We start from the raw sequence: 57,058 nt of genomic DNA, 5'->3' as shown, positions 1-57,058 counted from the left end.
ACCATGCGGCGCTGTTGGCCTGGGTCAATCAAGCGCCGGTCGCCATCGGTCTGCTGCTGTGCGTACCGCTGCTGCTGGCGCATGCCTGGGTCGGCATTCGCGACGTGCTGATCGACTATGTGCACGCGCTCGGTTTGCGCATCGGCTTGATGATGCTGTTTGGCTTCGTTTTTATTGCCTCCGGACTCTGGGTCTTCAAGGCGATCGTCACCGCGGGTCTGAGGGGTTACGCATGAGTCTGCCAACACGTCATTTCGATGCCCTGATCATCGGTGCCGGCGGCGCGGGGCTGAACGCCGCGCTGCAACTGGCGAGCGCGGATCTGCGCGTCGCCGTCGTCTCCAAGGTCTTTCCGACCCGTTCGCATACCGTGGCCGCGCAGGGCGGCGTCAACGCGGCGCTCGCCAATGTCATGCCCGATTCCTGGCACTGGCACATGTTCGATACGGTCAAGGGGTCGGACTATCTGGGCGATCAGGACGCCATCGAATTTATGTGCCGGGAGGCGATCCCGACCGTCTACGAGCTGGAACACGCCGGCGTGCCCTTCTCGCGTCTGGACAACGGCAAGATCTACCAACGCGCGTTCGGCGGCCAGAGCCAGAACTTCGGCGGCGACCAGGCTGCGCGCACCTGCGCGGCGGCCGACCGCACCGGGCATGCCATCCTGCACACGCTGTATCAGCAGAACATCCGCGCCCGCACCCACTTCTTCGACGAGTTTTTCGCGCTCGATCTGGTGCGCGACGCCGAGGGCGTCATCTGCGGCGCGCTGGTGCTGGAGATCGAAACCGGCGAGCCGCTGCTGATCGAGTCCAAGGCGACGCTCCTGGCGACCGGCGGCTGGGGTCAAGTTTTCCGCACCACCTCCAACGCCCACATCAATACCGGCGACGGCGCGGCGATGGCGCTGCGCGCCGGGATTCCGCTGATGGACATGGAATTCTTCCAGTTCCATCCGACCGGCATCGCCGGCAAGGGCATGCTGATCACCGAAGGGACGCGCGGCGAGGGCGGTTATCTGATCAACCGGGACGGCGAACGTTTCATGGAACGCTACGCCCCGCGCGCCAAGGATCTGGCCAGCCGCGACGTGGTCTCGCGCGCCATTGTCACCGAGGTCAAGGAAGGTCGTGGCTGCGGCGAGCACGGCGATCATGTCATGCTCAAGCTCGATCATCTGAGCGAGGTGGTGATCTCCAAGCGGCTGCCGGGGATTCGCGAATCCAGCAAAATTTTTGCCGGCGTCGATCCTGTCATCGAGCCCATCCCGGTTTTCCCGACCGCGCATTACGCCATGGGCGGGATTCCGACCGACCGTTTCGGACGGGTCGCCGTGCCCGCCGGTCATGGCTCGGAAGAGGTTGTGGCCGGACTCTACGCGGCGGGCGAGTGCGCCTGCGCCTCGGTCCACGGGGCTAATCGGCTCGGCGGTAATTCGCTGCTGGATATACTGGTGTTCGGGCGTCTGGCGGGCAAGGACATCATCGACTTCGTGCGCGAGAATCCCTACCAGCGCGCCGCCGATCCGGCGAGCCTGGACCAGGCGATGTCGCGCCTCACACGCTGGGATCAGAAAGACGAAGGCATCCCGGTCCAGAAAATGCGCGCCGATTTCCGCAAGTGCATGGAAGATCATGCTGGCGTCTTTCGCACCGAAGAGATCATGACCGAGGGCTACCAAAAGCTATGCGAACTGCGCGACCGGTTACCCGAGGTGCGTCTGACCGACCACTCCAAGGTTTTCAATACCGCGCGCATCGAGGCGCTGGAGCTTGAAAATATGATGGATGTCGGGATGTCCATTGCGGTTTCGGCGCTGCATCGTCGGGAAAGCCGCGGCGCCCATTCGCGGCCGGATTATCCCGAGCGCGACGATCAGGTCTGGCTGAAACACAGTCTCTACTACAAGGACGGCGACCGCATGGATTACAAGCCGGTGCGGACCAAGCCGCTGACAGTCGAGTCTTTCCCGCCGAAAGAGCGGGTGTATTGAGTCGCGGCGCCCCCACGCCTCATGGCCGAACACGACTCATCTTATAAACTGCTGTTCTCTCACCGCGAACTGGTCGCCGACCTGATTCGTGGTTTCGTCAACGAGGATTGGACGCAGTCGCTGGATTTCGACACCCTGGAACGAGTGCGCGAGATCGGCGTCAGCCACGACCTGCGCGAACGCGAGGACGATATCCTCTGGCGTCTGCGCCTGATCAAGGATGGGCGCGAACACTGGCTCTATGTCTATCTGCTGCTGGAATTCCAATCCAGCGTCGATCCGTACATGGCCGTGCGTTTGCTCACCTATGTGGGCCTGCTCTATGAGGATCTGCGCAAGGCCGACGCCATTCGCGCGGGCGAACCGCTGCCGGCGGTCTTGCCCATCGTCCTCTACAATGGCCGCGATTCCTGGACCGCGAAGACCAGCCTGTCCGACCTGATCGACCCCGATTTGCCACCGCAACTGCGCGCCTGGCAACCGCAAATCCGCTATCTTTTGCTCGAAGAACGCCGCTACGCCGAAGCCGATCTGGCCGGTCTGCAAAATGTCGCGGCGGCTTTGTTCCGCTTGGAAAACAGTCGCGCGCCGGCGGATATCCAACGGGTGGTGGCCAGTCTGCTTGACTGGCTCGCCGCCCCGGAACAGACCGAACTGCGCCGTGCCTTCGTGGTCTGGCTTAAGCGGGTGCTACTCCCGTCAAGGGTGCCGGGCGTGGTCATCCCGAATGTCATCGAACTTGAGGAGCTACACAGCATGTTGGCTGAAACTGTGAAAACCTGGGTCGAGGAATGGAAGGAGTTGGGTTGGAAGCAGGGGATCGAGCAGGGCATTGAGCGAGGCATCGAGCAAGGCATCGAGCGAGGCATCGAGCGAGGCATCGAGCAGGGCATCGAGCAGGGCATCCATCGGGGCGAAACCAAAATCTTGCGCCGCTTGTTGATGCGTCGCTTCGGTACGCTGCCAGCCTGGGTCGGCGAGCGTCTGGAGCAGGCCGAGGAAAGCGAAATCGAGTGTTGGACCGATCGGGTGCTCGACTGCGACAGTCTTGAACGGATCTTTGGCGAATCGCACTGACGCGGGCCGGTATGATGCGGGAGCCTTGTGCGAACCGAATCGCTGGGAAACGCCACTTCACGCCAATCTGACGAGAATGGCAAAGCAACGCCAACATCGCATTCTTTTTCAACTTTCATCTCGTCACTTGGGAGACGGCATGATCATCAGCATCTATCGCTACAATCCGGACACCGACCACAAGCCCCGGATGCGGGACTACGAGGTCAAGACCTTCCAGGGCATGATGCTGCGCGACGCCCTGCTGGAGGTAAAAAAGCAAGACGAGAGTTTTAGCTTCAGACATTCCTGCGGCGAGGGCGTGTGCGGATCCGACGCGGTCAATGCGAATGGCCGGAATGTGCTGGCCTGCATCACGCCCATCGCCGAGCTGAAGCAGCCGATCGCGGTCCGTCCGCTGCCGGGGCGGCCGGTGATCCGCGATCTAGTGGTCGACATGACCCAGTTCTATGAGCAATATCGGGCCGTCGAACCCTATCTGGTGCGCAAGGATCCGCTGCCGGAGCAAGAGATTCCGCAAACCCCGGCGGATCGCGACAAGCTCGATGGGCTTTACGAATGCATCCTGTGCGGCTGTTGCTCCACCGCCTGTCCGTCGTTCTGGTGGAATCCCGAGAAGTTTCACGGACCCGCCGCGCTGCTGCAATCCTGGCGCTTTCTGGCCGACAGCCGCGATCAGGCGACCGAGGAGCGGTTGGACGCGCTCGAAGGACCGTACAAACTGTTCCGCTGTCACAGCATCATGAACTGCGTCGAGGTCTGTCCCAAAGGGCTGAATCCAACCCGCGCCATCGGGCAGATCAAGGAGTTGATGCTCGAGAAGGGGCTGTGACGTTTTACAGCCATCTCGCCGCGCTTGGGCTTGGATCTGACGCCCGAGGATGCAACCTCGCGCGGGCGTCTCGATCTGACGCTGCACTTTAACGGCGCGGTCTGGCTGTTCGAGTTCAAGGTGGTGGAGCTGGTGCCCGAGGGGCGTGCCTTGCAGCAAACCAAGGATCGGGGGTATGCGGACAAATACCACGCACTGGGTCAGCCAATCCATGCCATCGGTATCGAATTCAGCCGCGAACGCTGGACCCTAGTGGGGTTCGAGGTCGAAACCCTGTGACACGGCGGACGCGGTTTTCAGTGGCGGATTCCAACCGGATCGCCGCCATCACGGAGTCTGAGATGCAGGATCTTTCCTCGCTGTCCACGAATCAGCAAATCCGCCGTCTGCGCTGGCAGTGCCGGCGCGGGATGCTGGAACTCGATCATCTGCTGGATCGCTTTCTCGATCTTGGCTACAGCGATCTGAGCGAGCCGGAGCGTTTGACTTTTCTGAGACTGCTCGGCGAGCAGGATACCTGTCTGAGCGATTGGTTCATGGCGCGCGTGGAGCCGCCGGATCTGGAACTGAGCGAACTGATCCGGCGGATTATCGAGGTCGCGCGGGAGCGGCCGACTTCGTTCAACGCAACGCCGCCCGGCCAGCGGACGCGGACCGAACATTAATCCGGCGTGGCGTCTCACCGCGAACGTCCGCCGCTATTGATCCGACCCCGACGCACCTGGCGACTGGCGGTCTTCGCGGGTTTGACGCATGGCCTGGCCGGGGCAGTCGTTTTCGTCCTGCCGATCGGACTCTATCGTTATCCGTTGTGGTTGCTGGTAGGCACCGGCGCCTTTCATGCCTTTGCTGTCCATGTGCTGAGACGGGCGCCCTGGTCGATTCGGACGGCGCTGTGGCAGCCAGACGGGGATTGGCTCCTCACCCTGAACTCCGGCGCCGAAATCGAGGCGAGCCTGTCTCCGGCGACTTTCGTGAGCCTGCCCCTGGTGGTGCTCAATTTTCGCTCTGGGCGGCTGCGCCGCCATGCGCTGCCCTTGTTCGCCGACGCGCTCGATCCCGAGCAACTGAGGCGGCTGCGTCAGCGTCTGCGGATGGACGGAGGGGCTCGCGGGCCAGACTTGACGGACGCCTGATTCGGCTACACTAACACCGCGTCCATGACGGCATGCATCGTTTTGAGTCGTCAGCCGTGTTTACACTCATCTGTAGGATCCGAGTCGACGCGGCTTAAATTATTAATTTTCAAATATTTAAACCGCGCCCAGCCGACCGTCCATGGTGACGCAAAGCGAGTTGAAGAGCCACGAAACGACGTTTCTCGCTCTGGGCGCGGTTTGGCAACTCCATTCCAAAGAATAAGGAGAGGCGCGATGCGGATTCTGGTGACGGGCGGGGCGGGGTATATCGGTAGCCACACCTGCGTGGAACTGCTGGCGGCGGGCATGCGGGTCGTCGTTGTCGACAACCTCAGCAACAGCAAGGAGGAATCGCTGCATCGGGTACGCGGGATCGCCGGCAAGGATCTGGGATTCGTGCAGGCCGATCTGCGGGATCGTCCAACCCTGGACGCCATCCTGCGCGAGGGTCGATTCGACGCCGTGATCCACTTCGCCGGACTCAAGGCGGTCGGCGAATCGGTCGAGATGCCGCTGCACTACTACGACAACAATCTCGGCGGCACTCTCGCGCTCTGTCAAGCCATGGCCGCGGCGGGCGTGAAAAATATCGTCTTCAGCTCCTCCGCGACCGTCTACGGCGATCCGGTCAGCGTACCGATCCGCGAGGATTTTCCGCTCTCCGCGACCAATCCTTATGGCCGCTCGAAACTCTTCATCGAAGAGATCCTGCGCGATCTGTGGGTGTCGGACAGCGCCTGGAATGTCTCACTGCTACGCTATTTCAATCCGGTCGGTGCCCATCCGAGCGGGTGTATCGGCGAGGATCCCAACGGCATTCCGAACAATCTGATGCCCTATGTCGCCCAGGTCGCGGTGGGTAAGCTGCCCCGGCTGCGGGTTTTCGGCAACGACTATCCGACCGCCGATGGCACCGGCGTGCGCGACTATATCCATGTCGTCGACCTGGCACGCGGTCATCTCGCGGCCCTGCGCAAGCTCCAGTCGAATCCCGGCGTGATGGTGCACAACCTGGGAACCGGGCGGGGATACAGCGTGCTGGAAATGGTCGCCGCCTTTGAGCGGATGAGCGGTCGGCCGGTTCCCTATGACATCGTCGCGCGCCGCGCGGGCGATATCGCCGTCTGTTACGCCGATCCGACTCTCGCTCGGGATGAGTTGGGATGGCAGGCCGAGCATGGGATCGACGACATGGTGACCGACGCCTGGCGCTGGCAGTCGGGGAATCCGAACGGCTATTGACTCGGCGAGGGTCGAGTTGACCCGCGGGGAGACTGGCGCATCGAGCCCCGTCACACCTTCCGCGGTTTTCACGGGCAATGGCGCGGCTGGCGTCAACCCACCAACTCGGCCAGCGACGCGACAACCCGGAAGCGGACTTCCTCGAAGTTCCTGAAGTGTCGCTTGCCGCATTCGATATGCAGATCCTCGATGGGTCGCAGCAGATCGAGCTGGACACGGTCGCCGCCGGTCTTCTTGGTCTCGGCGACGAAGTACAGGATCTGGTCGTTGCGGTAGGCCAGCGCCCAATCCGGGTTGTAGGGTCCGACGGGCGTTTCGATCTGAAACCAGCGCGGCAGCTTGATGTAGAAGAGCACGTCGTCATTGTCCTCGCAGGCTTGCGCGAACAGCCGCTCGGGGCTCGAATTGGAGTCGATGACGATGTGCGAGAAGAGCGTCTTCTCCTGCTTTCCGACCGCGACGACATTGGACGCGAACACGCCCATCAGGTCGTCGTTCTCGAAGCGTCGCATTGCGTAGACATCGCCCTCCAGCTTCAGGTATCGCACCCCGCTGCCCTCCGAGCCATCGCCATAGACCAGGAACTCGCGCTTGACCACGTTGACGATCTCCGCCGCCAGATCGACGAAGGCTTGCGGGTTATTGAGCGCCTCGCCGAGCCGCCCGCTGTCGAGCAGGATGCGCGCCACGGTCGATTTCGCCAGCCCGGTCTTGGTCTGGATCTGGCCGACCAGATCGGGCATGACGTATTTTGCCTCCAGGGTCTGGGTGCGACGGCCGGTTTCCGTTCCGCTCACCCCCGAGGCGCCGATGGCCATGTCGGCACGGATGACCGCCACTCGGGGCCGCTCGATCATGGGCAGCTTGTCCCTGATCCGTCGCGCGGCCTTGGCCGTCAGCTCGGCAGTGCTGTACTGGACCTGGTACCGGGTGCACGCCCGGATCCGCTCCCAAAGATCCAGAAAACGGCGGTCGGTGTCGTAGCCTTTCTTGAGCCGCACGGCGACTTTATCGCGCTCGTTCTGGACCATCTCGGGCTTGAATCGCACGCCGGCCTCGGTCATCTCCGCCTGTAACTGGTTGGCGAAGTCCTCATAGCTCTCGTTGGCGATGACCGTCAAACGATTCACGCCTCGGTCGCGGACCCGTTCGCCCTCCTGATTCACGCACAGCCGCAGCCCGCGCCCGATCTCCTGCCGCTTCTTGAGGTCCGAACTGGACTCGGCCAGGGTGCAGATCTGGAAGACATTGGGATTGTCCCAACCCTCGCGCAGCGCGGAATGGCTGAAGATGAAGGCGAGCGGCTCATCCAGATCCAGCAGGCGCTCCTTGTCGCGCATGATCAGCTCGAAGGCGCTGGCCTCCGCGTCGGCGTTGCTCTTGCCGGTCAGGGTCTCGAAGGGCGAGACGGCGCGCTTGTCCTGCGAAAAATAGCCATTATGTACCCGCTCCGGCGCGTGCGGCATCAATCCGAGATAGTCGGGGTCCGCGCGGAACTGCGCGTAGATGTCCTCGAACCAGACTGCGAACTTGCCCTTGGATGTCGCGCCATCCTCGCCATGGGCGCGATAGTTGGCCACTCGGTCGATGAAGAAGACCGAGAGCACCTTGATGCCCAGCGGATGCAGCCGTCGCGCCTTCTCGAAATGACGACGCACGGTCGTCTCGATCTGTAGACGCAGAATGGTATCGGTGAGGGCGCCATGCGGCTGCCCAAGACGCACCCGCACGTCGTTGGCGAAGGTGATGACACCCTCGCCGACGTCGATCTCGTTGACGATAAAACCGTCTCGATAGATTTCGCGCTGGTTGGAGAACTTCACGCTGTAAAGATCGTCGCCGTTTCTGACCGTCACGGTCTTCTTCGTCGGTCCCTGAGCCTGATTGACCCAGATCGTCAGCTTGGCCGAGACGCTGCGCTTGCCGGTGTTGAAGCCCGCGATCTCGACCAACGCCTGATTGGCATCCTTGAGCGCGATCACCGAATCCACGCCGATCTGCTTGACCAGCCCCAGTTCGTAGGCACGCACCGGATCGAGCGAATGGATCAGGTTGTAAGTGTTGCGATGGGTGGCCGAGTAGCGCAACGCGCAGAGTGGATTGAGCCGCGTAATGGCCTGCTTGCGCAGATCGGTCTCCAGATTCTGCGGCTCGTCCAGGATCAGGATCGGATGGCTGTCCTGGATGAATTGGATCGGCGCGATCCCAGTCTCGCGCACCTGGTTGATGACGTTGCCCTTTGACGGCTTCTTGCGCGACTTGCCGGCCGGTTGCGGACGCTCCGCCGGGGTCGAGTCCTTGGCGAAGGCGTCGATGTTGATCACCAGGATCTGGATCGCGTCCGACAGGGCGAAATGGCGGAGCTGGTTGACCTTGGTCGAGTCGTAGACCATGAACTCGGCTCGCGCATAGTCGTACAGCATCTGGAAATGGTCACTGGTGATCTTGAGGCTCTTCAGCACCCCCTCGCGGATCGCCACCGAGGGCACCACGATGACGAACTTCCGAAACCCGTAGGTCTTCGCCAATTCGTGGATCGTACGCAGATAGACGTAGGTCTTGCCGGTGCCGGTCTCCATCTCGACGGTGAAGTTAGGAAACGTGCCGACTGGCGTACCGTCGTCCAAGCGCATCGGCTCCAGGGTCGGCGAAGGCTCGATGTCGTGCGCGTTCTGGACGGCGCGCAGATTCTTCAGCCACTGCGCCGCGTCGATGACACGGCGGTTCGCCACGCCGGTCTCGGTCAGATTCAGACTGGAGAGCGCGTCATCCCGCGTCACGGCGGTCTGCGAGGCATCCGGCTGCCCCTTGAACAGATCCACCACGGCGCGGATGGCAGTGAGTTGATAATCCTGGTTGGCGTCGAATTGGAGTTTCATCTTGATTGTATCGCATGAGAGAGACATAGTTTCCATCACGGCCAGCGGCGAGACCGGCCACTGACCCCTGACAACCCACTGAGGAGGACATCCCGATGGCCCATACCTCGATGCTGCATGTTCGTATCGACGATGACGTGAAGGCCGAGGCCAGCGCGGCCCTGGCGGCCATGGGGCTATCCGTTTCGGATGCCGTGCGAATTCTGCTCAAGCGCGTGGCCCATGACCAAGCCTTTCCACTGGAACTCAAGGTGCCCAATGCCCTGACCCGTGCCGCGATCGACGAGTCGCGCGCCATGATGAAGGCGGACCGCGCCCGCTTCGAGACCGCTGAAGCCCTCTTCGATGACTTTGAAAAGACCGGCCAGCGTTAAACGCGCGGCCCTACCCAGGGCATCCGACTATGCCAAGCCTTTCGCGAAAGACTGGGAACGGCTGTCGCGCTCCGGACGCTTCGACCTGCGGCGGCTGAAGGAGGTGATGCTCCTGCTCATCGCCAACGAGGCCCCGATTGGTCCCGAGTGGCTAGATCACCCCCTCAAGGGCGAATGGGCCGATCATCGTGAATGTCATGTCGGTGGAGACTTCCTGCTGATTTATCAGGTCGCGGGCAACCGGATCAATTTCGTGCGCGCCGGCACGCATTCGGATTTGTTCGAGGAATAGCGGGAGCCGGCCATCCTGGTTCGCCTAGAACTGGAGTCTAACGGGCTATCAGACCCCCAAGCTACGTAATCTGTCCATCCACCCGCGAAAGTGCGGGCATTCCTGTTCCATGCGTGGCAGGCCGATCCGCTCGGCCGCCAATGGACCGTGGCGTGTTTTTTTGTAGCCAGGTCGCAGCAAGGCTTCGAGCCGTCGGGAGGGTTTGGTCTCATAACTGTCGTTGATGTGCTCGGGCGACTCGAATGCCGTTCGGATCGCAGCGAGGCACGATTCATGAGCGATCCATGATGGCTCGGTTCGCACCAGGGCCTGGACATCCGAGAACAACAGACCCTCGAACTCATGGGGCTGAATGTAAGGAATGAATCGCTCAGGGCGGCAGCCGACATGGGCCACGATGGCGTCCGCCATCGCGGATTCCAGACAGGCGAGACGGTCGAACACGTCTTGCTTCATCCTCGCTTCCGCGAAGGCTGGAAAGGATGTCTCCAGACCATAGAGATCGAGCAGAGTGGTCAGGATCACGTCGGGGTTCTGGCGCAGTGTATTGCGCGCATTGAACATCAACCGCTCGAAACTAACCGCACCGCCGCGCGCCTCGGCGGAAGTCTTGAGCATCCGGGGTTTGACGAAGACCTCCAGGTGACGCAAGGCTGGCGCGACGAGTCGCTTGATGAACTGCTCCTCGGTCGGCCCCTCGGCGAAGACGATCACCTCGACCATCAGGGTCGCCCGCCCAGCACGTTGCGCTTCCACAACTCGCCCAAGGCATATTGTTCCAGCCAGCCGGAGAGTTCCTCGGCGGTGAAGCGGCGGAAGATCGATGTACCCTCTTCCTGATCGACCACGATCACATCCTCGGGCACCAGCTCGTTGACCAATTCCACCGACTGCGTGGAGACGATCAACTGACGCTGCTCCGCCACCTGCTTGAAGATATCGGCCAACACGGTAATGGCGTAGGGATGCAGGCCCAATTCGGGCTCGTCGATCAAGAGCGTGTCTGGTATCAGACGCACCGGTTGCAACAGCAGGGTGGCGAGACAGATGAACCGCAAGGTGCCATCCGAGAGCATGTGCGCCTTGAACGGCGTATCCGGATTGCCCCGCTGTGTCCATTCAAGCTCGACGGTCTCGGGATCGCCTTCGCGATGCACGAAATCGTCGAAGAAGGGCGCCACCAACCGAATGGTGGCGACGATGCGCTCGTATTCTCCAACATGTCTTTCGCGTAACAGGCGCAGATAAGCGGCGAGATTTGCCGCGTCGGGTTTCAGGCGCAGATTGTCGTTGGTTGGCAGCTTCTGCTTGACCCTGGCCCGTTCGCTGGTGTCGTGAAAATGATAGACGCGCCAGTTGCTCACCGACTGACGCACATAGGGCGAATATCCGTCCGGAGCGGTCTTCAGCTTGGATTCATCATGTCCGGTGCCGAGTGTGATGCTGGAAGTCGATTTGTAATAGACCCCGCCAAACCAGCTCACCTCACGCTCGAACACCAAGCGGTTATCGCTGGTTGGAAGCAAGTCGAATTTGTATCCATTGTTGGCGAAATAGAACTCGGCATGAAGTCGGTCCGTTACGCCGCGCCCGAAATGCAACATGGCATCCGGACCGCCCTGGGTCTGGATATAGAGCTGTAATCGTTGCTCGTACATCTCATTGAGCAAGCGAAACAGACCGATGAAATTGCTCTTGCCCGCGCCATTGGCCCCGATGAGCACATTCAAGTCGCGCAGGGGAAAGTCGCGCAGCTCGCGAATGGATTTATAACCCGTGATGGTCAGCGATCGAACGCCAGACATCTCGTCGCCTCACAAACAGGTGAACTTGATGCCCGCGTCGCGGCATTGCAGGTCCAGATTGGTCTTGAGCGTGTCCGAATCCTGGAAGACGCTGTCGATGGCGATGATCTCGCGCGGCTTGAGATCCATCAGCGGCTGGTTCATGGCGGCGCTGAAGCCGTCCAGGATGAAGAGCATCTGGCGCTGGTGGATGGCGAACACCCCGCCGTCCTCGATCTTCAGCGTCTCGATACGCGTGGTCAGCTCCTGCCCGAATTTCAGCAGCAGTTCGTAAAGCATGTTCTCGACCTGTGCGTCGTCTTTTTCAGACTTAGTGAACAGCTCGATCTGCTCGGCCAACTGCTCGGGCGTGTCGATGTCGTCGCCGCGCCATTGCTTGAAGTTGGATGGGGTGAGCCGGAAGGATTTGAAGCCAAGATCGCTGGCGATTGGATTCAACAGATCCGCCTCGGCGTTGAGCCGTTCGATGACGCGGCGAATACGCTCCCGGCTCAAGGCCGCAATGGTTGAATAGCCAGCCTTGAACGCCGCGCTTTTCTCATCGCATGGCTCTGGAAGCTGGACGGCGAGCACGCGCCGATTTCCGCCTTCCTTCGCATTGAGGGTCAGCACGGCCTCTACGGTACTGGCGGAACCGGCAAAGAAATCCATCACCAAACCGCTGTCGTCGTCGCCCATGCAATAGCGAATCAAGCGGGCAAGCACTTCATGGTCCTTCGGGTTATTGAAGAGCTTGCCGCCGATCAGTTCGCGCAGGTACTTCACCGAAACCTGGGACTGCTTGTAAAGCACGCTACCGATAACCTGAAGTCCAATCTCGTCATCCGAAATGTCCTCATCGTCGAATTCCGTTTCCTCATCATCGGGCAGTTCATCGGGTACTGGCAGAAGATGTGCCTTGCGGAACGGCGGCTCAGTGTGGTCGGCGCGAAACTGCACTAGCCCCAGCTTGATCTGACGCTGCATTTCTTCGGGCGACGAATAAATCCAGCCCCGCTCTGGTACTTTGCACGGCTTCTTCGTCACCGGATGCGGCACGTCATAGCGCGGACCGCCACCACCCGGCCAGGAAATATCCCGGTCCCGCCACGGCCCCCATTGATCGACCCATTTATGACGGCTGAGTTTTTTGGATGGATGCGCGTCCGGTAGCGATCTGTACCAATCGCGCAATGCTGTCTGTTGCGCCGCGTAGTCGGTCTCGCCACAGTCGCGTTTCAACTCGCGCCATCTGGCAACAATCGCCTTGGCTCCCGGCTTTGGCTCACGCCAAACCGTCTTATTTTCCTTGAGCTTAACCATGCTACGCGTGTAAAGAAGCATGTATTCGTGGCCTACGGAGAACAGCTTGGCGTCGTTTTTTCTCCCTTTCTCCCAGACCAATTGAGCAACCAGATTTTCCGGACCGAATACCTCGTCCATCAACAGCTTCAGATTGGCCGCCTCGTGGTCGTCGATAGATACCAGGATCGCCCCATCCTCCCGCAACAAATTCCGCGCGATATAGAGACGCGGCAGCATCATCGACAGCCAATTGCTGTGATAGTGGCCGTTCTCCTTGCTGTTCCTGCGGAAGAAGCCTTCCCGCATCAGGCTCCCATCGTCATCCAGGTCATTGATGCGCTTGAGATAGTCCTCCTTGCTCTCCTGAAAGCGGTCGGGATAGATGAAGCTGTCGGAGCCGGTGTTGTAGGGCGGATCGATGTAGATCAACTTGACCTTGCCGAAATACGCCTTCTGCAAGACCTTCAGCACCTCAAGATTTTCGCCCTCGATGAAGACGTGTTGCGCCGTGTCGAAATTCACCGACTGGTCGCGCTCTGGACGTAGCGTGGCGGTCGAGGGCGTTTGCAGCACCTTGTAGGCTCCGCTCTTCCCCGCCCAGGTCAGCGCATAGCGCTCCTCGCCCGCGACGAACGCCTCCTCGCCCAGGGCACGCTTGAGCGCGGCCGGATCGAGTCGTCCCTCGGAGAAGGCGTCCGGGATCAGGGCGGCGAGTTGCGCGCGCAACGCCTCGGCGGGGTTGGGCGAGGCGGCGAGAGCGGGGATGCGATCGGTCATGCGGCGTTCCGAGACAATCATGGCGGCGGCCTGCAAGTTATACCAAAAGCCGCGACCATCCAACGAATCGGTTTTCGCACACGACCGTAGGGCAGTTCTTCCGATGCAGCATGGTCGGCGGCGGACGCATGCGCCAACCCTCTCGGGACGCGGATTAATGCGGTAAGCGCAGTCGAATTCGCGCCCCGCCCAGCGCACCGCGTTCGACCCGAATGTCGCCGCCATACGCCTCGCACAGCTCGCGCACCACGGCGAGTCCGATGCCATGTCCAGGCGTTGCCTCGTCCGCGCGCGCCCCACGTTCGAGAAGTCGGATCGCCTGGTCGGGCGGGATGCCGGGGCCGTCGTCCTCGACCGTGATGGTCAGGACGCCCCGACTGGATGCGCCGGAGACGCGGATCCGCTGTCCGCACCACTTGAAGGCGTTTTCCAGCAGATTGCCGAGCATCTCGAATAGATCTCCCTCGACGCCACGAAAATCGGCCGTCGGATCAATGTCTAGCGTGACCGCCACCGATTTGTCGCGGTGAACTTTGGCCAGGGACGCCGACAGGCGTTCCGCGACCCGCCGCACGGGGATCGGAGGGGCCAGTGTCGCCAACGGCTGGCCGCTGGCACGCGCCCGTTGTAACTGGTACTCGACGATCGTCCCCATGCGCGCCAGTTGTTCCCGCAACAGGTCAGCGGTTGGAGAGTCCTCTTCGTCGAGCGCGCCGCGCATGACCGCGAGCGGTGTCTTGAGACTGTGGGCAAGGTCGCCGAGCGTATTGTCGAGACGCCGTTGACGCGCCCGCTCATGGGCGAGCAGGGCGTTCAGATTGCCGGTCAGGGCGCGGATCTCGGCGGGATAGCGGCCCTGGATCTGCGTCCGATCACCGGACTCGATGGCTGCCACCTCCGCCGCGACCCGACGTAGAGGCGTCAGTCCCCAACGTAAAATCAGCACCAGCGCCACCAGCATCAGCAGCGCCATGGCGCCCAGCCAACCGGCGAGACTGGCGCGAAACTGGCTCACCTCGGACTCGAACGCGGACGCATCCTCGGCGACGACGAAGCTGTAGTCCTGCGGGACCGGGCCGGTGGCCCAGGACACGCCGAACCCGAGCACTAGATAGTCTTCTTGTCCGTCGCTTCCCTGCCGGCGCTCGAAGCGCCGCTGTCCGGGGGCGAGCGGCTGGGGCAGCGGGATGTCCACGCCCACGGCGGACGGGGATTGCCAGATCGGATCGCCCAGCGCGTTTAGGACCAGTGCGTACAGCCCGGAGCCCGGCAGGGTGAGCCGGGATTCGGCGAGCGCATTGGGAAACACCAACCCCGACGATTCCTCCTCGCCCGCCGCCATCAGCAGAAAGATCTGCGCCTGCAAGCGCTCCTCGCGCGCGGATTCGGCGGTCTCGCGCACCGCGCGCTCCAAGGCGAGGCTAGTCAGGAGGATGAAGACGGTCAGCACGGCGGCGGCGGACAGCACCACGCGCGTGCGCAGCGACATCATCCCGCGCCGCCCTTGGTGGGTGCATCGGTCAGGGTCAGGCGATACCCGCGTCCGCGCAGGGTTTCGATGGGGGCAAGCGAGCCGTCCGGATCGAGTTTGCGTCGCAGCCGCCCGACCAACACCTCGATGACATTGCTCTCGCGGTCCTCGTCATGCGGATAGAGCCGGTCGGCCAGCGCCTGTTTGGAGAGCACCTTGCCCTGGCTGGCCGCGAGCTGTTCGAGCAGACGGTATTCGTAGGCGGTCAGATCCAGCGGACGGTCGTGGATCCATGCCTTCTCGGTCGTCAGATCCAGGCGCAACGGACCCCGGCGCAGCGCGCGCGAGGCGGTCCCAGCGGCGCGCCGGACCAGCGCGCGCAGACGGGCGAGGAGTTCTTCGGACTGGAAGGGTTTGACCAGATAATCGTCCGCGCCGGCCTCCAGACCTTCCACCTTATCCTGCCAGCGGTCGCGGGCGGTCAGGATGAGGATGGGCAGCAGGCTTTCGCGCACGCGCAGTTGACGGATGATCTCCAGGCCGGAGAGTCCGGGAAGCCCCAGGTCGATGACCGCCGCGTCGAAGCTGTATTCGCTGGCCAGATAGAGCCCCTCCTGACCGTCGCCGGTACCCTCGGCGATGCAGCCGTCGCGCGTCAGACGCGCGACGATCTGACGGCGCAGTTCGGGTTCGTCCTCGACGATCAGGAGATGCATGATGCGCGGCGCGACGCGCTGTTAGCGGCCTGGCACAAAAACGTAACGCACCTGACCATCGGGCGTCAGTACCTTCACCCGATAGCCGCCGTCGGCCGGTTTGACCGCCAGTACCCGGCCGCCGGTCTGCCGGCTGGCAATCTCGCCGGCTTCGCTCGGCGAGCGTTGTCCGTCCTGGCCGCGACCGGCCCAGGCCAGGGGCTGAGAGAGTAGAATGAGTGCGGCGAAAACAAGTCTGGCGAGGCGCATGGCGAACGGGCTCCCGGTTCTCCTGCCGGTGACGGTAGGCGCGAATCTAGCACAGTCGCGGCTGGTGCAGGCGCTCCGGCCTAGCGAAACGCTTCGCGCCGGATTGAAACCGCGCCCGCGCCGACGCCAGGCGGTCGCGCCGATCAGTCAAACACGCCGCGATAGATGATGGTGAGTCCATTGTCCGCGCGATACCGGGGAGGAGGATCCCGATAGATCACCCGTGGCCGGGGAGGCGGGCTCTGGATATAGATCTTGCTATAACGACGGTCGTGATCGTGCCGGTCATGCCGTTTCGCGTGTCTTGGCGGCTCCCAGCGATCATATCGGTCATATTGGTCATACCGTTCATGCCGGTCATCGTCCCCGCGATAGCGGGGTCCATCGGCCGCCGCCAGGGTCGGTAGCAGCAGCGAACCAGTCAGGAAGGCGGTGGCCAGCGAAAGAAGCAGACGTTGACGTTGCATCGTTGAAATCCTCGGTGGATGCGGCGGGAGCCCAATCTCCCGTCGTTGAGCACATCCTATCCAACACACCCTGAACCGATCCTGAACCGGAGACCCCAGTTTCGTGGAGAGCGCCGACATCCTTGCCATCGACCAGGCCCATGCCTGGCATCCCTATACCTCGACCCTCGACCGCGATCCGGTCTATCCGGTGCGCGCGGCGTATGGCTGTTATCTGGAACTCCTGGACGGCCGGGTGCTGCTCGATGGCATGTCATCCTGGTGGTGCGCCATCCATGGCTACAATCATCCGGCACTGAACCAGGCCGCGCGCGATCAGCTCGACCGGATGGCGCATGTCATGTTCGGCGGGCTGACCCACGAGCCGGCGATGCGTCTGGTGCGCTCGCTGGTCGAACTGACACCGGAGCCGCTCCAGCAGGTTTTTCTCTGCGACTCGGGCTCGGTCGCGGTGGAGGTCGCGATCAAAATGGCGCTCCAGTTCTGGATCGCCTCGGGACGCCCGGACAAGCATCGGCTCATGACCATTCGTTCCGGCTACCATGGGGACACCTTCAATGCGATGTCGGTGTGCGATCCGGTGACCGGGATGCACCATCTGTTCGGTCGCGTCCTGCCTCAACAGCTCTTCGCGCCCGCGCCGAGCAGCCGGTTTGGCGAACCCTGCCAACCGGAAGACATCGCGCCCTTCGCCGAGCTGATCGAGCGTCATCATGACGCACTGGCCGCCGTCATCCTGGAGCCCATCGTCCAGGGCGCGGGCGGGATGCGGTTCTACAGCGCGGACTATCTGGCACAGGTCCGCGCGCTCTGCGACCGCTTCGAGGTGCTCCTGATCGCCGACGAGATCGCCACCGGTTTTGGGCGGACCGGCCGGCTGTTCGCCTGCGAGCATGCCCGCATTTCGCCCGACATCATGACGGTCGGCAAGGCGCTGACCGGCGGCTATCTGACCCTGGCCGCGACGCTGGCGACCGAGCGGGTCGCGCGCACCATTTCGTCCGGCACGCCGGGCGTCTTCATGCACGGTCCGACCTTCATGGGCAATCCGCTCGCCTGCGCCATCGCCAATGCCAGTCTCGAACTGCTGCTGGCGGACGACTGGCAGGCGAACATCCGCCGGATCGAGGCTGGTCTGACGGAAGGACTGGAACCCTGTCGCGGACTGCCTGGCGTGGCGGAGGTACGCGTGCTGGGCGCCATCGGCGTGGTGGAGATGGAGCAGCCGGTGGCGATGCGCGAGATCCAGCGCCGATTCGTCGAGCAGGGCGTCTGGGTGCGTCCGTTCGGGCGGCTGGTGTATCTGATGCCGCCCTATCTCATTTCGGATGTCGAACTCGGGCTGCTCTGCGAGGCGGTCGGACAGGTGTTGGCCTGATCCGAGCGAAATATCGGCGTCGCCCGCAAGCGGGCGACTTGGCCATCGGTTTCAACGATTCGGGAAATCATTGCTGGACGGTTTCTTAATCGCGCGGTTTGACCCTTGGCGTCAGTGCCGCTTCCCGGAACTCCGCCCGTGGCGCGTGAAGATCCAGCAGCGCATGTTGTGCCCCGCTGAACAGATCCGCCCTCAGTCGCTCCACCGCCTTGAGCCAGTCCGACGACGCGCCGCAGGCGCTGGCGTGACTGGCCTCGGTGTCGCCGGGCGCCAGTTCCGCGCCCCGACAGGTACTAACACTGTCGCCCTCGATCAAAACCGACAGACCGGGTAGCGGCCGGAGGTGAGCCGCCCTTGGTGGCCGAAGCGTCAACGCCATGATGGAGGGGCGCTGATCGCCCAGCAGCGCGAGCAAGCGCGCGGGCAATTGATAGAACGACAGATCGCCGACCGCCACGGGACCGCGCCGGCCATCGATCACCACCAGCGGCGTCTCCACCAGGGTGCGAAACATTCTATCCGTGAAGTCGCTGCGCTGGCTGGCGAGCAATCCGGATTCGGTGTAGCCACCGAAGTTGGGGCCAAGAAAAGGCAGGTGATCGCCGAACAGCACGATCAGCCCGTCCGGATCGCGTCGCCGCAGTTCGCGCAGAAAGGCCATGAGTTCGCGCGATTTGTAAGAGAGCGTGTTGGCGTAGGCCGCGACCATGTCATGCCCTTGCGCCGCGGTGATCGTCGCCGGGCGGCGCTCGTTCAGCGGGTAATCCAGATGGCCAAAATAGGTCAACACGTAATTGAAGACGGGTTGCGACTGACGCAACGTCGGTTCCAGGCGTTCCAGCACCTGACGGTACAGCGACGCGTCGCTGAGAAACTCGCGGTTCATGTCATCGAGGACGAAATCCCGGTCAGACCAATAGGTCTCGAAACCGATTCGCCGATAGGCATTGACCCGGTTCCAGAAGGGCGCCGAATTGGGGTGCGAGGCAAAGGTGCGATAACCGGCGTCCACCAGATGGCGCGGCAGACAGGGGACGTCGCGGCGCAAACCGCCCTCGAAAAAGACGTTGTCGCGGGTGACGGGGAAGCCGCACAGCACCTCGAATTCGGTATTGGCGGTATAGCCGCCGAACACCGGCGCGAGCGCGTGCGAATGGCCGGCGGCGGTCCACAACGCGCGGAACTCGGGATCGAGCGGATCGGCGGACAGCTCGGACGCGGTCAGCGCAAGCGGATCCCAGAAGGATTCCAGGACGATCATGTGCAGATTGCGTCGTGGAAGATCGGGAGCGCCGGCGACCTTAAGCAGGTCGCGTCCTTCAACATCCGCGAGCGAGGTCAACGCCGCGGTGACCTCTGCGCGTGTCGGTGGCGTCTCGCGCCGCGACAGATTGCGCGCGGTTTCCTGGAGCAGATGAATCGGCAGACCGCGCATCTGAAAATTGGCGGGCTGATTCCAGACCGAGTGGCCGAAACGGGCGTCCATGGCCTGGGTGAGCGACGCGGGGAAGGCGACAAGCAGACCGACGCCAAAACCCAGGACACCCAGATTGATCCAGGTCCGGCGCTGGCGCCAGGCGATCATCCAGCCGAGCAGAACCAGCGGCGCGGCGACCATCAGGACCGCGCCCGCGAACTGCCAGCCGCCGAACAGCAGAAACAGATGCCGCGCCGCGACGAAATCGTCCGGCGTCACCGGGGCGCCAAGAATCGCGAGCTTCAGTGCATTGCCGAGGGTCAGCGAGGTGAACAGAACCGCCGTGGCGAGCATGAAGCGGGGCAGCGAGCGCGCCATTCCAAAAAGCAGTGCGCCAAGCAAAAGGTGAGCGGTCAAATCGCGCGGATAGGTCGAGGACCAGGGGTTGATCTGGAACCATTGGTTCATGGCCGTTTGGGCAAGAACATACCAGAGAGCGATGAACAGCAGCGCAGTGCCCCAGGCAAGGCGCGGGTGAAGCGTGTCGGGCAAGGCGAAAGGATGTTTCACGGGTGACGAATCGAGACGAGGCGCTCGCGAGAACCTGTTAGACCGGGTGGTCGGTCCGAAGAGCCTAGCCGATTGTCACGAAAATGTCTTTAAACCGTCATGATTCAGGTCGAATGGGACGGACGGGAAATCCGGAGCCTTGGCGCGTGAAGCCGTTCGTGGTTCGAGGGCCTCACCACGAACGGCTTCTGGCACACCACGAACGGCTTCTGGCACACCACGAACGGCTTCTGGCACACCACGAACGCCTTCTGGCACACCACGAACGGTTTCAGGGACACCGCGAGCAAGCCGGCGCTCCCAGGGGCGCGGGCACGCTACCGCCGCGTTGGATCGCGACAGACGATGCGGCGACTGGCTTGCGTTGATCTTCTCGGGAAACCGTCTTAAACGGCAATTGGCGCGCGGATCGCCGGATGCGGATCGTAGCCAACGATCTCGATCTCCTCGAAACGATAGTCGAACAAACTGGCTGGACGCTGCGATAAACGCAAGGTCGGCAGTGGCCGGGGCTCGCGGGCGAGTTGCTCGAAGACGATGGCGTCGGTCAGATGATTGCGATAGAGATGCAGATCGCCGAAGCTGTGGATGAACTCGCCGACCTCCAGGTCGCATTGCTGGGCGATCAAGTGTGTCAGCAGGGCATAGCTGGCGATGTTGAAGGGCACCCCGATGAAGAGATCGGCGCTGCGTTGATAGAGCTGGCAGGACAGACGCCCCCCGGCGACGTAGAACTGGAACAGACAGTGACAGGGGGCGAGCGCCATGCGCCCGGCACGGACGTTGTCCCGCGGACCGATGGACTCGTCCGGCAGGTCCGCCAGATTCCAGGCGGAGACCACCAGCCGGCGCGAATCGGGACGGGCGCGGATGGTGGCGACCAGTTCGGCAAGCTGGTCGATGACCCGGCCATCGGGACAGGCCCAACTGCGCCATTGGGCGCCATAGATCGGCCCCAGGCTGCCGTCCTCGGCGGCCCATTCGTCCCAGATGCTGACGCCCTGCGCGTTTAACCGCCGGTTGTCGGTCGAGCCGGAGAGAAACCACAGCAGCTCGTGAATCACGCTCTTGGTGTGCACGCGCTTGGTGGTGAGCAGCGGGAAACCTTCGCGCAGATCGAAACGGACCTGCCGTCCGAATACCGAACGGGTGCCAACCCCGGTTCGGTCGGATTTATCGAGTCCGTTCTCGACGACATCGCGCAGCAGATCCAGATAGACCCGCATCGGTCAGACCGTGACCGGGCCGAGCAGGAGCGAGTGGCCGTCCATCCGCTCCGGCACCGGAATGCCCATCAGGTTCAGCACCGTGGGCGCGATGTCCTGAAGTCCGCCGCCGATCGAGAGACGCCAGGGCGTTTCGTCGACGATCAGACAGGGCACCGGATAGAGCGTGTGCTGGGTGTGCGGCTCGCCGGTGACCGGATCGACCATCTCGTCGCAGTTGCCGTGATCGGCGGTGAGGATCACCGAGTAACCGGCTTCTACCGCCGCATCCATGACCCGTCCGGCCTCCCGATCCAGCGTCTCGACCGCCGCGATGACCGCCGCGCGCACGGCGGTGTGACCGACCATGTCGCCGTTGGCGAAGTTGACCACGATGAAGGGAAACGTGCGCCGCGAGAGCGCCTCGATCACGGCATCGGCGACCGCCGGGGCGCTCATCTCGGGTTGCAGATCGTAGGTGGCGACCTTGGGCGAGGGGATCAGCGCCCGTTCCTCGCCCGGAAAGGGATCGCTGCGCCCGCCGTTGAAGAAGAAGGTGACATGGGCGTATTTCTCGGTCTCGGCGCAGTGGAACTGCGGTAGACCGTCGTCGCTCAGGATCTGTCCGAGCGTGGTCTTGGGCATGTCGTGGTCGAAGGCGAAGGGCAGTCCGAACCATTCGTCATATTCCATCATGCAGGTGACCTTGACGCCGGTCACGCCACGCCGGTCGAAGTGGTCGAAATCGGGCTTGAAAAAGGCCATGACCAACTGGCGCGGGCGATCCTTGCGGAAATTGATGTGAACCACTTGATCGCCGTCCTGGATCGGTTCGCCGCCCGCAACGATGGTGGGACGGATGAACTCGTCGTCCTGCCCGGCGGCATAGGATGCCTGGATCGCCTCGCGCGCGCTGCCTGCCTGCTCTCCCTCGCCATCCACCATGGCCCGCCAGGCCAATTCGGTGCGGTCCCAGCGATTGTCCCGATCCATGGCGTAATAGCGCCCGGAGACGGTGGCAACCTTGCCGCCCGCAACCTCCAGCGCGCCTTCGACGGCGTTCAGATAATTGAGCGCCGAACGCGGGGCGGTATCGCGACCGTCGGTGAACAGGTGGACCATGGGACGCGCGCCCTGGAACTTACAGAGTTTGATCAGCGCGACCAGATGGCTGACATGACTGTGCACGCCGCCGTCCGACACCAGACCCATCAGATGAATCGGCCGGCCAGCGGCCGCGGCGGCCTTGGCGGCGGCGACCAGCACGCGGTTCTCGTAAAAGCTGTGATCGGTAATTGCCTGGTCGATCAACACCAGATCCTGACGCACCACGCAGCCGGAGCCGAGCGACATGTGGCCGACCTCGGAATTGCCCATCTGACCGTCCGGCAGACCGACCGCCAGACCCGAGGCCTGGATGGTGGTATGCGGGTGGTTCGAAAAATAGCGATCCAGATTTGGTGTATTGGCCAGCGCGACGGCGTTGTTGGCCTTGGCGGGATTGACGCCGAAGCCGTCCAGAATCATCAGGATCACCGGTCGGCGGGGGAGGTTTTTCATGGGGTCGCTCATCGCGGTCGTCCTCGAAAAAGGGTCTATTGTAGACGCATGAAGCAAACAAATATCCCCGTTCTCCGTGCCGTGCCTCGGAGCCAATGGGAGTCGTATCGTTTGACTTCTTGGGAGTGAGGCGTTCCAGGAGGCGCCGATAATCGGGAAACCTTCTGGCGACAGGTTTATGATTGTCGGCCGGAATCGAGGCAAACAACAGAAAATGCCCTCATGACGGGCCTGCGGAGGACTCATGCAAAACGAACGAATCATTGCCTTCGTCATGGCCGGCGGCCAAGGCTCAAGGCTGCAACCCCTGACGACCGGACGTTCCAAGCCTTCGGTTCCCTTCGGCGCCCGCTATCGAATCGTCGATTTCGTCCTGAGCAATCTGGTCAATTCGCAGATTCAGACCATTTATCTGCTCGTGCAGTACAAATCGCAATCGCTGATCGAGCATGTCCGCAAGGCCTGGACCATCTCGCCCCTGCTCCAGAGCCAATTCGTCACGGTCGTGCCGCCGCAGATGATGACCGGCGAGCATTGGTTCCAGGGCACGGCGGACGCGGTCAACCAAAACATCAATCTGATCGAGGAACATCGCCCCGATCTGGTCGCGGTATTTGGCGCGGATCATATCTACCGGATGGATATTCGTCAGATGGTCGCGTTTCACCGGGAGCGCAAGGCCGATGTCACCATCGCCGCCCTGCCAGTCCCCTTGCGCGAGGCATCGAGCTTTGGCGTGATCGCGGCCGACGCCGAAGGGCGCGTGCGGGCTTTCGAGGAAAAACCGGCCCATCCGACGCCACTCCCCGCGGACCCGACCCAGGCGTTCGCCTCCATGGGGAACTACATCTTCGATGCCAATGTGCTGCTCAAAGCGCTCAAGGAGACCCAAGAGGCGGGCGAAACGGATTTCGGTCAGCATGTGCTGCCCCGGCTGCTGCGCACCCACCGGCTGTACGCCTACGACTTCGCCACCAACCGGGTGCCGGGTATCTTGCCCTACGAGACGCAGGTCTATTGGCGCGATTTGGGAACCATCGACGCCTATTTCGAGGCCCACCAGGATGTGCTGGGATACGAGCCCGTCTTCGATATGTTCAATCCCGACTGGCCGGTCTACTCCAGCGGCTATCAGGGTCCGGTGGCGCGCGTTCTCGGCGGCGAGATTCGCAACAGCCTGCTAGGCGCGGCAACCATGATCCACGAGGGCGCCAAAATCAGCAATTCGATCATCCGCCGCGAGACGGTGATCGAGGAGGACGTGGTGCTGGAGGATTGCGTCGTCATGGACTATGTGCGCATCGGCCGCGGGGCGCGGCTGCGCCGGGTGATCGTGGACCGCCACAACATCATCGAGGCCGGCGACCGGATCGGGTTCGATACCGCCAGGGATCGTCAGCGTTTCCATGTCAGCGAGGGCGGCGTGACCGTCATTCCCATGGGGAGCGTCAGCTATTTCGCGCGCGACAACCGGGGATCGGGCCGCGGAGGCTACGCCGAATAACCCCTTCGCTTCAGTTGCGAATCTCCACCAGCATCCCGATCGGGGTCTGATCGAACAGTTCGATCAGATCCCGATTGCGCATCCGGATACAGCCGTGCGAACAGGGCTCGCCCATCGGCGCCGCATCCGGGCAGCCATGGATGTAGATATAGCGGCGCAGCGTATCCACGCAACCGCCCCGATTGATACCCGGTTCGCAGCCCGTGAGCCAGAGGATGCGGGTCAGGATCCAGTCGCGCTCCGGGTAGGCTGCGGCCAGTTCGTCATCGAGGATCTCGCCCGTCGGACGACGCCCCCGGAAGACGGTCCCGACCGGACAACCCTCGCCGATGCGCATCCGCACCCGATGCAGACCGCGCGGGGTACAGCCGCTGCCGTTCCGTTCGCCCGCGCCATTGCGCCCAGTCGAGACCGCGTAGCGGGCCACGGCACGCCCGCCCTCCCATCGCGTCAGGGTTTGGCGGGCAAGCTCGACGAGGATGCGTCCATCCATCGCCTTACCAGTGACGGAAGGGGGATCGGGCAAGGTTGACATTGTAATAACGCGGATCGTCCGAGACCTCTTGTCCTGCCCAGTCCGGCATCTCGAAAACCGACTCCTCGGTATCCAGTTCCACCTCGGCCAGCACCAGCCCGGCATTGTCGCCAGCGAAGACGTCCAGATCCCAGACATGCGCCCCGCACGGAACCTGGTAACGAATTTTCTCGATCACCGGCGAGATGGCCATCTCGCACAGCATGGACTCGGCGTCGTCGACGGGGATCGGATACTCGAATTCGGATCGCCGGATCCCGGCGGTGGCGCCTTTGATGGTCAGAAAGGCCGCGTCGCCCCGGATGCGTACCCGAACCGTGATTTTTGCGTCGCTGGCCAGGTAGCCTTGGAGGATACGTGTTCCGGCGGCCGCGCTGGCCCGCCAGGAATCGTCCTTCACCAGAAATTTGCGTTCGATTTCAGTGCCCATTTAAACCGCGCCCAGCGTGTTTGCGATGTTATTGGATTGGATCAATCTCGGCAGCATATACAACTGTCGGAGGTGGCGCGGTTTAAGGCGATTTCCGGAAAAGCTCATACCCAGGTTTCATCCGTTCGTGGTGACATTGAAGCCGTTCGTGGTGACATTGAAGCCGTTCGTGGTGACATTGAAGCCGTTCGTGGTGACATTGAAACCGTTCGTGGTGACATTGAAGCCGTTCGTGGTGACATTGAAGCCGTTCGTGGTGAGCTTGTCGAACCATGAACGGCTTCAATGTCAGCCACGGAGTGCGATTTTTCCGTTCACCCCATTCGACAATCATTGGCCAAGTTGCTGATTCAAAAAAGCTGGCTGCTGGAAGCTGGCAGCTCTTTTTAGGTTTCACGTTCGAACAGCGCCATGGATTCGACATGCGCGGTATGCGGAAACATATCCATCACGCCCGCCGCTCGCAGCTTGTAGCCAAGTCCATTGACCAGCCGATCGGCATCCCGCGCCAGGGTCGCGGGGTTACAGGAGACATAGAGAATCCGCTCGACGCCCAGGCGCGGCAGACAGTCCAGCACTTGCAAGGCGCCGCTGCGCGGGGGATCCAGCAGCGCGCGGGTAAAACGTTCGCGCATCCAGGGCTGAAGATCCAGTTCGCCATCGAGATTGGCGGTATAAAACCGCGCGTTGCCGATCCCGTTGCGCGCCGCGTTGGACTCCGCCCGCGCCACCAGTCCGGCCTCGCCCTCGACACCGACCACTGACGTTGCCTGACGCGCCAGCGGCAGGGTGAAATTCCCCAGTCCGCAGAACAGATCCAGCACGGCGTCGTCCGGTTGCACGTCCAGCAGTTCGAGCGCGCGATCCACCATCAGCCGATTCAGTTCCAGATTGACCTGGGTGAAATCGTTTGGCTGGAACTCGATCCGGATCTCATGGCGCGGCAGCTTGTAGTGAAGGTCAATGCCTTGGCCCGGCAGAGGACGGATGGTCTCGACGCCGCCTTCCTGAAGATAGACATGAAAGCCCTCACGCCCGGCCAGCGACAGGAGCGCCTCGACATCCGCCGCGCTCGGCGTCTGCATCGCTCGGAACACCAGCACGCAAGGTCCGTCGCCCATCGAGACCTCGATCTGCGGCACCTGATCGCGGATGCTCAAGCTGTCGACCGTCTCGGCGAGGATCCGGAGGCGCTCGCCGACCGCCGGATGCAGCACCTCGCAGCGGGTCAGATCGGCGAGATAGGCATTGCCGCGCTCACGAAAGCCGACCAGGGTCCGCCCTTTCTTGAGGACATGACGCACCCCGAGGCGCGCCTTGCGCCGGTAGCCCCAATGACCGGCGACCAGGGGATCCAGCCAGCGCTCCGGGGCGACCTTGCCGATGCGTGCGAAGACATCCGCCAGACTCGCCTGTTTCATCCGGATCTGGGCCGTCGTGTCCATGTGTTGCAGACTGCAACCGCCGCAGACGCCAAAATGCGGGCACTTCGGTTCGACACGTTCGGGGGCCGCGCGCAGCACCTCGACGACCGTTCCCTCATCGAAGCGGCGTTGCAGACGGGTGTAGCGGAAGCGCACCCGCTCGCCCGCAAGCGCGCCATCGACGAAGACCGCCTTGCCGTCGATGTGAGCGAGTCCCCTGCCCTCGTGGGTCAGCGATTCGATATCGGCCTCGACGGGCTCCTGAGGAAGTGGTTTGCGTTTTCTTGACACAGATGTCCTTCATTCGGATTGGAAGATGGTCGAGCCGTTACGATACGATCATCGGCGCCGCGCACCGAATCTCCACCGGATCCCTTTACCCATGAACTTCGAGCCCATCGGCTTCATCCGCTCGCCCTATACCGACAAGTTCGGCATCCCGCGCCAACCCGGACTGGTGACAGCCGCGGAGGCGCGACTGGAACTCCTGCCGCCTTTCGCGCGCGAGGAGGCATTCAAGGGGATCGACGGTTTCTCTCATGTGTGGATTCTCTTTGTTTTCCATCAGGATTGCCTGCATGCCGGCTGGCACCCGACCGTGCGGCCGCCGCGCCTGGGCGGCCGCGAGACGGTTGGGGTTTTCGCCAGCCGGGCTCCCTATCGGCCCAACCCCATCGGAATCTCGGCGGTGGAGCATCTGGGAGTGGAGCGCGATACGCGGGGGCTGGCGCTCAAACTGCGCGGGGTCGATCTGCTCGACGGCACGCCCGTGCTCGACATCAAACCCTATGTGCCTTACGCCGATGCGCTCCCCCAGGCATCGAGCGGATTCGCAACACCGCCTCGGGTCACCGCGCTGCCCGTCGCGTTTTCGGAAAGCGCTCGCCGGGACGTGGAGTTGGCGGATCCCAACGGCCAACGCAAACTGTTCGAGTTGATCGCACAGATTCTGGCCCAGGATCCCCGCCCCGGCTACATGGACCGTTACCCGGAGCGCCGCGAATTCGGAATCCAGCTTTACGATCTCAATATTCGCTGGTGTATCGATGACCGCGAGATCAATGTGATCGGCGTTGACCCGGTCGCGGCGTTGGAACTCGCGCGGTGACTTTCCGAGAGTTTCCTGACGATGCTCTAGATCGCGGCGTCAAGCACCTGTTCGGCCCAGCCCGAGAGCGCCTCCAGGATCTGGAGTTTCCCCGGATCGGCGGCATGGATCTCGGCCAATTCCATCAGACGCTGTTCATAGGGGTCAATCTGGATGCTCCCGCCGCCGTCCGGGTCGGTGAGACGGGTCAGACGCTCGGCGTCCCAATCCTCTCGTTCCTCCGGGGTTAGACTCTCGGGCCAATTGCGGGCGCGATAGCGAAACAGCATGCGGGGCAGACGCGCATCCTCGAAAACCGGCGACGCTTGCGCCAGTTCAGCCGGCGAGAGACGGTGCATCCCATCCAGGATCCGCCGGTCCTGGTCGGAGAAAAAGCCGCCGGAGTAGAGCATCAGATCAGGGTCGGTCTCGGCCGGACCCTCCGGCAGTTGATGCGCGGCCTGGACGCGGCGCTGGATGTCGGCGGCGGATGCCGCGATCCATCGCGCCCGTTCAACGACCTGATCGGGATCGATCCGCCAGCGCTCGGCGGTCTGGGCGGTCAGGGTTTTCAGCGTGGCCAGCACCGGGGCGCGATTGACATGAACGGTCTTCAGCGGGACGCGCTCCACGCCCTCGGGCAAATGCGCGCTCGGAGTGAAGAGTCGGGCGCGGAGTTCCTCGACGGACAGGTCGAGGAGTTGGGCCGGATCGGCGCGCAGATCGAAGCAGATCACGCCATTGCCGTTCGTCGGGTGTTGCGCCACCGGGAACACCGGCGCGAGACACCCCAGGGCGGCGGGATAGCGGGCGGAGACATGCAGCAGCGGCTCGCCCTTGGCGAGCAGATCGCGCCCACGCCGCTTGTCGCGCAGGGTCAGCGTATAGTCGAACAACCGGGGCTGGGCCTGACGCAGCCGGCGCGCGAGCGCGAGCGTGGCGCGCACGTCAGCGAGCGCGTCGTGCGCCTGAGCATGACCGATGGCGTTGGCGGCGGTCAGTTGCTCCAGCTTGAACGAGACGGTGCCATCCTCGTGGGTCGGCCACTCCAGACCGTCGGGGCGCAAGGCATGGGCCAGTCGCAGGGTATCGATGAGATCCCAGCGCGAATTGCCATTGCGCCATTCGCGCGCGTAGGGGTCGTAGAGATTGCGGTATAGCAGATGGCGGGTGACTTCGTCGTCGAAGCGGAGACTGTTGTAGCCGACCCCGCAGGTGCCGGGTTCGCTCAGCGCGGCATGGATGCGTGCGGCGAATTCGGCCTCGACCAGACCCTCGCGCTCGGCAAGTTGCGGCGTGATGCCGGTGATGAGACAGGCCTCCGGCTGGGGCAGCAGATCCGTCGCGGGGCGACAGAACAGCACCAGCGGATCGCCGACCTCGTTCAGATCGGTATCGGTGCGTAGACCGGCGAACTGACAGGCACGATCACGACGGGGGTCGGCGCCCCAGGTTTCGTAATCGTGCCAGTAGAAGGTTGGCGACAAGCCTAGAGCTTTTCCCGGATACGGGCGGCCTTGCCGGTGAGTCCGCGCAGATAGTAGAGCTTGGCGCGACGCACGTCGCCCTTGCGCTTGACCTCGATCCCGCCGATGGCCGGACTGTAGGTTTGGAAGACCCGCTCCACGCCCTCGCCGTGCGAGATCTTCCGCACCGTGAAGGCCGAATTCAGGCCGCGCTTGCGAATCGCGATCACCACGCCCTCGAAGGCCTGGAGACGTTCGCGGTTGGCTTCCTTGACCTTCACCTGCACGACGACGGTATCGCCGGGGGCAAAATCAGGGATTTCACGGGTCATTTGCTCTTGTTCGAGCACTTGAATAATGTTGCTCATGGTTTTCCTTCGCTCCTGTTCTCAGCCGGCGTCATCTTGATGATGGGCCAGGACAAATTCATCGAGTAACGCCTGCTCGGCCGGGTTCAGCCCGCGCCGCTTCAGCAATTCCGGGCGCCGCAGCCAAGTCCGGCCCAGCGCCTGACGTAGCCGCCAACGTTCGATCGCGGCATGATCGCCGCCGATCAGCACGGACGGAACCGAACAGCCGTCGATCCGTTCCGGGCGGGTGTAATGCGGGCAATCCAGCAGCCCGTCCATATAGGAGTCCTGACGGGCCGAATCGGCATGTCCGAGCGCGCCGGGCAAGAGCCGGATCGCGGCGTCCATCACGACCATGGCCGGCAGTTCGCCGCCGCTCAGGACGTAGTCGCCGATCGACCATTCCTCGTCCACCTGCGCCGCGATCAGGCGTTCGTCGATCCCTTCGTAGCGACCGGCCACCAGAATCCAGCCGGGTTGGGCGGCAATCTCGCCGATGGCGGCCTGATCGAGCAACCGCCCCTGGGGGGACAGATAGGCGACCCGGCTTGTCGGGGCCGCCGCGCGCGCGTCGGCAATGGCATCGCGGAGCGGCTCGACCTTCATCACCATGCCGGGACCGCCGCCATAGGGTCGGTCATCGACGGTGCGATGGACATCCTGGGTGTAATCCCGCGGATTCCAGAGATGCAGTTCGGCCAGACCGCGGGTCATGGCCCGTCCGGTGACGCCCTGATCCGACAGAATGCGGAACAGATCCGGAAACAGGGTGACGACATCGAAGCGCATGGCTGAAAGCGTTAGCCGCCCGAAAGACGTTGCGGTTTAAAAGTCAGGATCCCAATCGACTTCGATCCGGCGACGTTCGAAATCGACATCCTTCACCACGTCGCCCCAGGCAAACGGCAGCAGACGCTCGCGCTCGCCCTTGACCACCAGCACGTCGTTGACGCCGGTCGAAAAAAGATGGTTCACCCGACCGAGATCGACACCGGCGACGGTGACGACCGCGAGCCCTTCCAGGTCAAACCAGTAAAACTCGTCCGGACGCGGCGGGGGCAATTGCTCGCGGGTCACCGCGATCTCCTGACCGACCAATTGCGCGGCGGCGTCGCGATCCTCGCAGCCATCGAGCCTGACGATCATGCCCTTCCCATGCAGCTTACGCTCGGAGAGCCTGCGCGGCGTCGCTTCCGGGCCAATCAGCCAGGGCGCGTAGCCGAGAATGCCGTCGCGCGGATCGGTTTCCGAGACGACTTTCACCCAGCCCTTGAGCCCGTAAACGCCCGCAATGCGTCCAACGACGATGCGCGACGGATCAGTTCGTGTAGCCGTGACGGTCATCGAGATGACGCGTAAAGGCTCAGGCCGCGACTGCCGCCGCCTCGCGTGCCGCCTGCTTCAGCAACTGCTTGGCGCGGTCGGTCGGCTGGGCGCCCTGACGGATCCAATAATCGGCGCGTTCGCGATCGACGCGCAGCGGAATCTCGCCGCCCCTGGCGTTGGGATTAAAGAATCCAAGCCGCTCGATATAACGGCCGTCGCGCTTGGCGCGGATGTCGGCGACAACAATCTGATAAAAGGGGTTCTTCTTGGAACCACCCCGAGATAGGCGAATCGTGACCATGTGCAGTCCTGGCTCAGACGTGTGGGCGTTGCGGGATAGCCCCGCAGGTAAACGCGCAAATATACAGAATCTGACGAAAAATGGAAGCGTGGAATCGTCTCAGGATGACTGACCAGCGCTCGCCGCCCCGCCGCGTGCGCTGGCCGACGTGAGCGTCCGGCGCAAATCCGCTTCCAACTGCTCCAGCTCGCGGCTGGCGGCGGCACGGGCGCGCTTGCCCTCGTCGGCGATCGCGAGGCTTTCCTCGATGGTCTCGATCAGGGTCCGGTTGGCCTGCTTGACCACCTCGATATCGAAAACACCGCGCTCGATCTGACGCCGCGCCTCGGCATTGGCCGACTTGAGATTCCCGGCATTGGCGCGCAACAGATCGTTGGTCAGATCGGTCGCCGCCTTGAGGGTGTCGGCGGCCTCGGCGGAGCGATAGATGGTCACCGCCTGGGCCAGTTGCTGGCGCCACAGCGGAACCGTATTGACGAGGGTCGAATTGATCTTGTTGATCAGTCCCTTGTCGTTCTCCTGCACCAGTCGGATGCTCGGCAGACCCTGCATCGAAACCTGCCGGGTTAGTTTCAGATCATGGATCCGGCGCTCCAGTTCATCGCGGGCACCGCGCAGATCCTTGAGTTTCTGGACTTCGACCATGTCCTTGCCCGCCTCGACCTGGGCGGCCAGGGCTGGGATCGTCGTCTCGTCGAGTTCCGTCAGCTTCCGTTCGCCGGCGGCGATATAGCGCTCCAGTGCGCGGAAATAATCGAGATTGGCGGCATAGAGCCGATCGAGCGCGGTCACGTCCGTCAGCAGCTTGGTCTGATGACGCTCCAGCGCCCTGGAGATGTCCTCGATCTGATCGCGCACCACCTCGTATTCCTGCAGGAACCTGACCACGGGCCGGCCCTTGCCCATCAGTCGGGACAGAAACCCCGGCTTGCGATTGGGATCGAGGTCCTCGACATCGAACCCCTTGAGGGTCGTGACCATCTCGCTCAGCGCCGCGCCCGCCGGGCCGACATCCTTTGCCCGCACGCCCTCCAGCATCTGGTCCGAGATTTCGGTGAGCCGTTCCTGCGCCTTGGCGCCGAAGAAGAGGATCGAGTGCGAATCGGCCAGATTCAGTTCCTGAAGCAGGCCCGCGACCTCGGGATCCTCGACGGGCGCCACGGGGTGCGCGTCGAGGGTCATCGGCGCCTGGATGCTGGCTGGAGCCACTGCGGTTAAATCCATGTCAGGCGCCGATGCGGACGCCTCGGGCGTGTCGCGGGAAACGTCTTTCCGACTCTCATGTTCATCCGCCATCGCGATCCTCCAAGCCATTCTTAAAGTTGCGTCAATTGCTTCTTCAACACCTCGATCTGAACGTCGAGATCCATCAAGTCGGTTTTCAGCAGACGCCGATGCTGTTCGTCGAAGACCTCCTCGACCGTCGCCAGGACCGTGCGGAAATTCTGCTCCAGTTCGCGCGAATCGGCCAGACGGTGCGTGCGGGCATAGCCGTCGGCGACCTGCTGCACCCCCTCCAGATAGACGTTCAGAAACTTGCGCGCCCGAAACAGATCGGTCGGGCGATCCGCGATCTGGTTGAGGATGACGCGCCCCTGACGGCCAATGCGTTGCAACCGAAGTTTCAATTCGGGATTGGCGATGGTCGTCGCCGCGCGCTCCAGTTCGATGAGTTTGCGTTCCGCCTCGGCGAGCGCGTCGGCAACCTTTCTGGCCCGCTCGTCGCCAAGATCGAAGGGGCGCGGCCGGCCCAGCGGTTCGAGCCCATAGACCAGATGAAACCCGAGCAGCGCCAACGCCGCGAAAGTCAGACTGAGCGCAAGCCCATGACCGACCGCGACGAAGGCGGTCAGGCCCGTGGCGAAACCCGTGAGCAGTCCGCCGATGGTTTTGAGCGGAAACCGCTCCAAACGGGCGAAACGCGGGGTCTGCCGCGACTGGGCGGACAGGATACCGCGACGGGTCAGAGAGGCGGCGACCATGAAGAGCACGAATCCGGCGCCATCGCCCAGAAAAGCGTCGAGCCGACCGGCACCCAGCCCGATCAGCGCGCCGAACAAGAGCGGCAGCGGCAGCAGAAACAGGAGCGCGCCTTTCAACCGGGACATCCTCGCTCCGGGAATCCAGTCCGCGAGCAGGGCCGGCACGCGCGCCGGGGCGATGCGTTCACCATGTAAACAGCGCCTGACAGGAGACCAGTCCGACGCTGGACAGGAGAAGCACGACGCCAAGAATCCGCGCGCCCAGGGGTGGCCGAGCGGGCGGGGTTGGGCGGTGCGGCGTCAGATCATCCGGCATGGCCGCGCGTCTCCTCTGGCTCGAACCGCACCCTGGCGTAGATCTCCGCCATCGGCACGGCGCACTCGATGGCGTCGAAGCGGATCAGATCGTCCGGGTCGGAATAGGCGGTCAATACCCAGCGATCATCGTCCCGACGGGTGAACACGTCGACCGAATAGCGATCCTGGGCGACAAGAACATATTGCCGCAGACTCGGCAGCGCGCGATAGATGGCGAACTTGCCGCCACGGTCATAGCCCTCGGTCGACGGCGACAGCACCTCGATCAGCAGGATCGGATTGGTCAGAACGTCGCTGCGCTCGTCGTGGAAGGCCGGTTCGTCGCAGAGCGCGACGATATCCGGATAGGTGCTGGCATCGGCGGTCTCGACGCGAACGCGCATGTCGTTGGAGAGCACCGTGCAGGGACCGGCGTCAAGTTGATTGCCCAGCCGTCGAACCAGGTTGGCGGTGATCAGATTATGGTTGTAGCTCGCGCCAGTCATCGCATAGACATGGCCCGCGACATATTCGTGTTTCTCGTCGATGGCCTCGCGCTCGACCGCGAGGTAGTCATCAAAGTTGTAAGCGGCTTTCGGTTGCAGCGACATCCAGTGACTCCATCGATTCAGTCAACGTTGACTTAACTCAACCGAGTATAGCCCGATGCGAACCCGGATTCCTCGCGGGTCGCGTTTGACGAATCGGCATTGCCCAGCATCGACGGGTTCCGTATCCTCGCCGTTCCGATGTCGCCGGAGTCATCCTCGGAACCACCGTACATGTCCGTCAATAGCTGGCTCAAATCCCAACGGCCACTGGCCGGAAACGCACTCGCATTCACCATCTGGCTGAATACGGCAAACGGCCTACTCGCCATCGTTCAGGCATGGTGTCTGGCGGTCATCCTCAACGCCGCGATCTTCGCCGGTGCAGGCTTGACGGACGTCCAGCCCTGGCTGTGGTCGCTGCTCGGCCTCTTCGCGCTGCGCGCGGCGGTCGTCTGGTTCGCCGAACGCACCGCGTTCGGTGCCGCGGCCGGCGTGCGGGTGGCGCTGCGCGATCGCGTCTATCGGCATCTGCAACGGCTCGGCCCCGGCTATCTCGCCAACCAGCGCAGCGGGGCGCTGGTGGAGACCCTGACCAAGGGCATCGACGATCTGGAAGGCTACTACGCCCGCTTCCTGCCGGCCATGAGCCTGACGATGATCCTGCCGCTGGCCATCCTGACCGCCGTGCTGCCCATGGACTGGCTCGCCGGTCTGGTGCTGATGGTGACGGCGCCCATGATCCCGCTCTTCATGATTCTGATCGGCTCCGGCGCCGAGGCCCGCAATCAGCGCCAGTGGAAACAACTGGCCCGCATGAGCGCGCATTTTCTGGACGTGATCCAGGGCCTGACCACGCTCAAACTGTTCGGGGCCAGCCGGCGCGAGGTCCAGGTCGTGGCGAAGATCTCGGACGACTATCGGGTCAGCACCATGCAGGTACTGCGGATCGCCTTCCTGTCTTCGGCGGTGCTGGAGTTTTTCGCCACCGTCGGTATCGCCATCGTGGCCGTCTTCATCGGCTTCCGACTCTATGGCCTGGCCCTGCCCGTCCCGCCTTGGCTGGCGGTGCCTGATGTCACCTTTCTACAGGGTCTGTTCGTCCTCATGCTGGCGCCGGAGTTCTATGCGCCGCTGCGCAACCTGGGCACCCAGTATCACGCACGGCTGGCGGCGGTGGCCGCCGCCGAGCAACTGATTCAGGTGTTGGAGGCCGAGCCCGCGCAATCCATCCCTGGCACCGAACCGCTGGACAACCAACGTCCGCTCGGGGTGCGGTTCGAGTCGGTGCGCTTCAGTTATGAAGAAGGCCGGGACGCGCTCGGGGGGCTGGACATCGAGATTCCGCCGGGTCAACGGATCGCGCTGGTCGGCACCAGCGGCGCCGGCAAGACCACCGTCGTGAACCTGCTGCTCGGCTTCCTGACGCCAACCGGGGGGCGCATTCTGATCGGCGCTCAGGAACTGTCGCGCATCGATCTGGACGACTGGCGGCGGCATCTGGCCTGGGTGCCGCAACAGCCGCGTCTGTTCCAGGGGAGCATCGCCGACAATATCCGGCTCGGCGTGCCGGAGGCGAGTCTGGACGCCGTGCGCGAGTCGGCGCGGCGCGCGCGCGCGGACCAGTTCATCGAGGCGCTACCCGACGGCTACGACAGCCGGGTTGGCGAGCGTGGGGCGGGCCTGTCCGGCGGGCAGATCCAGCGCATCGCCCTGGCGCGCGCCTTTCTGCGGGACGCGCCGCTCGTCATTCTCGACGAGGCCACGGCCAATCTCGACCCCGAGAGCGAGCGCCTGGTCCAGGAAGGCATCGACGATCTCGCGCGCGACCGTACCCTGCTGGTGGTCGCTCACCGGCTGGCGACGGTACGTCGGGCCGATCGCATCCTGGTGCTGGACCAGGGCCAAATCGTCGAACAGGGCGATCATGCCACGCTGGCCGCGGCGCACGGACTCTACGCCCGCATGATCGCGGCCTATGGAGATGCCGGCCAAGGGGTTGCCGACATCCAGGACACAGGTAAAGGCTCATGAAGGACATTCTGCGTCTGCTGGATCTATTCCGACCCTATCGGGGCTGGATGCTGCTGGGCACCCTGGCCGCGATCCTCACCCTGATCGCCAATGTCATGCTGATGGCCGCCTCCGGCTGGTTCCTCGCCGCGATGGCGACGGCCGGCGCCGCCGGGGTCGCCATGAACTATTTCACCCCGGCGGCCATGATCCGGGGCAGCGCCATGCTCCGCACCGGCGGGCGCTACGCCGAACGGCTGATCAATCACGAGGCGACTTTCCGTCTGATCGCCAGTCTGCGGGTGTGGTTCTACAGCCACCTGGAACCGCTCGCGCCCGCGCGACTCCAGCAGTATCACAGCGGCGATCTGCTCAGCCGCATCCGCGCCGACATCGACGCACTCGACAACCTCTATGTACGGGTGCTGGTGCCGGTCGTCGTCGCCCTCGCGAGCACCCTGATCTTCGTTATCTTCCTCTTTCTCTTCGCCCCGGTTCTGGCCCTGACCGGGCTGATCTTTCTGTCGCTCGCGGGCGTCGCCCTGCCGCTCTGGTCCCAGTCGCGCGGACAGGCGCCCGGACGGCGGATCACCGAGGACGAAAGCGAACTGCGGACCGCCGTCATCGATGGCGTGCAGGGGATGGCCGAACTCACCGTCTACGGCGTGACGGAACGCCAAGCCCAACGCATCGACGACCTGAGCCGCCGCCTGGTCGCCGATCAGGCGCGACTTAGCAGCGACCACGGGCTGACCCTGGCGGCGGTCGGCCTCTGCGCCAGCCTGAGTCTCTGGGTGCTGCTCTGGCTGGCGATTCCGCTGGTGCGCGACGGCCAGCTCATGCCGCCCCTACTTGCCATGCTGGCCCTGTTCACACTCGCCAGCTTCGAGGCGGTCGCACCGCTACCGCAAGCCTTTCAATTGCTTGGCCGCACGCTCGCCGCCGCACGCAGACTCTTCGACATCGTCGACACCGAACCGGCGGTGCGCGAACCGCCGGGTCTCTCGCCCCAGATCGCAAACTTCGACATCGCCTTCGACCGCGTCACCTTCGGTTATCCCAAGGCGGCGCACCCAGCCGTCGCGGACATCGTGCTGCGCATCCCCGAGGGAACCCGAGCCGCCGTCATCGGCGCCACCGGCTCGGGCAAGAGCACGCTGTTCAATCTGCTGCTGCGTTTCTGGGCGCCGGATGCCGGGGCGATTCGGATCGGCGGACAGGACATCGCCGATTTTCACGGCGACGATCTACGCCGTCATATCGCCGTGGTCAGCCAGCATACCCATCTGTTCGACGCCACCATCCGCGAGAACCTGCTGATCGCCAATCCCGATGCCTCCCAGGGCGCCATCGAACAGGCGTGCCGGGTCGCGCAGATCCACGACTTCATCGCCGAACTCCCCGAGGGCTATGACACCTGGGTCGGCGAAACCGGCGTGCGGATGTCCGGGGGGCAGGGGCGAAGAATCGCCGTCGCGCGGGCGCTGCTCAAGGACGCGCCCATCCTGCTGCTTGACGAGCCGACCGAGGGCCTGGACGCCGCCACCGAGCGCGATCTGATGCAGGCGCTCGACCGGCTGATGGTCGGGCGCACGGTCCTGCTGATCACCCACCGTCCGGCCGGGCTGGACTGGGTCGATCAGGTGCTAGTGCTCGATCGGGGCCGCGAGTTGGCCCACGGCGATGTCTCCGTGGTGCCGCAGGCGACGCAGGCCGCGCTGCTCGCGGTCGGGCCGACGCTAGACGCCTCGATATAAGCCCACCTTTCGCCCGCAAGCGGGCTCCTACCGAGTTTGACGCTTGGCAAAGTCATTTCCGGAAATCGCCTAAGAGGGTGTAGACAAAAATAATTGAGCTGCTATTTGTATACCAGTCTACAACTGAGCTGGTGTGCGCTGATGTCGAAAGCTGGTCGTCCCCCCAAGATTCACGAGGCGGAGCAAGCGGTATTGCGTCAAATTGTCACGGATCGCCCGACCTCCACGCTGTCAGAGATTGCCCGGGAACTCGCGGCACGGACGGGAATCGAGGCTCATGAAGCAACGATTCGCAAGTCCTTGCGGGAGGCGGGCGTCACGCGCCTCCGGGGCGAGAGTGGTCTCGAGGCGCAAGCGCGCGCAACGCCGCGTCGGTATGGGTATACGGATGCGCATCGTCGCCACGACCCCGACCAAAGCTACCCAAGTTGTCTGACCGATGCGGAGTGGGACTTGGTCGCCGCTCTCTTTGAGATGCCGGGCGGGCGGGGTCAACCGCCCCGCGTGTCGCGCCGGAGCATCCTGGAGGCGTGTTGCTACGTGGTGCGCACGGGGTGCGCGTGGCGGATGCTGCCGCACGATTTCGCGCCTTGGCAGAATGTCTACAAGACGTTTCGCCGTTGGAGTGCGGCTGGGAAGTTTGAGCAGATGCATGATCGACTGCGGGGGCAATGGCGCGAACGCGAGGGGCGTGAGATCGCGCCGACGGCGGCGGTGCTGGATGCGCAATCGACCCGCGGCTCGCCGCAGGGTGGACCGAGCGGCTTTGATGCGGGCAAGCAGGTCAAGGGGCGCAAGCGCAGCCTGGTGGTCGATACCTTGGGGTTCGTGTTGGCGGTGAGCGTGGTCGCGGCCAATCTTCAGGACCGCGATGCCGCCTCGGGCGCCGTCGCTGACGCGGCCGCCAAGTACCCCCAGATCAACACGGTGTTTGTGGATAGAGCGTACGCCGGTCAATTTGCCCAAACCACGGAGCAGACCCACGCGATCCGCGTGGAAGTCGTGCGCCATCCAGCCAACAAAAGCGTTGGCTCCTGGCACGTGGACGGGGGCCTGACCGAGTGGTGATCGCCAACGCCGACGGCTTCGTTCCGCTGCCGAAGCGCTGGGTTGTCGAGCGCACCCATGCGTGGAATGAGCGTGCCCGTCGATTGATCATGCATCATGACCGTCTGCCAGCGGTCTCCGAAACCTGGGTTTGGCTGGCGGAGGCGCGCATCCTGCTGCGGCGGTTGACCACAACGGTTTGATTTTGTCTACACCCTCTAAGGCGATTTTTAGAAAAGATACTCACAGCCATTCCGTAAAGCCGTTCGTGGTGAGGCCCTCGAACCACGAACGGCTTTACGGAATGGCAGTAAGCCGGCAGTTGTAGCACCCGCCATCGCCAACGTCCGCTTGCGGGCGACGAACCGTGCAAAAGGCGTGGACAAAGGAACACAGATCCATGAACCAACCGCTCGCGCTCCATTCCGACCCCATCGACGCTGACCGCCTCGCCGACGAAGACGCCCAGAACCGCCAGGCCGACTGGCCGACTGGCTCGCCGACAAGGTCTTCGGCGGCGAGGAGAACGCCGAGAAAACCGGCGGTCTCGTCGCCCGCTTCGTCGCCTCCTACGCACGACACAAGGACGTACAGCCGCTCGACGCCTGGCTGACCGCCGAATTCCGCCAGTATCCGACCCTCTGGCAGGATGACGCCGAGGTCGAATCCACCCGCCCGCGACATCATCGTCAGCGTCGAACAGGCCAATGCCGCCAAGGAATCGCTCTACGCCCATCTCGACCAGGTAAGAGCCGCGCAAGCTGGTTGGCCAAGCGGATCGAGGAGGGCGCTAAAAGCGAGAGGTCGGATCGGCTCCCGCCGCGCGGTACAATGGCCCGCTTTAGCGACTCAACGGCGGAACAAGCATGTCGAAGTATCACATCTACGGAATCGGCAACGCGCTGGTCGATCTGGAGTATGAGGTGGAGCCCCATGATCTGGGCATCCTCGGGATCGACAAAGGGGTCATGACCCTGGTCGACGAGGCCCAGCAGACGGGCATCATGCACCATCTCAAAGACCACCATCATCAACGCGGCTCCGGCGGATCGGCGGCCAATTCGATCATCGCCTTCAGCCAGTTCGGCGGGAAAGGCTTTTACTCCTGCAAGGTCGCCGACGACGAGCTGGGCCATTTCTACATGCGGGATCTTCTCGACGGCGGCGTCGACACCAACCACCACACCGAGAAGGCCCAGGGCCACACCGGGCGCTGCGTGGTGCTGGTGACTCCGGACAGCGACCGCACCATGTGCACTTTTCTCGGCGTCAGCGGCGATTTCTCCGCCCAGGAATTGGTGGAAGACGCGCTGCGGGATTCCGACTGGTTCTACACCGAAGGCTATCTGGTGACCTCGGACGCCGCGCGCGATGCCTCCATCGCGGCCAAGCGGATCGCGGACGCGGCGGGCGTCAAGACCGCCATCTCGCTGTCCGATCCGAACATGGTCAAGTTCTTCAAACACGGATTGCTGGAGATGATCGGCTCCGGCGTCGATCTGCTGTTCGCCAACGAGTTCGAGGCCATGGGCATGGCCGGCAGCGAGGATCTGTCGCGCGCGGTGGAGTATCTCAAAACCGTCAGCAGGAGCTTTGCCATCACCCGCGGTCCCGAGGGCGCACTGGTCTGGGACGGCGCAACGCTGATCGAAATCGCGCCGGTCAAGGTGGAGGCCGTGGATACGGTCGGCGCTGGCGATATGTTCGCCGGCGCCTTCCTCTTCGGTCTGAGCCAGGGTTGGGACCACCAGCGCGCGGGCGATCTCGCCTCCGCCGCCTCGGCCAAATTGGTCACGAGTCTCGGACCGCGAATCTCGGCCACGGAAACACAAGCGATCCTGAAATCCTTTCGGTAAGTCTCAAAACGGCGAATTCGTTTCAAACGAATCCGCCGAATTGCGCACTCATCGTCACCCCCATCCGCCTCTTGAGGGTAGCATTTCAGGTAACCACACCGAATCCATCGCCCAGCAACCAACGGACCGCGGCCCACACCCGGATGGATGCGGCTATCCGTCGCGTCCCGATCGGAGCATGTGTCATGCTGACCTTCGATGCCCCTTCGCTGCCCTCCCCGCTCGCCATCCGGGAATGCACGCGGCCACGCTTCGACGGCAGTCTGGACAAATTGGGCGACTGGCTGACCGATCTGCGCGCGGCCGGGATACGCCAGTCCGGGCCAGCGCTGATTCTGGCCTTGGAAAAACTGCGCCGGTCGGAGATTTCAACCAGCCGGCGACTCGCCGCCCTGTCCGCCCTGAAGGTTCCCCTGCTCAAGACCTGCGCCGGTCTGCCGAAACCGGGGCTGGCCATCGGCAAAGCCGTCTCGCTCACGTCCGGCGTCACCCTCGAACAGCGTCTCGACCGACTCATGTTCGCGAACCTGAACCAGATGCTGCGCCAGATCGACCGGCAGGGTTGCCTCCTGTCCAACCGGGAATACCGCAAACGCGATTGGACGTTGCGGAATCTGTTCCGGTTCGCCAAGCGGCAGATGCGTTACGCCGCGCTCTGGAACACCCCGCTTCCAGCAAAAACCTGGCTCGACCTTCACGAACTCCATGTCTATCTGCTGGCTCAGCGTGTGATGCCGATGGCGACCATCGCGCCATCGGACACCGGAACCCATTGGACCGACCCCGAACTGGAGTACAAACAACTGCTCTTGTTTGGACTGGCCGCGCATCTCAAGCCGTCCGCGGTCCGCACCGACGTTTTCCTGGAGGGGCTGCCCGGCTGGGCCACGCAAACCCTGCTGGAAGACCCGGAACGGATGTTGGGCAGAATCAGGCTGTTTTTGGTGCCCATGCTCGAAGACGAACCGCCGCGCCAATTGGCCGGCCCGCTGCATGCGGCCTTTCGCGGCTGGGTGTTGCAACCGCCCTACTCTTTTATCCATCAGCTCGACGGGATCGGGTATAAAATCGCCCCCCATCGGAATCCCTTCGCCTGAACGCGTCTTCATAGCCAGCCCTTCATGAAACTGCTTGCGATCGACACCTCCGGCGATGCCTGCTCCGCCGCGCTTCTGATCGATGGAAAGATCGAGCAATTGTTTGAAACCGCTCCCCGTCGACATGGCGAACGCATCCTGCCCATGATGCAGGACTTGCTGGATCGGGCCGGTCTCCGCGTCAATGCGCTGGATGCCCTGGCCTTCGGCTGCGGTCCCGGTTCGTTTACCGGGGTGCGGATCGCGGCGGCGGTCATCCAGGGCGCGGCATTCGGCGCCGATCTTCCGGTCCTACCCGTCTCGACGCTGGGTGCCCTGGCTCAGGGTCAATTTCGTCGTGGCGGACAACGTCGTCTGCTGACGGCGCTCGACGCCCGCATGGGCGAGGTGTACTGGGGATGTTTCGAGGTGGGCGAGGACGGACTTGCCGCGCCTCGCGGCGAGGAAGCGGTCTGCCCGCCGGATCGCGTCGAGTTGCCGGCCAACCACGGCTGGTACGGGGTTGGATCGGGATGGGCGGCCCACACCGCTAGTTTGACGGCCCGCGTCGGCGACGCCTTGGCCGGTGTCAATTCCGATGCTCTCTGCGAGGCCCGCGACATTGTCATCATGGCGGCCGCACAATTGCACGCGGGTCGACAGGTCTCGCCTGAACTGGCTGCTCCGGTTTATCTCCGGGATCGGGTCACGCGAACGTAGGCGACAGGACCAGTGCGTTGCCATGCCGGAACATGGGGTTCGGTCGCGGACACCGCTGTTCATCGTTATCGCGCAATGCCCCACGCTAGTGCGTGCCCCTCGGGATACGGCGTCAGGTCGGCGCGGTTCGGGTTTTCGTCCTGAAATTTCATTTATTCGGAAGACTTTTTGGAGTTTCGATGTACACTACTCTTCCATGAAGCAGCGGATGCAGCGAAAATCGGCTCATGCGTATCCAAAAACGGTTCCACATCCTTCAAGCCATCACGCATCGTGCGCTTTCCTGTACCGAGCGCCGTCATCCAGCATCTGCATTTCCGTAGTCCGATTTCCTTCCTTTTTTATCTAGTATGCATTACCCATCCGTGCCCCTTCGACACCTGCTCGACTTGAGTTTGCCTCGGGTCCTGACTTTCCAGTGCCGATCGAAACGGGCGATTCCGCAAAGAGGTAATGTTCGCGGCGAATTCCACTCGTGATCGAGTGGGCAGTGAAACTGGTCTCAAGAAAGAGATCAGGTTTGAGTAATGCCAACGCAGGTTGGTACGTCTAAAGTGATGAGGTCGATATGGCAGGCGAATTGGTTTCCGGTACGGTCAAGTGGTTCAATGACGAGAAGGGCTACGGTTTCATTGAACGGGAAGGTGGCAAGGACGTCTTCGTCCATCACAGCGCTATCAATGGCGCGGGGCGTAAAACCCTGCTCGAAGGTCAGCGAGTGACGATGGAAGTGACCCAGGGCCCCAAGGGACCGCAAGCAGAGAATGTCACTCCGAACTGATCGGCGGTTTGACCGGTTACCGGCAACATCGTCCCATGAGTGACATCCGCGGGATCCGATGGCGGATCCCGCGGTTATTTCCGTGAAGAGCGTACCGACCAAGTCCCTTTATCTTTATCGCAAGGTAGAGCGGACACGATCTGGCACGCATCGGTTCGCACCTTACGCGGCCTGATTCAGGCGCTACGCGAACGATTCCAGAATGTTCCCTATAGCAACAACTCGACCAACTTTTCCATTCGTATCGGCTTGGTTGCAAAGTCATTCATGCCGGCGTCCAGACAGGCTTGACGATCGTCCGCCGTCGCATTGGCGGTCAGTGCGATGATCCTTGGCTGACGATGGTTTGGAGGCAGTTGTCGAATCTGGCGACTGGCGCCGATGCCATCGAGTTCCGGCATCTGGACATCCATCAGAATCACATCGTAGACACTTTGTTTGGAAGCCTCGACGGCCTCCACGCCATTATTGACGACGTCGGCCTGAAGGCCGAGATGTTTTAACAGTTTCAGGGTCACCATCTGATTGATCGGGTTGTCCTCGGCCAGCAGGATGCGCAACCTCGGCGGTGGATCGGTCGGCTGGGCCAGATCCAATGCGGGCGTGACCGCTGGATCCCTGACTGCGCCATACTCGACGACCAACGCACGTCCCCCGTCCGCTCCGCCGCTGCCTGACCCGATCGCCTGCCGATGACGGATGGCCGGCATCAACCATGTGCAGCGAAAGATGCTGCCCTGCCCTGGAACGCCGGCACTCTCGACCTCGATGCCCCCGCCCATCAGCTCCGACAAACGCCGGCAGATCGCCAGACCCAGACCAGTTCCGCCATAACGCCGGGTCGTGGATGCGTCGACCTGACTGAATTTCTGGAACAGCCGCGACTGCGCTTCGCGGGGAATGCCGACGCCGGTATCCTGTACCGTCAAGATCAGCCGATAGACGCGCTCCGTCTCCAGGCCGCCCGCTGCCGTCGCGCCGCCGGACAAGGAAGACGAAGAGGACGCCGCCTCCTGTCCGGCCAGCGCGATGGCGACACTCCCGCGCTCGGTGAACTTCACCGCGTTGCTGACCAGATTGACGATGATCTGTCTCAGACGATGGTCGTCCCCGACAAATTCGCGCGGCAGGCCCGGATCCAGTTCGACCGTCAACCGGAGTTGCTTTTCCCACGCCTTGTTCTTGACGAGATCCAGCGCGCCTTGCACGCAATCCTGGAGAACGAAGCGGAGCGGATGCAGTTCGAGCATCCCCGCCTCGATCTTCGAGTAATCCAGGATGTCGCTAATGAGAAACAGCAGTGCATTGCCGCTGGTCTCGATGATGCCGACATAGTCGCGCTGGGTCGCGTCCAGTGGGGTCGTCGTCAGCAGTTCGCTCATGCCGATGATGGCGTTGAGCGGGGTGCGGATTTCATGGCTCATGTTCGCCAGAAACTCGCTCTTCGCGCGATTCGCCGACTCCGCGTCCGACTTGGCCTGTTTGAGTTCGGCATCGGCGCGACTCAGGCGGACCTGGGTGTTCAGACGGGCCGCCAGTTCGCTCACCTCGAAGGGTTTGTTGACGAAGTCCACCGCGCCCGCCGCGAAGGCCCTGACCTTGCTGTCGACATCGCTCTTGGCGCTGAGCATGATGACGCGCAGATGTGCCAGGTGCGGATTGGATTTGAGAATCTCCAGCACCTCGAAACCATCCAGACCGGGCATCATGATGTCGAGCAGGACGACATCGATCGCGTCTTCCGATTCCAGCATCACCAGCGCGTCCGTGCCATCGGCCGCTTGCAGGATGTCGTATTGGTCTTTGAAGAGTTCGTGGATAAATTCGCGAATACTCTGCTCGTCATCCACGATCAGCAGGGTCGGGCGCGGCTCCTCCATTAGGCGCGACCCCGGAAGCTCTCGATCAACTCGATCATCTGTTCGCGGCGGAAGGGCTTGGTGACAAAGCCGTCCGCGCCAGCCTCGCGCGCGCGCTGTTCGTCGATTTGCTGGGTGGCGGCGGTGAAGATGATGATCGGCGTATCCCGCGTGTTGCTGTTGCGCTTGAGGGTGCGACAGATATCGTAGCCGGAAATGCCGGGAATCCAGGCATCCAGCAGCACCAGATCCGGCTTGCGGCTGATCGCCTCCCGGATGGCGGTCGCGCTGGTCAGCGCGCTGAGAATCGTATAGTGCTCTTCGAGCAGATCGCGCGTGAACGTGATCACATCCGCCTCGTCATCGACCACCAGGATGGAAAGACGCTCATCCGCAGGCAGATCGATCTGGGGCTCCTCCGGTTGCTCGAAATGAATGACCTTGAACGCGGGCGCACTCTCGTCCGCCGCGCACGCACGCGGCGGCCTGACGACGGAGTCGTCGCTGATCGGCGTCTGATCCGCGGCGATCGGCAGGATCACATGGAAGGTGCTGCCCTGGCCGTATTCGCTCTCCACCCGGATCTCGCCCTCGTGAGCCTGCACGATTCCCTGAACGATGGAGAGCCCGAGACCGGTTCCGCCCGCCATGAATTCGTTCTTGCCGGTGCGGTGCTTGGTGATATCGCCGAGCGTCGAGAACCGCTTGAAGAGTTTCCCAAGATCCTCCTGGCGAATTCCGATGCCGTTATCGCTCACCTGCAGATGCACCTGTCCCGCCTCCGCCTGGACCCGTATCTTGATTCTCCCCCCGTCGGGGGTGTATTTGACCGCATTCCCCAGCAGGTTGATCACCACCTGGGACAAGCGGTCCAGATCGCCGTCGACCAGCGGCAGATCCTCGGCGAGTTCCAGGGTCAGCGTATGTCCCCGACTGTCGAGATAGGGCTGCTGTTCGTCGGCAATCTCCCGGACGATCCGGCTCAGCGAAACCGGCATGCGTTCCAGCACCAGTTTATTCTCCTCGATGCGCGAAATGTCGAGCAGTTCGGCGACGATGCGGGCCAGCCGGGTCGCGTTGCGCGAGACCGTCTCCAGCATCTTGTGCTGGGCCGGTGAAATCTCCCCCCCTTTCCCCTCGCGAATCAGATCCACATAACCCTGGATGGCGATCAGCGGCGTGCGCAGCTCATGCGAGGCCATCGAGATGAATTTGGACTTGAGCTGATCGAGTTCCATCAATTCCAGGTTGGCAGTCTCGATCTCGTCGATCTTGGTCTGCAGATCGTCCGCCATCTGATTGAAGGTCACCGCCAAATCCTCGATTTCGTCACCGGAATGCAGTTGGATCCGATGACCGAGTTCTCCCGCGCCAACCCGTCGCGAACCCTCGGCCAACGTATGGATCGGTCGCGAAATCGTGCGCGCGAAAATCAGCGCGACCGGGATCAAGGCCAGCACGATCCCAAAGAGCAGCCACAAAAAGGTCTCGACCAGCGACTGCGCGCGCGCGTTCAGCATGGCGGCGGTGCGCTCGCGGCTCTGCTCGATCTTCCGGTTGGTGAGCAGCGCTGGCGCGATCACCTCCTGCACGGGCACCGCGATAGCGACGCTCCAGCCCGTGACCGGGATCGGGTGATAGGCGAGAAAATACTCCTTGCCGGTCTTGGAATCGGTGTAGGTGGTCAGTTCGTGCCCACCCTGGCTCATGGCCGCGACAATCCGCTGAAAGGCCGGATCGCGCACCTTGGTCAACTGATGGGCAAAGGCCTCGTTGCGCTTGAATTCGCCCTCGAAACTCCCCTGGAATTCGAGAAACTCGGACGCCCGTTCCGGGAACGCGATGGCCTGACCGGTACGCGACATCAGAAAGGCGAAACCGCTCTGCTCGACCTGGAGGTTCAGGATGCCCTTGACGATCTGATCGAGCGTGATATCGATGCCGGTGACGGCGACCACTCGATCCCCGCGATAGACCGGCGCGATGCTGGAGACCATCCAGCCAAGACCCGCCGGATCCCAGTAGAGTTCGGTCCACTCGGGGCCGCGATCCGGGTTATGCGCGGCGTCGGCCAGATAATAGAAATCGAAGGCGGTGACATCGGGTGCCTGGCTGAACTGTTGCGGGCCATCGACCCAGGTAAATTCGCCGTTGACGAACGGCATGCCGCGTGACAACTGTCCGGCGGTATTGATGTACATCTGGACCGCGTAGGGATTGGTCGCGGCGATGCTGTTAAAGAGGATATCCATATACTCGGTCAGTTGAATTTCTTTCAGCGTCTCCTTGCTGACCCGCCCCTTTTCATCGACCCCGCTGCCGAAGACAGCAAGCCAGGAATTGCGGTTTTCCTGACGGCTGCCGAAGGATTTGTGCTCCGGCGCGGGTTCGTAGGTACTTGGCAAGGCGTAGCGTTTCAGGGTCTCGGCATGGTTGTAGAGATAGGTGCCGAAATCGGCCAGTTTCACCGTATCGCCCTGCACCTGCTTCAGGATTTCGTTGACATCGCCGGCATGGCGTTCGGTGAGGGCCAGCAAGCGGGTTTTGAGTTCGTCGGACAGGGCCGCGCTACTGTCGGACATCGCCAGCTCGGCGACCTCGCGGTTGGCCTGCGAAGCGATCTGGCTGATGCTGAGAGTACTGCGATACCCGACCCAGCCGACGACCAGCAGCGGAACGAGCGCGGTGAGGATCAAAACGATCAGCAGCTTGCTTGTGATACGAACTTTCATGCCAAATCGCGTCCGGAGCCATGGAAGAGTCTAGCGATCCCGGCCGCGCGGCCGCCAGCGGCGATCGGTGCGACACGCCCTTGCTACCCTGAAAAAGAGGGAATCATAGCACTCGCCTGATCCAGGCAGGCAGTGACCTGGATCGACATTCGCGGAATCGCCAAGCGATTCCCGCGCCGCGCACCCCCCTGCCACGAACGGCCATCCGTGTGGAAACCGCGCGAAAAATCATCGGTAAGGCTAGAATACGTCGATCAATTTTGGAGAGACGCATGGCACAGGCAACACGCTACGGTCAATTGACATTCAGCGATTACGTGGAGCGCGCGTTGCGCGAGGGCGCCATGTGGTCGCTCATGTGCGTGGCGATTTATCTGGCGATTTCGCTGGCGAGTTATTCGCCGGCGGATCCCGGCTGGTCCTATGTGGGCGAAACCAGTCTGGTGACCAATGCCGGCGGTCGCGCCGGCGCCTGGTTCGCGGATGTCGTCCTCTATCTGTTTGGGTTTTTTGCCTATTTACTGCCCTTCATGGTGGCCTGGAGCGCCTGGCTGGTGTTTCGCGGACGCGGCGAGGATCCCTCTCAAAGGGCCTGGCTGCTCTCGCTGCGCTGGGTCGGTTTCCTGGTCACGCTGGCCGCGGGTTGCGGCTATGCCTCGCTCCATATCGGAACCTTCGGCTTCAATCTGCCCAATGGCGCCGGCGGAGGACTCGGGCTGCTGGTCAGTCGCCGGATGCTGGACACCTTCAACCTGGCAGGCACCGATTTACTCTTGGGCGGCGCCTTGCTGGTCAGCGCGACCCTGTTTTCCGGCATCTCCTGGCTGAAGCTGCTGGATAGCCTGGGCGCCGTCGTCCTCCATGGCGCGCGCGCGGTCTGGTCCGGGTTGTCCGGCGCCACCGCGCGTCTCGCGTTCGCCCGCGGCCGGGATCCGGCGGAAACCGATGGCGCTCAGAGCGGTTTGCCCAGCGAGCTGAACCTCATCGACCCTCCGTCATCAACCTCTCGATGGCCAGAATCCGCGGAGGAGATCCCCGCGCCCCGTCCTCGGCGACCTTTGGGGCGACTGCCACAGGGGGTACAACGCGACATGGCCGAGCCCGAGGCGCTGGCGGCGGAGTCACTCGACGAGGCGGATGACAGGCTGTCCATGACGGATCTGATGCGTGGACAGAAACCGGTCCCGCTTGAGGCTCCGCGAGTGAAAAAGATACTACGGTCGATTGCGAAGGCCGCGCCGCAACCCCCAGCCGCGCCAAGCGTCAGCGAACGGCCGTTCGACCGCACCCCACCCGGCGAACAGGCCCGCCCGCCGCTGGATCTGCTGGACGCGCCGCGCAAGACCGGACGCGGCTACTCCGAGGAACAGATCGAGGATCTCTCGCGTCAGGTGGAATCCAATCTGGCGGATTTCGGGGTCGAGGTCCGGGTCGTCGCCGTCTACCCCGGTCCCGTGGTCACGCTTTTCGAGCTGCAACTGGCCCCCGGCATCAAGGCCAGCAAAATCACCGGACTGGCCCGCGATCTGGCGCGCGCGCTTTCAACCATCAGCGTGCGCGTGGTCGAGATCATTCCGGGCAAATCGGTGATTGGCATCGAGATCCCCAACAAAGAGCGCGAAACGGTCTTCCTGCGCGAAATCTTCGCCTCCGCGATCTACCAGGAGGCCGCCTCGCCGCTGACCCTGGGCATGGGCACCAACATCTCCGGCCTGCCGGTGGTGGTCGATCTGGCGCGCATGCCGCATGCGCTGATCGCGGGCACCACCGGTTCCGGCAAGTCGGTCGCCATCAACGCCATGATCCTCAGCCTGCTCTACAAGGCCGGGCCGGAGGACGTGCGGCTCATCATGGTCGACCCCAAGATGCTGGAACTCTCGGTCTACGAGGGCATTCCGCACCTGCTGACACCCGTCGTCACCGACATGAAGGAGGCCGCCAACGCCCTGCGCTGGTGTGTCGGCGAAATGGAACGCCGCTACCGGCTGATGGCCAAGCTCGGGGTGCGCAACATCGGCGGCTACAATCGTCAGATCGCCGAGGCCGAGGCCGCTGGCGAACCGATTCCGGACCCGATCCTCGGCGCCGATTTCGACCTGGAGTCCGGCGTCGCGGTGCCCACGCTCGGCCATCTGCCCTATATCGTCGTCATCATCGACGAACTCGCCGACATGATGATGGTCGTCGGCAAGAAGGTCGAGGAGCTGATCGCGCGTCTAGCGCAGAAGGCGCGCGCCTCGGGCATCCACTTGCTGCTCGCCACCCAGCGCCCCTCGGTGGACGTGCTAACCGGCCTGATCAAGGCCAACATCCCTACCCGCATTGCCTTCCAGGTGTCCTCGCGGATCGACTCGCGTACCGTGCTCGATCAGATGGGTGCCGAGCAATTGCTCGGCCATGGCGACATGCTCTATCTGCCGCCGGGCGGCAATATCCCGCAGCGCGTGCATGGCGCCTTCGTCGACGATCACGAGGTCCATCACGTCGTGGATTTTCTCAAGCAGCAGTACGGTCCCCCGAGCTACATCGACGATGTCCTGCGGGAGCCGTCCGAATCGCTGCCGGGCATCGACCCCGAGCCGCGCGGCGAGACCGAGGATACCGACCCGCTGTTCGACGAAGCGCGCCAGATCGTGGTGGAGAGCCGCCGCGCATCCATCTCGGGCGTCCAGCGCCGGCTCAAGATTGGTTATAACCGCGCCGCCCGCATGATCGAGGAAATGGAGCGCATCGGCATCGTTGGCCCCGCCGAGACCAACGGGAGTCGGGAGGTTCTGCAACAGAGAAACCCGTCAGATTTTCCAAACGAAAATCAATAGAGATGCAATTATTTTTCCCCGTGTATCTTATTCATGCTATTTTTTGTGGGTTATAATCCATCGCGTTACACACATCTCTGTAAGTTGTTGAATTTTATGGAATACGAACCAAATCGTGCGCTATAAATATCAAAGGGTTACGGACTTATGTATAACGCGATGGTTCTAATCGGCGTGATGGATCTGGTCGCTAGCTGATTGATGCAAAACCCCTTTCGCTTTCAGAACTCTTTTCACACGACATGCTATTGGTTTTGGAAAAAAATAAAAATGATTAGGAAAATAATCAAATAGAATAGTAAAGATTTGATTTTAGATTTTTTTGTCGATCTTGAACCGATCAAGACGTACTGATTAATTGTATAATTATGGATTAAGCGTAAATTGCCATTCAGGTAATTCAAGGAAATCAAATCTTTCGCCCTAAGCTCGAAATCTCCATGGCCTGGATTTTCAAATTCGATCAAGTGTTCCAAGTCAATAAAATCAATCACCCTCAGAAAATATGACCTTGTATTTCTTGACCGGTTAAATTGAGATCGCTTGGCGCGTACCTTGACAAGCCAATATTTAAAAACTGTTTTACAATGCCGACACATTTCTTCTTCTTTAAAATTTTCTATGTAATATTTACTTTCTTTAAAACATTTAGGACAGATTAAACCAATATAGTCTCCACTCGCATTATTTATTGGTAGTGGAGCCAATACTTCACGACTTCCATTTGATTCAGGAGGCCCAACTATCCCAATGCGTTCCATTTCCTCGATCATCCGGGCGGCGCGGTTGTAGCCGATCTTGAGCCGTCGCTGGACCCCAGAGATGGATGCGCGCCGACTCTCGACGACGATCACGACCGCCTCATCGAAAAGCGGGTCTGTATCGCAAACGCATTCTGTATCAACGTTAGCCTTTCTGCTATTACTGGATGTGTTGCTATGTTTTGAATTGCTCTTGGCATCGAGTTGAGAATTAATCCATTCGTCATGCGTTTTTCTTGTCTCTGGATTTGATAATACATCATAGGCTTTATTTATTATTTTAAGGATTCGTTCGGCTTCCTGTCGATTGCTTGGGTGTTTATCTGGGTGCCACTCCTGAGCAAGACTCTTCCATGCAGCACGAATTACACGATCACTCGCGTATTTGGAAACCTGTAAATTATCGTAATGGGTTCTCACTTCTTAATGTTCTCATAACAGGTTGCAGGTAATGCCAAAGATTATAAGATCGCCATACTTTATCAGTTGTTTGCGCAGCCTTTATCCTACAGATCAAGACGCTGCCGGGCAATATATAGCCGTTTAATTCTACTTTGTTACTTTAATTCAAACGCATTGACTATCCCGTCGCGGTCAGCTTGTAATAACGCTCGATATCCTTGCGCCTTTGCTCATGCCTGACCCGCATTTGCTGGATTCTTTTTTCGACCGCATCCGGATCGTTGAGTAGTAAAGCGATGATGAGAAGCCGAAGATCACGGCAACTCACCAATGGATAATCGGTTTTGTGCAAAAGACGCTCTTTAACAATAAAGGACAGCGACAACATCACCAGCGCCATATGGTGGTGCCAGGCATTCCATTTTCTGACTTGATAATCTGACATTCCTAATTCGCTTTTGGCTTCTTGAAATGCCCGTTCAACCCAATAGCGCTGTGCTTGCATGTAAGCCAGCCTTTCGATCGGGGTGCTCCGATAATCGACATTACTGAGTGAGTATTTGATCTTGTTGTCCGCGTGATTTCGGCTGATGACCAATACCCGCTCGGTCACGCGCTCCGACTTGCCATCCCAAACCCACACGGGAGCGGTATGAACGGACAGCGTGATCGGCCCTTTGGCCCCATTGCGAACGGCCATCGTGCGCCATTGGAAAGGATAAAGATGGTCGGCATACCATCTCACTTGCGTGGGGTCGCGATCAGCTTGAAGTTTGGTTGGCTTTCGTCCTCGCCCAGCGGATTCCGGAACCGATAGAATGGGTTTGAGGGGATAGATCATCTGATCGCAATGAACATCAAGCAGAAAATTTAACCCTATGTTATCTAAAGAAACACCAAGCTCTAACCCGTGTCCGTACAGGCCATCACCGCCCACCCAACCAATGTCTACGCCCGCCGCCAGATCGGATTGAATCATCTCCAGTGCGAGTTCGATCTTCGTTTTAAACTGACGTGCCTCTTCAGGAATACCCGCTTGGTCACATCGCTTTAAATCAGCGGTCCAGGACGTTGGAAGGAACAACCGCTCATTAATTAACGTGCTCTGTGATTCCCAAACTAAGCTGGCATAAACGCCTACCTGGCAATTCTCAACCTTACCAATGACACCGGCATATTGCCGCGCGACGCCAACGGAATACTTGCCTTTCTTGAGATGCGCTGACTCATCAATGATGTAGCCGACATCCCGACCGCGATAATTCGGCTGATTCGCATACAGACTTGAGGTGTCTTGGGCGATCGCACCGATGAGGTTTCCCGCCGACCACGGTGAATCTGTGATGAACTGTTGGATCCGTTGATAACCATCACCACCGGACACATCAATTTCTTCGTTGATGCGTTCGAGATTCCGTTTTCCGGCTTCAGTTTTGAGAAGACCCATGATGTAAGCTCGACTCAGTTCATGACCATCAGCTGTTTCGTTTTGAAAAAATTCGTGATAATCCTCCAGATGAGCGGAGAGGTTACCAACCATGTTTTTTAACATCGCATCGGTTTCGCTACCAATCGCGTTAGCCATGATCTGCCATTTCCAAATAAAATTTTCCCTGAAAATAATATTTGAAAATCATAAGCTTATGTCAAGCTAACAAAGTAGAATTAATGTAATAACTGGACATGCAATTAGTGTCAAATCCACTTTTTACAGACCTTTTTTGCTTGATCGTGGCCTTGGGAGCTGGATATCACATTAAACGGCTATAACTCCAACTTCGTAACGGTCCCCCCGATGGTGGTCCGCCGAAAACATCGCAACCCTAGGAAACGCAACGATGCACTGCCTTCCCACCGCCAGCCGCCTGCTGTCCGCCCGGCGCGTCGGCCCTCTCCGCCATACGGCCCAACCGTTACTCCAGCCCTATCTCGCTCTGCTCGCTCTGCTCGCTCTGCTCTGGATCGCTCGCACAGCCAACGCCGACGGAGCGGATCGGGTCAACGCCTACCTCTCCGGCCTGAACAGCCTTCAGGCGGATTTCGAGCAATACACCTTCAGCGCCGACCGCACCCAGATGATGGAGGCCCGCGGGACGCTCTATCTCCAGCGCCCCGGCCGCTTCCGCTGGGAGTACGCCACACCCACGAAGCAGGTCATTATCGCCGATGGCAAGCGCGTCTATCTCCATGACCTGGATTTGAAACAGGTCTCGCATCAGAGTCAGGACAAGGCGCTGCGCGGAACGCCAGCGCTCCTGCTCGCCAATCCCGGCCCCATCGAACAGCATTTCAAGGCCCGCCCGATCGACAGCACGGACGGGCGCGACTGGGTGGAACTCATTCCAAAAGATCAGGACACGGACGTGGTGCGCATCGAGATCGGCTTCGACAAGGACACGCTCGACAGCCTCATCATGCAGGACAGCTTCGGCCAGGAAACCCGGCTCAATTTCACCGGGACTCGGCGCAATACCAGCCTCAACGCCGATCTGTTCAAGATCGATCAGCGTGATGTCGATGATTTCCTACAGATGGATTGATGCGGATCGGTTCATGCCGGACGCGGCTTGGTCATGATCGCGACATCCGAGGACGCACCGCTCGCGGACCGCATGCGTCCGGTCACCCTGGAGGAATTCGTCGGACAGACGCACCTGCTCGCCCCCGGCAAACCCCTGCGTCGCGCCATCGAATCCGGCCGATTGCATTCCATGATCCTCTGGGGTCCGCCGGGCACCGGCAAAACCACGCTGGCGCGCCTGATCGCGCGTCAATCGGGTGCCCATTTCCTCAACCTGTCGGCGGTGCTGGCCGGCGTCAAGGAGATCCGCGAGGCGGTCGCCGAAGCCCAGACCGTGCGTCGGCTGGAGCAGCGCGGCACGCTCCTCTTCATCGACGAGGTCCATCGCTTCAACAAGGGTCAGCAGGACGCCTTTCTGCCTCATGTCGAAAACGGCACCCTCACCTTCATCGGCGCGACCACCGAAAACCCTTCCTTCTCGCTCAACAACGCGCTGTTGTCGCGAGCGCGGGTCTATGTCCTCAAATCGCTGACGGTCGGTGACATCCGGCACGTCCTGACGCGCGCGCTCGCGGATCCAACCCACGGGTTTGGCGAACAACACCTGGTTCTGCCGGATGAGGCTGCCCGACTCCTGGCCCAGACCGCCGACGGCGACGCCCGCCGCGCCTTGAATCTGCTGGAACTGGCGGTTCAGTTGACGACCGACGAAACCATCGAGACCGCGACCGTCGCCGAGGTCGTCGCCGATCCGATCCGACGCTTCGACCGGGGCGGGGACATCTTCTACGATCAGATCTCGGCCCTGCACAAAGCCGTGCGCGGCTCGGCCCCCGACGCCGCGCTTTACTGGCTGGCGCGGATGATCGACGGCGGCTGCGATCCGCTTTATATTGCCCGTCGGGTCGCGCGCATGGCCAGCGAGGACATCGGCAACGCCGATCCGCGCGCGCTGGATCTCGCCATGAACGCCTGGAATGCGCTGGAACGGCTCGGCTCGCCCGAGGGCGAACTGGCACTCGCCCAGGCAGTCGTCTATCTGGCCTGCGCAGCCAAGAGCAATGCGGTCTACACGGCCTGGAAAGCCGCGCTGGCGGACGCGCGCGGTTCCGGCTCGCTCGACGTGCCGATCCATCTGCGCAACGCGCCGACCAAACTGCTGAAGGAACTCGGTCACGGCCGCGCCTATCGCTACGCCCACGACGAGCCAGAGGCTTATGCCGCCGGCGAGGTTTATTTCCCCGAGGAACTAGGCGAACGCCGCTACTATGAACCGGTGGATCGGGGTCTGGAGATTCGCATTCGCGAGAAGTTGGAGCGACTCCGGGCGCTCGATCAGGCAGCGGGACGAAACGCGTAGCCGACGGTATCGCCTTCGCACCTGATATCACGACATACCCTGTCGGCGGAGCGGGTTTGAAACCCGCCCCAACGTCCGGCGATCACATGCGACTTCTATACGTCTCCCTGAGAGGGTGTAGACAAAATCAAACCGTTGTGGTCAACCGCCGCAGCAGGATGCGCGCCTCCGCCAGCCAAACCCAGGTTTCGGAGACCGCTGGCAGACGGTCATGATGCATGATCAATCGACGGGCACGCTCATTCCACGCATGGGTGCGCTCGACAACCCAGCGCTTCGGCAGCGGAACGAAGCCGTCGGCGTTGGCGATCACCACTCGGTCAGGCGCCCCGTCCACGTGCCAGGAGCCAACGCTTTTGTTGGCTGGATGGCGCACGACTTCCACGCGGATCGCGTGGGTCTGCTCGGTGGTTTGGGCAAATTGACCGGCGTAGGCGCTATCGACAAACAGCGTGTTGATCTGGGGGTACTTGGCGGCCGTGTCAGCGACGGCGCCCGAGGCGGCATCGCGGTCCTGAAGATTGGCCGCGACCACGCTCACCGCCAACACGAACCCCAAGGTATCGACCACCAGGCTGCGCTTGCGCCCCTTGACCTGCTTGCCCGCATCAAAGCCGCTCGGTCCACCCTGCGGCGAGCCGCGGGTCGATTGCGCATCCAGCACCGCCGCCGTCGGCGCGATCTCACGCCCCTCGCGTTCGCGCCATTGCCCCCGCAGTCGATCATGCATCTGCTCAAACTTCCCAGCCGCACTCCAACGGCGAAACGTCTTGTAGACATTCTGCCAAGGCGCGAAATCGTGCGGCAGCATCCGCCACGCGCACCCCGTGCGCACCACGTAGCAACACGCCTCCAGGATGCTCCGGCGCGACACGCGGGGCGGTTGACCCCGCCCGCCCGGCATCTCAAAGAGAGCGGCGACCAAGTCCCACTCCGCATCGGTCAGACAACTTGGGTAGCTTTGGTCGGGGTCGTGGCGACGATGCGCATCCGTATACCCATACCGACGCGGCGTTGCGCGCGCTTGCGCCTCGAGACCACTCTCGCCCCGGAGGCGCGTGACGCCCGCCTCCCGCAAGGACTTGCGAATCGTTGCTTCATGAGCCTCGATTCCCGTCCGTGCCGCGAGTTCCCGGGCAATCTCTGACAGCGTGGAGGTCGGGCGATCCGTGACAATTTGACGCAATACCGCTTGCTCCGCCTCGTGAATCTTGGGGGGACGACCAGCTTTCGACATCAGCGCACACCAGCTCAGTTGTAGACTGGTATACAAATAGCAGCTCAATTATTTTTGTCTACACCCTCTGAAGCCATCTCCCTGAAGCCGTTCGCGATGAAGCCGTTCGTGGTGAGGCACTCGAACCACGAACGGCT

The 57,058-nt window shown here is 62.0% G+C and carries 50 protein-coding genes and 4 pseudogenes (1 of these 54 only partly in view); 24 read left to right on the top strand and 30 right to left on the bottom strand.

What is annotated here, in order from left to right; genetic code table 11:
- From sdhD to galE, 8 genes and pseudogenes are all read left to right on the top strand, one after another.
- Nucleotides 1–236, top strand: partial view of a succinate dehydrogenase, hydrophobic membrane anchor protein gene (gene sdhD, locus THIVI_RS21025; RefSeq protein ID WP_014780537.1) — the 3' portion only. It extends 115 nt beyond the left edge of the window; only the last 236 of its 351 coding nucleotides appear in the window; the start codon falls outside the window, past its left edge; its stop codon occupies nt 234–236.
- Nucleotides 233–1,996 carry a succinate dehydrogenase flavoprotein subunit gene (gene sdhA, locus THIVI_RS21020; RefSeq protein WP_014780536.1) on the top strand — a complete coding sequence of 588 codons (1,764 nt, stop codon included), beginning with the start codon at nt 233–235 and terminating at the stop codon, nt 1,994–1,996. The genes sdhD and sdhA overlap by 4 nt, the downstream gene beginning before the upstream one ends.
- Nucleotides 1,997–2,017: 21 nt before the next feature.
- A complete protein-coding gene (locus THIVI_RS21015) occupies nt 2,018–3,073 on the top strand; it encodes an Rpn family recombination-promoting nuclease/putative transposase (RefSeq protein WP_014780535.1) in 1,056 nt (351 codons plus the stop codon).
- A gap of 139 nt (nt 3,074–3,212) precedes the next feature.
- Nucleotides 3,213–3,905, top strand: a complete 693-nt coding sequence (locus tag THIVI_RS21010) for a succinate dehydrogenase iron-sulfur subunit (RefSeq protein WP_014780534.1) — start codon at nt 3,213–3,215, stop codon at nt 3,903–3,905.
- Nucleotides 3,899–4,184: pseudogene (locus THIVI_RS21005) on the top strand (PD-(D/E)XK nuclease domain-containing protein); the annotation flags it as partial. The gene THIVI_RS21010 and the pseudogene THIVI_RS21005, both read left to right, overlap by 7 nt.
- Before the next feature lie 62 nt (nt 4,185–4,246).
- On the top strand, nt 4,247–4,570 hold the full coding sequence (locus THIVI_RS21000) for an FAD assembly factor SdhE (protein ID WP_014780533.1): 324 nt from the start codon (nt 4,247–4,249) through the stop codon (nt 4,568–4,570).
- A gap of 6 nt (nt 4,571–4,576) precedes the next feature.
- Entirely contained in the window at nt 4,577–5,041 is a 465-nt protein-coding gene (locus tag THIVI_RS20995; RefSeq protein WP_041447129.1) for a protein YgfX, read from the top strand.
- Between the two features lie 237 nt (nt 5,042–5,278).
- Nucleotides 5,279–6,286: a UDP-glucose 4-epimerase GalE gene (galE, locus tag THIVI_RS20990; RefSeq protein ID WP_014780531.1), complete on the top strand. Its 1,008-nt coding sequence runs from the start codon at nt 5,279–5,281 to the stop codon at nt 6,284–6,286.
- A 92-nt stretch (nt 6,287–6,378) separates the two neighbouring features.
- Here galE and THIVI_RS20985 read toward each other — a convergent pair whose 3' ends face one another.
- Nucleotides 6,379–9,165: a restriction endonuclease gene (locus THIVI_RS20985; protein ID WP_014780530.1), complete on the bottom strand. Its 2,787-nt coding sequence runs from the start codon at nt 9,163–9,165 to the stop codon at nt 6,379–6,381.
- A gap of 95 nt (nt 9,166–9,260) precedes the next feature.
- Between THIVI_RS20985 and THIVI_RS20980 the strand changes: the two genes are divergently transcribed.
- Both THIVI_RS20980 and THIVI_RS20975 read left to right on the top strand, forming a co-directional pair.
- Nucleotides 9,261–9,539 (top strand): type II toxin-antitoxin system RelB/DinJ family antitoxin, encoded by a 279-nt coding sequence (locus THIVI_RS20980; RefSeq protein WP_014780529.1) that lies wholly within the window; start codon nt 9,261–9,263, stop codon nt 9,537–9,539.
- Complete coding sequence (locus tag THIVI_RS20975) at nt 9,511–9,831, top strand: type II toxin-antitoxin system YafQ family toxin (RefSeq protein ID WP_014780528.1); 321 nt, start codon at nt 9,511–9,513, stop codon at nt 9,829–9,831. Before THIVI_RS20980 ends, THIVI_RS20975 begins: the two co-directional genes overlap by 29 nt.
- Nucleotides 9,832–9,879: 48 nt before the next feature.
- On the opposite strand, the gene THIVI_RS20970 is transcribed toward THIVI_RS20975, so the two are convergent.
- From THIVI_RS20970 to THIVI_RS23095, 7 genes are all read right to left on the bottom strand, one after another.
- On the bottom strand, nt 9,880–10,554 hold the full coding sequence (locus tag THIVI_RS20970; RefSeq protein WP_014780527.1) for a DUF4276 family protein: 675 nt from the start codon (nt 10,552–10,554) through the stop codon (nt 9,880–9,882).
- On the bottom strand, nt 10,554–11,636 hold the full coding sequence (locus THIVI_RS20965) for an AAA family ATPase (RefSeq protein ID WP_014780526.1): 1,083 nt from the start codon (nt 11,634–11,636) through the stop codon (nt 10,554–10,556). The genes THIVI_RS20970 and THIVI_RS20965 overlap by 1 nt, the downstream gene beginning before the upstream one ends.
- Before the next feature lie 9 nt (nt 11,637–11,645).
- Complete coding sequence (locus THIVI_RS20960) at nt 11,646–13,733, bottom strand: site-specific DNA-methyltransferase (RefSeq protein WP_157174527.1); 2,088 nt, start codon at nt 13,731–13,733, stop codon at nt 11,646–11,648.
- A gap of 118 nt (nt 13,734–13,851) precedes the next feature.
- On the bottom strand, nt 13,852–15,189 hold the full coding sequence (locus tag THIVI_RS20955; protein WP_014780524.1) for an ATP-binding protein: 1,338 nt from the start codon (nt 15,187–15,189) through the stop codon (nt 13,852–13,854).
- Nucleotides 15,186–15,884, bottom strand: a complete 699-nt coding sequence (locus tag THIVI_RS20950) for a response regulator transcription factor (protein ID WP_014780523.1) — start codon at nt 15,882–15,884, stop codon at nt 15,186–15,188. The genes THIVI_RS20955 and THIVI_RS20950 overlap by 4 nt, the downstream gene beginning before the upstream one ends.
- Before the next feature lie 21 nt (nt 15,885–15,905).
- Complete coding sequence (locus THIVI_RS20945) at nt 15,906–16,133, bottom strand: PepSY domain-containing protein (protein ID WP_014780522.1); 228 nt, start codon at nt 16,131–16,133, stop codon at nt 15,906–15,908.
- A 143-nt stretch (nt 16,134–16,276) separates the two neighbouring features.
- Nucleotides 16,277–16,600, bottom strand: a complete 324-nt coding sequence (locus THIVI_RS23095) for a hypothetical protein (RefSeq protein ID WP_014780521.1) — start codon at nt 16,598–16,600, stop codon at nt 16,277–16,279.
- A gap of 103 nt (nt 16,601–16,703) precedes the next feature.
- Here THIVI_RS23095 and bioA point away from each other — a divergent pair, with 103 nt between their 5' ends.
- Nucleotides 16,704–17,978, top strand: coding sequence for an adenosylmethionine--8-amino-7-oxononanoate transaminase (gene bioA, locus THIVI_RS20935; RefSeq protein WP_014780520.1), 1,275 nt, complete (start codon nt 16,704–16,706; stop codon nt 17,976–17,978).
- Between the two features lie 85 nt (nt 17,979–18,063).
- On the opposite strand, the gene THIVI_RS20930 is transcribed toward bioA, so the two are convergent.
- The 3 genes from THIVI_RS20930 to gpmI all read right to left on the bottom strand — a co-directional run bounded on the left by THIVI_RS20930 (nt 18,064) and on the right by gpmI (nt 22,742).
- Nucleotides 18,064–19,965 carry an LTA synthase family protein gene (locus THIVI_RS20930; protein ID WP_245537324.1) on the bottom strand — a complete coding sequence of 634 codons (1,902 nt, stop codon included), beginning with the start codon at nt 19,963–19,965 and terminating at the stop codon, nt 18,064–18,066.
- 386 nt (nt 19,966–20,351) lie between these two features.
- A complete protein-coding gene (locus tag THIVI_RS20925; protein ID WP_014780517.1) occupies nt 20,352–21,191 on the bottom strand; it encodes a thymidylate synthase in 840 nt (279 codons plus the stop codon).
- A 3-nt stretch (nt 21,192–21,194) separates the two neighbouring features.
- Entirely contained in the window at nt 21,195–22,742 is a 1,548-nt protein-coding gene (gpmI, locus tag THIVI_RS20920) for a 2,3-bisphosphoglycerate-independent phosphoglycerate mutase (protein ID WP_014780516.1), read from the bottom strand.
- Between the two features lie 232 nt (nt 22,743–22,974).
- On the opposite strand from gpmI, the gene THIVI_RS20915 reads away from it, so the two are divergent.
- A complete protein-coding gene (locus THIVI_RS20915) occupies nt 22,975–24,234 on the top strand; it encodes a glucose-1-phosphate adenylyltransferase (RefSeq protein WP_014780515.1) in 1,260 nt (419 codons plus the stop codon).
- Nucleotides 24,235–24,244: 10 nt separating this feature from the next.
- Here THIVI_RS20915 and THIVI_RS20910 read toward each other — a convergent pair whose 3' ends face one another.
- On the bottom strand, nt 24,245–24,727 hold the full coding sequence (locus THIVI_RS20910) for a L,D-transpeptidase (RefSeq protein WP_014780514.1): 483 nt from the start codon (nt 24,725–24,727) through the stop codon (nt 24,245–24,247).
- 4 nt (nt 24,728–24,731) lie between these two features.
- Nucleotides 24,732–25,199: a CYTH domain-containing protein gene (locus THIVI_RS20905; RefSeq protein WP_014780513.1), complete on the bottom strand. Its 468-nt coding sequence runs from the start codon at nt 25,197–25,199 to the stop codon at nt 24,732–24,734.
- A gap of 36 nt (nt 25,200–25,235) precedes the next feature.
- Here THIVI_RS20905 and THIVI_RS20900 point away from each other — a divergent pair, with 36 nt between their 5' ends.
- Nucleotides 25,236–25,475: a hypothetical protein gene (locus THIVI_RS20900; RefSeq protein ID WP_157174526.1), complete on the top strand. Its 240-nt coding sequence runs from the start codon at nt 25,236–25,238 to the stop codon at nt 25,473–25,475.
- A 110-nt stretch (nt 25,476–25,585) separates the two neighbouring features.
- Here the strand turns inward: THIVI_RS20900 and rlmD are convergent, their stop codons facing one another.
- Nucleotides 25,586–26,914: a 23S rRNA (uracil(1939)-C(5))-methyltransferase RlmD gene (gene rlmD / locus THIVI_RS20895; RefSeq protein WP_014780512.1), complete on the bottom strand. Its 1,329-nt coding sequence runs from the start codon at nt 26,912–26,914 to the stop codon at nt 25,586–25,588.
- Between the two features lie 91 nt (nt 26,915–27,005).
- On the opposite strand from rlmD, the gene tsaA reads away from it, so the two are divergent.
- Nucleotides 27,006–27,731: a tRNA (N6-threonylcarbamoyladenosine(37)-N6)-methyltransferase TrmO gene (gene tsaA, locus THIVI_RS20890; RefSeq protein WP_014780511.1), complete on the top strand. Its 726-nt coding sequence runs from the start codon at nt 27,006–27,008 to the stop codon at nt 27,729–27,731.
- A 26-nt stretch (nt 27,732–27,757) separates the two neighbouring features.
- Here tsaA and sbcB read toward each other — a convergent pair whose 3' ends face one another.
- The 9 genes from sbcB to THIVI_RS20850 all read right to left on the bottom strand — a co-directional run bounded on the left by sbcB (nt 27,758) and on the right by THIVI_RS20850 (nt 34,043).
- A complete protein-coding gene (gene sbcB / locus THIVI_RS20885) occupies nt 27,758–29,197 on the bottom strand; it encodes an exodeoxyribonuclease I (protein WP_014780510.1) in 1,440 nt (479 codons plus the stop codon).
- Nucleotides 29,198–29,199: 2 nt separating this feature from the next.
- Nucleotides 29,200–29,544 (bottom strand): 50S ribosomal protein L19, encoded by a 345-nt coding sequence (gene rplS, locus THIVI_RS20880; RefSeq protein ID WP_014780509.1) that lies wholly within the window; start codon nt 29,542–29,544, stop codon nt 29,200–29,202.
- 21 nt (nt 29,545–29,565) lie between these two features.
- A complete protein-coding gene (trmD, locus tag THIVI_RS20875; protein WP_014780508.1) occupies nt 29,566–30,315 on the bottom strand; it encodes a tRNA (guanosine(37)-N1)-methyltransferase TrmD in 750 nt (249 codons plus the stop codon).
- A 36-nt stretch (nt 30,316–30,351) separates the two neighbouring features.
- Nucleotides 30,352–30,870 carry a ribosome maturation factor RimM gene (rimM, locus tag THIVI_RS20870; protein ID WP_014780507.1) on the bottom strand — a complete coding sequence of 173 codons (519 nt, stop codon included), beginning with the start codon at nt 30,868–30,870 and terminating at the stop codon, nt 30,352–30,354.
- Between the two features lie 19 nt (nt 30,871–30,889).
- The gene (gene rpsP, locus THIVI_RS20865; RefSeq protein WP_014780506.1) at nt 30,890–31,153 is read right to left on the bottom strand and encodes a 30S ribosomal protein S16; all 264 of its coding nucleotides are present in this window, start codon (nt 31,151–31,153) and stop codon (nt 30,890–30,892) included.
- A gap of 99 nt (nt 31,154–31,252) precedes the next feature.
- Complete coding sequence (locus THIVI_RS20860; RefSeq protein WP_014780505.1) at nt 31,253–32,449, bottom strand: toxic anion resistance protein; 1,197 nt, start codon at nt 32,447–32,449, stop codon at nt 31,253–31,255.
- A gap of 20 nt (nt 32,450–32,469) precedes the next feature.
- Nucleotides 32,470–33,261, bottom strand: a complete 792-nt coding sequence (locus THIVI_RS20855; protein ID WP_014780504.1) for a 5-bromo-4-chloroindolyl phosphate hydrolysis family protein — start codon at nt 33,259–33,261, stop codon at nt 32,470–32,472.
- A 58-nt stretch (nt 33,262–33,319) separates the two neighbouring features.
- Nucleotides 33,320–33,451, bottom strand: coding sequence for a hypothetical protein (locus THIVI_RS26125; RefSeq protein ID WP_014780503.1), 132 nt, complete (start codon nt 33,449–33,451; stop codon nt 33,320–33,322).
- Nucleotides 33,441–34,043, bottom strand: coding sequence for a Uma2 family endonuclease (locus tag THIVI_RS20850; protein WP_014780502.1), 603 nt, complete (start codon nt 34,041–34,043; stop codon nt 33,441–33,443). Before THIVI_RS20850 ends, THIVI_RS26125 begins: the two co-directional genes overlap by 11 nt.
- A gap of 171 nt (nt 34,044–34,214) precedes the next feature.
- On the opposite strand from THIVI_RS20850, the gene cydD reads away from it, so the two are divergent.
- The 3 genes and pseudogenes from cydD (at nt 34,215) to THIVI_RS20835 (ending at nt 39,000) form a co-directional block, all read left to right on the top strand.
- The gene (gene cydD / locus THIVI_RS20845) at nt 34,215–36,014 is read left to right on the top strand and encodes a thiol reductant ABC exporter subunit CydD (protein WP_014780501.1); all 1,800 of its coding nucleotides are present in this window, start codon (nt 34,215–34,217) and stop codon (nt 36,012–36,014) included.
- Complete coding sequence (gene cydC / locus THIVI_RS20840) at nt 36,011–37,750, top strand: thiol reductant ABC exporter subunit CydC (RefSeq protein ID WP_014780500.1); 1,740 nt, start codon at nt 36,011–36,013, stop codon at nt 37,748–37,750. Before cydD ends, cydC begins: the two co-directional genes overlap by 4 nt.
- Nucleotides 37,751–37,891: 141 nt before the next feature.
- Nucleotides 37,892–39,000 (top strand): annotated as a pseudogene (locus tag THIVI_RS20835) (IS5 family transposase).
- 94 nt (nt 39,001–39,094) lie between these two features.
- Here THIVI_RS20835 and THIVI_RS23090 read toward each other — a convergent pair.
- Complete coding sequence (locus THIVI_RS23090) at nt 39,095–39,514, bottom strand: hypothetical protein (RefSeq protein WP_157174525.1); 420 nt, start codon at nt 39,512–39,514, stop codon at nt 39,095–39,097.
- 149 nt (nt 39,515–39,663) lie between these two features.
- Here THIVI_RS23090 and THIVI_RS20825 point away from each other — a divergent pair, with 149 nt between their 5' ends.
- From THIVI_RS20825 to THIVI_RS20810, 4 genes are all read left to right on the top strand, one after another.
- Nucleotides 39,664–40,653, top strand: a complete 990-nt coding sequence (locus tag THIVI_RS20825) for an adenosine kinase (RefSeq protein WP_014780499.1) — start codon at nt 39,664–39,666, stop codon at nt 40,651–40,653.
- A 185-nt stretch (nt 40,654–40,838) separates the two neighbouring features.
- Entirely contained in the window at nt 40,839–41,750 is a 912-nt protein-coding gene (locus THIVI_RS20820) for a hypothetical protein (protein ID WP_014780498.1), read from the top strand.
- A gap of 24 nt (nt 41,751–41,774) precedes the next feature.
- Nucleotides 41,775–42,449 (top strand): tRNA (adenosine(37)-N6)-threonylcarbamoyltransferase complex dimerization subunit type 1 TsaB, encoded by a 675-nt coding sequence (gene tsaB / locus THIVI_RS20815; RefSeq protein WP_014780497.1) that lies wholly within the window; start codon nt 41,775–41,777, stop codon nt 42,447–42,449.
- A gap of 568 nt (nt 42,450–43,017) precedes the next feature.
- Nucleotides 43,018–43,230: a cold-shock protein gene (locus THIVI_RS20810; protein ID WP_014780496.1), complete on the top strand. Its 213-nt coding sequence runs from the start codon at nt 43,018–43,020 to the stop codon at nt 43,228–43,230.
- Between the two features lie 209 nt (nt 43,231–43,439).
- Here THIVI_RS20810 and THIVI_RS20805 read toward each other — a convergent pair whose 3' ends face one another.
- Both THIVI_RS20805 and THIVI_RS20800 read right to left on the bottom strand, forming a co-directional pair.
- On the bottom strand, nt 43,440–45,110 hold the full coding sequence (locus tag THIVI_RS20805) for a response regulator (RefSeq protein ID WP_014780495.1): 1,671 nt from the start codon (nt 45,108–45,110) through the stop codon (nt 43,440–43,442).
- The gene (locus THIVI_RS20800; protein WP_014780494.1) at nt 45,110–47,821 is read right to left on the bottom strand and encodes an ATP-binding protein; all 2,712 of its coding nucleotides are present in this window, start codon (nt 47,819–47,821) and stop codon (nt 45,110–45,112) included. Before THIVI_RS20800 ends, THIVI_RS20805 begins: the two co-directional genes overlap by 1 nt.
- A gap of 272 nt (nt 47,822–48,093) precedes the next feature.
- On the opposite strand from THIVI_RS20800, the gene THIVI_RS20795 reads away from it, so the two are divergent.
- The gene (locus tag THIVI_RS20795; RefSeq protein ID WP_014780493.1) at nt 48,094–50,640 is read left to right on the top strand and encodes a DNA translocase FtsK; all 2,547 of its coding nucleotides are present in this window, start codon (nt 48,094–48,096) and stop codon (nt 50,638–50,640) included.
- 692 nt (nt 50,641–51,332) lie between these two features.
- On the opposite strand, the pseudogene THIVI_RS26215 reads toward THIVI_RS20795, so the two are convergent.
- The 3 genes and pseudogenes from THIVI_RS26215 to THIVI_RS23085 all read right to left on the bottom strand — a co-directional run.
- Nucleotides 51,333–51,524, bottom strand: a pseudogene (locus THIVI_RS26215) (DNA translocase FtsK); the annotation flags it as partial.
- A 111-nt stretch (nt 51,525–51,635) separates the two neighbouring features.
- Nucleotides 51,636–51,821, bottom strand: a pseudogene (locus THIVI_RS26210) (DnaJ domain-containing protein); the annotation flags it as partial.
- Nucleotides 51,822–51,981: 160 nt separating this feature from the next.
- Nucleotides 51,982–53,388 (bottom strand): IS701 family transposase, encoded by a 1,407-nt coding sequence (locus tag THIVI_RS23085; RefSeq protein ID WP_014776674.1) that lies wholly within the window; start codon nt 53,386–53,388, stop codon nt 51,982–51,984.
- Between the two features lie 253 nt (nt 53,389–53,641).
- Here THIVI_RS23085 and lolA point away from each other — a divergent pair, with 253 nt between their 5' ends.
- Both lolA and THIVI_RS20780 read left to right on the top strand, forming a co-directional pair.
- Nucleotides 53,642–54,343, top strand: coding sequence for an outer membrane lipoprotein periplasmic chaperone LolA (gene lolA, locus THIVI_RS20785; RefSeq protein ID WP_014780491.1), 702 nt, complete (start codon nt 53,642–53,644; stop codon nt 54,341–54,343).
- Nucleotides 54,344–54,376: 33 nt separating this feature from the next.
- The gene (locus THIVI_RS20780; RefSeq protein ID WP_014780490.1) at nt 54,377–55,684 is read left to right on the top strand and encodes a replication-associated recombination protein A; all 1,308 of its coding nucleotides are present in this window, start codon (nt 54,377–54,379) and stop codon (nt 55,682–55,684) included.
- A 127-nt stretch (nt 55,685–55,811) separates the two neighbouring features.
- Here the strand turns inward: THIVI_RS20780 and THIVI_RS20775 are convergent, their stop codons facing one another.
- On the bottom strand, nt 55,812–56,921 hold the full coding sequence (locus tag THIVI_RS20775) for an IS5 family transposase (protein ID WP_041447199.1): 1,110 nt from the start codon (nt 56,919–56,921) through the stop codon (nt 55,812–55,814).
- Nucleotides 56,922–57,058 lie beyond the last annotated feature (137 nt).

The organism is Thiocystis violascens DSM 198 (genome assembly GCF_000227745.2).
Taxonomy (GTDB): domain Bacteria; phylum Pseudomonadota; class Gammaproteobacteria; order Chromatiales; family Chromatiaceae; genus Chromatium; species Chromatium violascens.
Note: the sequence above shows the minus strand (reverse complement) of the source record. Positions and strands in the feature narration are given on the sequence as shown.

Excerpts from the sequence above, each read along its gene's own strand:
- rplS (WP_014780509.1), bottom strand. The coding sequence starts at position 29,544 with ATGAGCAACATTATTCAAGTGCTCGAACAAGAGCAAATGACCCGTGAA.
- gpmI (WP_014780516.1), bottom strand. The coding sequence starts at position 22,742 with ATGAGCGACCCCATGAAAAACCTCCCCCGCCGACCGGTGATCCTGATG.
- tsaA (WP_014780511.1), top strand. The coding sequence starts at position 27,006 with ATGAACTTCGAGCCCATCGGCTTCATCCGCTCGCCCTATACCGACAAG.
- lolA (WP_014780491.1), top strand. The coding sequence starts at position 53,642 with ATGCACTGCCTTCCCACCGCCAGCCGCCTGCTGTCCGCCCGGCGCGTC.
- THIVI_RS20925 (WP_014780517.1), bottom strand. The coding sequence starts at position 21,191 with ATGCGGGTCTATCTGGATCTGCTGCGCGATGTCGTCGAGAACGGACTC.
- THIVI_RS20945 (WP_014780522.1), bottom strand. The coding sequence starts at position 16,133 with ATGCGCCTCGCCAGACTTGTTTTCGCCGCACTCATTCTACTCTCTCAG.
- cydC (WP_014780500.1), top strand. The coding sequence starts at position 36,011 with ATGAAGGACATTCTGCGTCTGCTGGATCTATTCCGACCCTATCGGGGC.
- trmD (WP_014780508.1), bottom strand. The coding sequence starts at position 30,315 with ATGCGCTTCGATGTCGTCACCCTGTTTCCGGATCTGTTCCGCATTCTG.
- THIVI_RS21010 (WP_014780534.1), top strand. The coding sequence starts at position 3,213 with ATGATCATCAGCATCTATCGCTACAATCCGGACACCGACCACAAGCCC.
- THIVI_RS20775 (WP_041447199.1), bottom strand. The coding sequence starts at position 56,921 with ATGTCGAAAGCTGGTCGTCCCCCCAAGATTCACGAGGCGGAGCAAGCG.
- THIVI_RS20780 (WP_014780490.1), top strand. The coding sequence starts at position 54,377 with ATGATCGCGACATCCGAGGACGCACCGCTCGCGGACCGCATGCGTCCG.
- THIVI_RS20970 (WP_014780527.1), bottom strand. The coding sequence starts at position 10,554 with ATGGTCGAGGTGATCGTCTTCGCCGAGGGGCCGACCGAGGAGCAGTTC.
- galE (WP_014780531.1), top strand. The coding sequence starts at position 5,279 with ATGCGGATTCTGGTGACGGGCGGGGCGGGGTATATCGGTAGCCACACC.
- sdhA (WP_014780536.1), top strand. The coding sequence starts at position 233 with ATGAGTCTGCCAACACGTCATTTCGATGCCCTGATCATCGGTGCCGGC.
- THIVI_RS20825 (WP_014780499.1), top strand. The coding sequence starts at position 39,664 with ATGTCGAAGTATCACATCTACGGAATCGGCAACGCGCTGGTCGATCTG.
- THIVI_RS20910 (WP_014780514.1), bottom strand. The coding sequence starts at position 24,727 with ATGGATGGACGCATCCTCGTCGAGCTTGCCCGCCAAACCCTGACGCGA.
- THIVI_RS20800 (WP_014780494.1), bottom strand. The coding sequence starts at position 47,821 with ATGAAAGTTCGTATCACAAGCAAGCTGCTGATCGTTTTGATCCTCACC.
- THIVI_RS20975 (WP_014780528.1), top strand. The coding sequence starts at position 9,511 with ATGACTTTGAAAAGACCGGCCAGCGTTAAACGCGCGGCCCTACCCAGG.
- THIVI_RS21000 (WP_014780533.1), top strand. The coding sequence starts at position 4,247 with ATGCAGGATCTTTCCTCGCTGTCCACGAATCAGCAAATCCGCCGTCTG.
- THIVI_RS20980 (WP_014780529.1), top strand. The coding sequence starts at position 9,261 with ATGGCCCATACCTCGATGCTGCATGTTCGTATCGACGATGACGTGAAG.
- THIVI_RS20795 (WP_014780493.1), top strand. The coding sequence starts at position 48,094 with ATGGCACAGGCAACACGCTACGGTCAATTGACATTCAGCGATTACGTG.
- THIVI_RS23095 (WP_014780521.1), bottom strand. The coding sequence starts at position 16,600 with ATGCAACGTCAACGTCTGCTTCTTTCGCTGGCCACCGCCTTCCTGACT.
- THIVI_RS20855 (WP_014780504.1), bottom strand. The coding sequence starts at position 33,261 with ATGTCCCGGTTGAAAGGCGCGCTCCTGTTTCTGCTGCCGCTGCCGCTC.
- THIVI_RS20820 (WP_014780498.1), top strand. The coding sequence starts at position 40,839 with ATGCTGACCTTCGATGCCCCTTCGCTGCCCTCCCCGCTCGCCATCCGG.
- rimM (WP_014780507.1), bottom strand. The coding sequence starts at position 30,870 with ATGACCGTCACGGCTACACGAACTGATCCGTCGCGCATCGTCGTTGGA.
- rpsP (WP_014780506.1), bottom strand. The coding sequence starts at position 31,153 with ATGGTCACGATTCGCCTATCTCGGGGTGGTTCCAAGAAGAACCCCTTT.
- THIVI_RS20955 (WP_014780524.1), bottom strand. The coding sequence starts at position 15,189 with ATGATGTCGCTGCGCACGCGCGTGGTGCTGTCCGCCGCCGCCGTGCTG.
- THIVI_RS20860 (WP_014780505.1), bottom strand. The coding sequence starts at position 32,449 with ATGGCGGATGAACATGAGAGTCGGAAAGACGTTTCCCGCGACACGCCC.
- cydD (WP_014780501.1), top strand. The coding sequence starts at position 34,215 with ATGTCCGTCAATAGCTGGCTCAAATCCCAACGGCCACTGGCCGGAAAC.
- THIVI_RS20950 (WP_014780523.1), bottom strand. The coding sequence starts at position 15,884 with ATGCATCTCCTGATCGTCGAGGACGAACCCGAACTGCGCCGTCAGATC.
- tsaB (WP_014780497.1), top strand. The coding sequence starts at position 41,775 with ATGAAACTGCTTGCGATCGACACCTCCGGCGATGCCTGCTCCGCCGCG.
- THIVI_RS20905 (WP_014780513.1), bottom strand. The coding sequence starts at position 25,199 with ATGGGCACTGAAATCGAACGCAAATTTCTGGTGAAGGACGATTCCTGG.
- THIVI_RS20850 (WP_014780502.1), bottom strand. The coding sequence starts at position 34,043 with ATGTCGCTGCAACCGAAAGCCGCTTACAACTTTGATGACTACCTCGCG.
- THIVI_RS23085 (WP_014776674.1), bottom strand. The coding sequence starts at position 53,388 with ATGGCTAACGCGATTGGTAGCGAAACCGATGCGATGTTAAAAAACATG.
- THIVI_RS20965 (WP_014780526.1), bottom strand. The coding sequence starts at position 11,636 with ATGTCTGGCGTTCGATCGCTGACCATCACGGGTTATAAATCCATTCGC.
- THIVI_RS20915 (WP_014780515.1), top strand. The coding sequence starts at position 22,975 with ATGCAAAACGAACGAATCATTGCCTTCGTCATGGCCGGCGGCCAAGGC.
- THIVI_RS26125 (WP_014780503.1), bottom strand. The coding sequence starts at position 33,451 with ATGCCGGATGATCTGACGCCGCACCGCCCAACCCCGCCCGCTCGGCCA.
- THIVI_RS20805 (WP_014780495.1), bottom strand. The coding sequence starts at position 45,110 with ATGGAGGAGCCGCGCCCGACCCTGCTGATCGTGGATGACGAGCAGAGT.
- THIVI_RS21015 (WP_014780535.1), top strand. The coding sequence starts at position 2,018 with ATGGCCGAACACGACTCATCTTATAAACTGCTGTTCTCTCACCGCGAA.
- THIVI_RS20985 (WP_014780530.1), bottom strand. The coding sequence starts at position 9,165 with ATGAAACTCCAATTCGACGCCAACCAGGATTATCAACTCACTGCCATC.
- THIVI_RS20810 (WP_014780496.1), top strand. The coding sequence starts at position 43,018 with ATGGCAGGCGAATTGGTTTCCGGTACGGTCAAGTGGTTCAATGACGAG.